General features: G+C 70.2%; 54 protein-coding genes and 7 pseudogenes. 38 read left to right on the top strand and 23 right to left on the bottom strand.

Annotated elements, in window-relative coordinates:
• Nucleotides 1-96: 96 nt before the first annotated feature.
• The 5 genes and pseudogenes from ACFY0T_RS22705 (at nucleotide 97) to ACFY0T_RS22685 (ending at nucleotide 5,255) form a co-directional block, all read left to right on the top strand.
• Nucleotides 97-972 carry a universal stress protein gene (locus ACFY0T_RS22705; protein ID WP_388873457.1) on the top strand — a complete coding sequence of 292 codons (876 nt, stop codon included), beginning with the start codon at nucleotides 97-99 and terminating at the stop codon, nucleotides 970-972.
• Nucleotides 973-1,019: 47 nt separating this feature from the next.
• The gene (locus tag ACFY0T_RS22700) at nucleotides 1,020-3,389 is read left to right on the top strand and encodes a glycoside hydrolase family 65 protein (protein WP_388873339.1); all 2,370 of its coding nucleotides are present in this window, start codon (nucleotides 1,020-1,022) and stop codon (nucleotides 3,387-3,389) included.
• Between the two features lie 194 nt (nucleotides 3,390-3,583).
• A pseudogene (locus tag ACFY0T_RS22695) lies at nucleotides 3,584-3,679 on the top strand (hypothetical protein); the annotation flags it as partial.
• Between the two features lie 545 nt (nucleotides 3,680-4,224).
• On the top strand, nucleotides 4,225-4,485 hold the full coding sequence (locus tag ACFY0T_RS22690; protein WP_388873336.1) for an SHOCT domain-containing protein: 261 nt from the start codon (nucleotides 4,225-4,227) through the stop codon (nucleotides 4,483-4,485).
• A gap of 119 nt (nucleotides 4,486-4,604) precedes the next feature.
• Nucleotides 4,605-5,255, top strand: a complete 651-nt coding sequence (locus ACFY0T_RS22685) for a PadR family transcriptional regulator (protein WP_388873333.1) — start codon at nucleotides 4,605-4,607, stop codon at nucleotides 5,253-5,255.
• A 60-nt stretch (nucleotides 5,256-5,315) separates the two neighbouring features.
• Here the strand turns inward: ACFY0T_RS22685 and ACFY0T_RS22680 are convergent, their stop codons facing one another.
• Entirely contained in the window at nucleotides 5,316-5,759 is a 444-nt protein-coding gene (locus tag ACFY0T_RS22680) for an SRPBCC family protein (protein ID WP_388873330.1), read from the bottom strand.
• 412 nt (nucleotides 5,760-6,171) lie between these two features.
• Between ACFY0T_RS22680 and ACFY0T_RS22675 the strand changes: the two genes are divergently transcribed.
• The 3 genes and pseudogenes from ACFY0T_RS22675 (at nucleotide 6,172) to ACFY0T_RS22665 (ending at nucleotide 9,199) form a co-directional block, all read left to right on the top strand.
• The gene (locus ACFY0T_RS22675; RefSeq protein ID WP_388873327.1) at nucleotides 6,172-6,720 is read left to right on the top strand and encodes a Clp protease N-terminal domain-containing protein; all 549 of its coding nucleotides are present in this window, start codon (nucleotides 6,172-6,174) and stop codon (nucleotides 6,718-6,720) included.
• A gap of 263 nt (nucleotides 6,721-6,983) precedes the next feature.
• Nucleotides 6,984-7,995 (top strand): annotated as a pseudogene (locus ACFY0T_RS22670) (DMT family transporter).
• A 232-nt stretch (nucleotides 7,996-8,227) separates the two neighbouring features.
• Nucleotides 8,228-9,199, top strand: coding sequence for a DMT family transporter (locus ACFY0T_RS22665; protein WP_388873324.1), 972 nt, complete (start codon nucleotides 8,228-8,230; stop codon nucleotides 9,197-9,199).
• Nucleotides 9,200-9,557: 358 nt separating this feature from the next.
• Here the strand turns inward: ACFY0T_RS22665 and ACFY0T_RS22660 are convergent, their stop codons facing one another.
• Complete coding sequence (locus ACFY0T_RS22660; protein ID WP_388873321.1) at nucleotides 9,558-10,247, bottom strand: pyridoxamine 5'-phosphate oxidase family protein; 690 nt, start codon at nucleotides 10,245-10,247, stop codon at nucleotides 9,558-9,560.
• Nucleotides 10,248-10,282: 35 nt separating this feature from the next.
• Between ACFY0T_RS22660 and ACFY0T_RS22655 the strand changes: the two genes are divergently transcribed.
• Nucleotides 10,283-11,614 carry an aminotransferase class I/II-fold pyridoxal phosphate-dependent enzyme gene (locus tag ACFY0T_RS22655; RefSeq protein ID WP_388873318.1) on the top strand — a complete coding sequence of 444 codons (1,332 nt, stop codon included), beginning with the start codon at nucleotides 10,283-10,285 and terminating at the stop codon, nucleotides 11,612-11,614.
• A gap of 1 nt (nucleotide 11,615) precedes the next feature.
• Here the strand turns inward: ACFY0T_RS22655 and ACFY0T_RS22650 are convergent, their stop codons facing one another.
• Entirely contained in the window at nucleotides 11,616-12,551 is a 936-nt protein-coding gene (locus ACFY0T_RS22650; RefSeq protein ID WP_388873316.1) for a DMT family transporter, read from the bottom strand.
• A 75-nt stretch (nucleotides 12,552-12,626) separates the two neighbouring features.
• On the opposite strand from ACFY0T_RS22650, the gene ACFY0T_RS22645 reads away from it, so the two are divergent.
• Complete coding sequence (locus ACFY0T_RS22645; protein ID WP_388873314.1) at nucleotides 12,627-13,529, top strand: LysR family transcriptional regulator; 903 nt, start codon at nucleotides 12,627-12,629, stop codon at nucleotides 13,527-13,529.
• A 78-nt stretch (nucleotides 13,530-13,607) separates the two neighbouring features.
• Here ACFY0T_RS22645 and ACFY0T_RS22640 read toward each other — a convergent pair whose 3' ends face one another.
• On the bottom strand, nucleotides 13,608-14,075 hold the full coding sequence (locus ACFY0T_RS22640) for a pyridoxamine 5'-phosphate oxidase family protein (protein WP_388873312.1): 468 nt from the start codon (nucleotides 14,073-14,075) through the stop codon (nucleotides 13,608-13,610).
• Between the two features lie 145 nt (nucleotides 14,076-14,220).
• Between ACFY0T_RS22640 and ACFY0T_RS22635 the strand changes: the two genes are divergently transcribed.
• Nucleotides 14,221-14,859, top strand: coding sequence for a cysteine hydrolase (locus tag ACFY0T_RS22635; protein WP_388873309.1), 639 nt, complete (start codon nucleotides 14,221-14,223; stop codon nucleotides 14,857-14,859).
• A 12-nt stretch (nucleotides 14,860-14,871) separates the two neighbouring features.
• Here ACFY0T_RS22635 and ACFY0T_RS22630 read toward each other — a convergent pair whose 3' ends face one another.
• Nucleotides 14,872-15,348 carry a Rieske (2Fe-2S) protein gene (locus ACFY0T_RS22630; RefSeq protein WP_388873306.1) on the bottom strand — a complete coding sequence of 159 codons (477 nt, stop codon included), beginning with the start codon at nucleotides 15,346-15,348 and terminating at the stop codon, nucleotides 14,872-14,874.
• 261 nt (nucleotides 15,349-15,609) lie between these two features.
• Between ACFY0T_RS22630 and ACFY0T_RS22625 the strand changes: the two genes are divergently transcribed.
• From ACFY0T_RS22625 to ACFY0T_RS22595, 7 genes are all read left to right on the top strand, one after another.
• Nucleotides 15,610-16,374: a HipA family kinase gene (locus ACFY0T_RS22625; RefSeq protein ID WP_388873303.1), complete on the top strand. Its 765-nt coding sequence runs from the start codon at nucleotides 15,610-15,612 to the stop codon at nucleotides 16,372-16,374.
• Nucleotides 16,371-16,754 carry a DUF3037 domain-containing protein gene (locus tag ACFY0T_RS22620; protein WP_388873300.1) on the top strand — a complete coding sequence of 128 codons (384 nt, stop codon included), beginning with the start codon at nucleotides 16,371-16,373 and terminating at the stop codon, nucleotides 16,752-16,754. Before ACFY0T_RS22625 ends, ACFY0T_RS22620 begins: the two co-directional genes overlap by 4 nt.
• Nucleotides 16,755-16,915: 161 nt before the next feature.
• The gene (fabG, locus tag ACFY0T_RS22615) at nucleotides 16,916-17,677 is read left to right on the top strand and encodes a 3-oxoacyl-ACP reductase FabG (protein WP_388873297.1); all 762 of its coding nucleotides are present in this window, start codon (nucleotides 16,916-16,918) and stop codon (nucleotides 17,675-17,677) included.
• Nucleotides 17,678-17,695: 18 nt separating this feature from the next.
• Nucleotides 17,696-18,457, top strand: a complete 762-nt coding sequence (locus ACFY0T_RS22610) for an SDR family oxidoreductase (protein WP_388873294.1) — start codon at nucleotides 17,696-17,698, stop codon at nucleotides 18,455-18,457.
• Nucleotides 18,458-18,664: 207 nt separating this feature from the next.
• Complete coding sequence (locus ACFY0T_RS22605; RefSeq protein WP_388873291.1) at nucleotides 18,665-20,245, top strand: ABC transporter substrate-binding protein; 1,581 nt, start codon at nucleotides 18,665-18,667, stop codon at nucleotides 20,243-20,245.
• A gap of 124 nt (nucleotides 20,246-20,369) precedes the next feature.
• Nucleotides 20,370-21,053 (top strand): uracil-DNA glycosylase, encoded by a 684-nt coding sequence (locus ACFY0T_RS22600; protein WP_388873288.1) that lies wholly within the window; start codon nucleotides 20,370-20,372, stop codon nucleotides 21,051-21,053.
• Nucleotides 21,054-21,175: 122 nt separating this feature from the next.
• The gene (locus ACFY0T_RS22595) at nucleotides 21,176-21,733 is read left to right on the top strand and encodes a hypothetical protein (RefSeq protein ID WP_388873285.1); all 558 of its coding nucleotides are present in this window, start codon (nucleotides 21,176-21,178) and stop codon (nucleotides 21,731-21,733) included.
• A 339-nt stretch (nucleotides 21,734-22,072) separates the two neighbouring features.
• Here the strand turns inward: ACFY0T_RS22595 and ACFY0T_RS22590 are convergent, their stop codons facing one another.
• Complete coding sequence (locus tag ACFY0T_RS22590; protein WP_388873282.1) at nucleotides 22,073-22,534, bottom strand: hypothetical protein; 462 nt, start codon at nucleotides 22,532-22,534, stop codon at nucleotides 22,073-22,075.
• Nucleotides 22,535-22,650: 116 nt separating this feature from the next.
• The gene (locus ACFY0T_RS22585; protein WP_388873279.1) at nucleotides 22,651-23,238 is read right to left on the bottom strand and encodes a TetR/AcrR family transcriptional regulator; all 588 of its coding nucleotides are present in this window, start codon (nucleotides 23,236-23,238) and stop codon (nucleotides 22,651-22,653) included.
• A gap of 177 nt (nucleotides 23,239-23,415) precedes the next feature.
• Here ACFY0T_RS22585 and ACFY0T_RS22580 point away from each other — a divergent pair, with 177 nt between their 5' ends.
• Nucleotides 23,416-24,651 (top strand): FAD-dependent oxidoreductase, encoded by a 1,236-nt coding sequence (locus ACFY0T_RS22580; RefSeq protein WP_388873276.1) that lies wholly within the window; start codon nucleotides 23,416-23,418, stop codon nucleotides 24,649-24,651.
• A gap of 102 nt (nucleotides 24,652-24,753) precedes the next feature.
• Complete coding sequence (locus ACFY0T_RS22575) at nucleotides 24,754-25,665, top strand: Gfo/Idh/MocA family protein (protein ID WP_388873273.1); 912 nt, start codon at nucleotides 24,754-24,756, stop codon at nucleotides 25,663-25,665.
• Here ACFY0T_RS22575 and lnt read toward each other — a convergent pair.
• A complete protein-coding gene (gene lnt, locus ACFY0T_RS22570) occupies nucleotides 25,583-27,169 on the bottom strand; it encodes an apolipoprotein N-acyltransferase (RefSeq protein ID WP_388873270.1) in 1,587 nt (528 codons plus the stop codon). The genes ACFY0T_RS22575 and lnt overlap by 83 nt on opposite strands.
• A gap of 219 nt (nucleotides 27,170-27,388) precedes the next feature.
• On the bottom strand, nucleotides 27,389-27,874 hold the full coding sequence (locus ACFY0T_RS22565; RefSeq protein ID WP_388873267.1) for a nuclear transport factor 2 family protein: 486 nt from the start codon (nucleotides 27,872-27,874) through the stop codon (nucleotides 27,389-27,391).
• A 196-nt stretch (nucleotides 27,875-28,070) separates the two neighbouring features.
• Here ACFY0T_RS22565 and ACFY0T_RS22560 point away from each other — a divergent pair, with 196 nt between their 5' ends.
• On the top strand, nucleotides 28,071-28,520 hold the full coding sequence (locus tag ACFY0T_RS22560; RefSeq protein ID WP_388873264.1) for a recombinase family protein: 450 nt from the start codon (nucleotides 28,071-28,073) through the stop codon (nucleotides 28,518-28,520).
• A gap of 218 nt (nucleotides 28,521-28,738) precedes the next feature.
• Here ACFY0T_RS22560 and ACFY0T_RS22555 read toward each other — a convergent pair whose 3' ends face one another.
• Nucleotides 28,739-29,644 carry an NmrA family NAD(P)-binding protein gene (locus ACFY0T_RS22555; RefSeq protein WP_388873261.1) on the bottom strand — a complete coding sequence of 302 codons (906 nt, stop codon included), beginning with the start codon at nucleotides 29,642-29,644 and terminating at the stop codon, nucleotides 28,739-28,741.
• A 115-nt stretch (nucleotides 29,645-29,759) separates the two neighbouring features.
• Between ACFY0T_RS22555 and ACFY0T_RS22550 the strand changes: the two genes are divergently transcribed.
• The 4 genes from ACFY0T_RS22550 to ACFY0T_RS22535 all read left to right on the top strand — a co-directional run bounded on the left by ACFY0T_RS22550 (nucleotide 29,760) and on the right by ACFY0T_RS22535 (nucleotide 32,188).
• Complete coding sequence (locus ACFY0T_RS22550) at nucleotides 29,760-30,407, top strand: cation:proton antiporter (RefSeq protein WP_388873258.1); 648 nt, start codon at nucleotides 29,760-29,762, stop codon at nucleotides 30,405-30,407.
• Nucleotides 30,408-30,503: 96 nt separating this feature from the next.
• On the top strand, nucleotides 30,504-31,103 hold the full coding sequence (locus tag ACFY0T_RS22545) for a sulfite oxidase-like oxidoreductase (protein ID WP_388873255.1): 600 nt from the start codon (nucleotides 30,504-30,506) through the stop codon (nucleotides 31,101-31,103).
• Nucleotides 31,073-31,825 (top strand): ferredoxin reductase, encoded by a 753-nt coding sequence (locus ACFY0T_RS22540; protein ID WP_388873252.1) that lies wholly within the window; start codon nucleotides 31,073-31,075, stop codon nucleotides 31,823-31,825. Before ACFY0T_RS22545 ends, ACFY0T_RS22540 begins: the two co-directional genes overlap by 31 nt.
• Before the next feature lie 90 nt (nucleotides 31,826-31,915).
• On the top strand, nucleotides 31,916-32,188 hold the full coding sequence (locus ACFY0T_RS22535; protein ID WP_388873249.1) for a DUF6510 family protein: 273 nt from the start codon (nucleotides 31,916-31,918) through the stop codon (nucleotides 32,186-32,188).
• 468 nt (nucleotides 32,189-32,656) lie between these two features.
• Here ACFY0T_RS22535 and ACFY0T_RS22530 read toward each other — a convergent pair whose 3' ends face one another.
• Both ACFY0T_RS22530 and ACFY0T_RS22525 read right to left on the bottom strand, forming a co-directional pair.
• Nucleotides 32,657-33,130, bottom strand: a complete 474-nt coding sequence (locus ACFY0T_RS22530) for a VOC family protein (protein WP_388873246.1) — start codon at nucleotides 33,128-33,130, stop codon at nucleotides 32,657-32,659.
• A gap of 486 nt (nucleotides 33,131-33,616) precedes the next feature.
• Nucleotides 33,617-34,534 (bottom strand): NADP-dependent oxidoreductase, encoded by a 918-nt coding sequence (locus ACFY0T_RS22525; RefSeq protein WP_388873244.1) that lies wholly within the window; start codon nucleotides 34,532-34,534, stop codon nucleotides 33,617-33,619.
• 452 nt (nucleotides 34,535-34,986) lie between these two features.
• On the opposite strand from ACFY0T_RS22525, the gene ACFY0T_RS22520 reads away from it, so the two are divergent.
• Both ACFY0T_RS22520 and ACFY0T_RS22515 read left to right on the top strand, forming a co-directional pair.
• Nucleotides 34,987-35,154 (top strand): hypothetical protein, encoded by a 168-nt coding sequence (locus ACFY0T_RS22520; protein ID WP_388873241.1) that lies wholly within the window; start codon nucleotides 34,987-34,989, stop codon nucleotides 35,152-35,154.
• 205 nt (nucleotides 35,155-35,359) lie between these two features.
• Nucleotides 35,360-35,797 carry a hypothetical protein gene (locus ACFY0T_RS22515; RefSeq protein ID WP_388873239.1) on the top strand — a complete coding sequence of 146 codons (438 nt, stop codon included), beginning with the start codon at nucleotides 35,360-35,362 and terminating at the stop codon, nucleotides 35,795-35,797.
• Nucleotides 35,798-36,093: 296 nt separating this feature from the next.
• Here ACFY0T_RS22515 and ACFY0T_RS22510 read toward each other — a convergent pair whose 3' ends face one another.
• The 3 genes from ACFY0T_RS22510 to ACFY0T_RS22500 all read right to left on the bottom strand — a co-directional run bounded on the left by ACFY0T_RS22510 (nucleotide 36,094) and on the right by ACFY0T_RS22500 (nucleotide 38,915).
• The gene (locus ACFY0T_RS22510) at nucleotides 36,094-36,870 is read right to left on the bottom strand and encodes a hypothetical protein (RefSeq protein WP_388873236.1); all 777 of its coding nucleotides are present in this window, start codon (nucleotides 36,868-36,870) and stop codon (nucleotides 36,094-36,096) included.
• 193 nt (nucleotides 36,871-37,063) lie between these two features.
• Nucleotides 37,064-37,936, bottom strand: a complete 873-nt coding sequence (locus ACFY0T_RS22505) for a hypothetical protein (protein ID WP_388873233.1) — start codon at nucleotides 37,934-37,936, stop codon at nucleotides 37,064-37,066.
• A 232-nt stretch (nucleotides 37,937-38,168) separates the two neighbouring features.
• A complete protein-coding gene (locus tag ACFY0T_RS22500) occupies nucleotides 38,169-38,915 on the bottom strand; it encodes a hypothetical protein (protein ID WP_388873230.1) in 747 nt (248 codons plus the stop codon).
• Between the two features lie 178 nt (nucleotides 38,916-39,093).
• Here ACFY0T_RS22500 and ACFY0T_RS22495 point away from each other — a divergent pair.
• Both ACFY0T_RS22495 and ACFY0T_RS22490 read left to right on the top strand, forming a co-directional pair.
• A pseudogene (locus ACFY0T_RS22495) lies at nucleotides 39,094-39,504 on the top strand (DUF4291 domain-containing protein); the annotation flags it as partial.
• Nucleotides 39,505-39,535: 31 nt separating this feature from the next.
• Nucleotides 39,536-40,207, top strand: a pseudogene (locus tag ACFY0T_RS22490) (SDR family NAD(P)-dependent oxidoreductase).
• A gap of 196 nt (nucleotides 40,208-40,403) precedes the next feature.
• On the opposite strand, the gene ACFY0T_RS22485 reads toward ACFY0T_RS22490, so the two are convergent.
• Entirely contained in the window at nucleotides 40,404-40,583 is a 180-nt protein-coding gene (locus ACFY0T_RS22485; protein ID WP_369245060.1) for a hypothetical protein, read from the bottom strand.
• Nucleotides 40,584-40,851: 268 nt separating this feature from the next.
• On the opposite strand from ACFY0T_RS22485, the pseudogene ACFY0T_RS22480 reads away from it, so the two are divergent.
• Nucleotides 40,852-41,028: pseudogene (locus ACFY0T_RS22480) on the top strand (carboxymuconolactone decarboxylase family protein); the annotation flags it as partial.
• 79 nt (nucleotides 41,029-41,107) lie between these two features.
• The gene (locus ACFY0T_RS22475; protein ID WP_388873463.1) at nucleotides 41,108-41,275 is read left to right on the top strand and encodes a hypothetical protein; all 168 of its coding nucleotides are present in this window, start codon (nucleotides 41,108-41,110) and stop codon (nucleotides 41,273-41,275) included.
• A gap of 4 nt (nucleotides 41,276-41,279) precedes the next feature.
• On the opposite strand, the gene ACFY0T_RS22470 is transcribed toward ACFY0T_RS22475, so the two are convergent.
• A complete protein-coding gene (locus ACFY0T_RS22470; RefSeq protein ID WP_388873227.1) occupies nucleotides 41,280-42,155 on the bottom strand; it encodes an undecaprenyl-diphosphate phosphatase in 876 nt (291 codons plus the stop codon).
• Between the two features lie 310 nt (nucleotides 42,156-42,465).
• Between ACFY0T_RS22470 and ACFY0T_RS22465 the strand changes: the two genes are divergently transcribed.
• The 3 genes from ACFY0T_RS22465 to ACFY0T_RS22455 are packed head-to-tail and all read left to right on the top strand — an operon-like array spanning nucleotide 42,466 to nucleotide 45,328.
• The gene (locus ACFY0T_RS22465) at nucleotides 42,466-43,668 is read left to right on the top strand and encodes a Gfo/Idh/MocA family protein (protein ID WP_388873224.1); all 1,203 of its coding nucleotides are present in this window, start codon (nucleotides 42,466-42,468) and stop codon (nucleotides 43,666-43,668) included.
• Between the two features lie 2 nt (nucleotides 43,669-43,670).
• Entirely contained in the window at nucleotides 43,671-44,606 is a 936-nt protein-coding gene (locus ACFY0T_RS22460) for a PmoA family protein (protein ID WP_388873454.1), read from the top strand.
• Nucleotides 44,607-44,611: 5 nt separating this feature from the next.
• A complete protein-coding gene (locus tag ACFY0T_RS22455; RefSeq protein ID WP_388873451.1) occupies nucleotides 44,612-45,328 on the top strand; it encodes a cupin domain-containing protein in 717 nt (238 codons plus the stop codon).
• A 34-nt stretch (nucleotides 45,329-45,362) separates the two neighbouring features.
• Here the strand turns inward: ACFY0T_RS22455 and ACFY0T_RS22450 are convergent, their stop codons facing one another.
• Nucleotides 45,363-45,824: a winged helix-turn-helix transcriptional regulator gene (locus ACFY0T_RS22450; RefSeq protein WP_388873221.1), complete on the bottom strand. Its 462-nt coding sequence runs from the start codon at nucleotides 45,822-45,824 to the stop codon at nucleotides 45,363-45,365.
• 102 nt (nucleotides 45,825-45,926) lie between these two features.
• On the opposite strand from ACFY0T_RS22450, the gene ACFY0T_RS22445 reads away from it, so the two are divergent.
• Nucleotides 45,927-47,096 carry a thiolase family protein gene (locus ACFY0T_RS22445; RefSeq protein WP_388873218.1) on the top strand — a complete coding sequence of 390 codons (1,170 nt, stop codon included), beginning with the start codon at nucleotides 45,927-45,929 and terminating at the stop codon, nucleotides 47,094-47,096.
• Between the two features lie 82 nt (nucleotides 47,097-47,178).
• Here ACFY0T_RS22445 and ACFY0T_RS22440 read toward each other — a convergent pair whose 3' ends face one another.
• Entirely contained in the window at nucleotides 47,179-47,997 is an 819-nt protein-coding gene (locus ACFY0T_RS22440) for a TVP38/TMEM64 family protein (RefSeq protein WP_388873216.1), read from the bottom strand.
• A 49-nt stretch (nucleotides 47,998-48,046) separates the two neighbouring features.
• On the opposite strand from ACFY0T_RS22440, the gene ACFY0T_RS22435 reads away from it, so the two are divergent.
• From ACFY0T_RS22435 to ACFY0T_RS22425, 3 genes are all read left to right on the top strand, one after another.
• Nucleotides 48,047-48,781, top strand: a complete 735-nt coding sequence (locus ACFY0T_RS22435) for a DNA alkylation repair protein (protein WP_388873213.1) — start codon at nucleotides 48,047-48,049, stop codon at nucleotides 48,779-48,781.
• Between the two features lie 341 nt (nucleotides 48,782-49,122).
• Nucleotides 49,123-50,292, top strand: coding sequence for an elongation factor Tu (tuf, locus tag ACFY0T_RS22430; RefSeq protein ID WP_388873210.1), 1,170 nt, complete (start codon nucleotides 49,123-49,125; stop codon nucleotides 50,290-50,292).
• Nucleotides 50,293-50,504: 212 nt separating this feature from the next.
• The gene (locus ACFY0T_RS22425; RefSeq protein WP_388873207.1) at nucleotides 50,505-51,350 is read left to right on the top strand and encodes a spermidine synthase; all 846 of its coding nucleotides are present in this window, start codon (nucleotides 50,505-50,507) and stop codon (nucleotides 51,348-51,350) included.
• Here ACFY0T_RS22425 and ACFY0T_RS22420 read toward each other — a convergent pair.
• The 4 genes and pseudogenes from ACFY0T_RS22420 to ACFY0T_RS22405 all read right to left on the bottom strand — a co-directional run.
• Nucleotides 51,312-51,489 (bottom strand): annotated as a pseudogene (locus tag ACFY0T_RS22420) (MFS transporter); the annotation flags it as partial. The gene ACFY0T_RS22425 and the pseudogene ACFY0T_RS22420 sit on opposite strands and share 39 nt — an antisense overlap.
• Before the next feature lie 225 nt (nucleotides 51,490-51,714).
• Nucleotides 51,715-52,593 (bottom strand): PIN domain-containing protein, encoded by an 879-nt coding sequence (locus ACFY0T_RS22415; protein WP_388873205.1) that lies wholly within the window; start codon nucleotides 52,591-52,593, stop codon nucleotides 51,715-51,717.
• Nucleotides 52,594-52,833: 240 nt separating this feature from the next.
• Nucleotides 52,834-53,685, bottom strand: coding sequence for a helix-turn-helix domain-containing protein (locus ACFY0T_RS22410; RefSeq protein ID WP_388873202.1), 852 nt, complete (start codon nucleotides 53,683-53,685; stop codon nucleotides 52,834-52,836).
• 16 nt (nucleotides 53,686-53,701) lie between these two features.
• Nucleotides 53,702-54,457, bottom strand: a pseudogene (locus tag ACFY0T_RS22405) (DUF6879 family protein).
• Between the last annotated feature and the right edge of the window lie 145 nt (nucleotides 54,458-54,602).

Here is a 54,602-nt window from a genome sequence, read left to right as displayed (position 1 = left end):
GCCGAACCGCCCCTCCTGCCGCCCGGCCGGGGGTGCGACGGTGACACTGATCCACAGCTGTATGACGTGGCAGCCCGGCAAAAGGCGGTGGAGACGATGGAATTCCCCCTGGTCGTGGGCGTCGACGGATCGGACTCCAGCCTCACGGCCGTGGACTGGGCCGTGGACGAAGCCGCCCGGCACGGTCTGCCGCTCCGGCTGGTGTACGCCTCCTTGTGGGAGCGCTACGAAGGCGCCACACCGTCGAGCAGCCTGGAACGCCCCTCCGAAAGGGTGATGGCGGAGCACTTCGTCGGCTCCGCGACGGAGCGGGCCCAGCGGCGCAACCCAGAGGTGAAGGTCTCCGCGGACGTACGGCCCGAGGACGCGGTGTCCGCTCTGCTGCGCGAAGGCCACCACGCCTCCGCCCTGGTGACCGGAGCCCGGGGGCGCGGTGAGATCACGGGGCTGCTCCTCGGCTCGGTGAGTCTGGCCGTGGCCGCCCGGGCCCACTGCCCGGTGATCGTGATCCGGGGTGACAAGGCGGGACTGGCCGGGATCCACGAGCGGATCCTGCTCGGCGCCGGGGACCCCGCGACGAGTGGCGAGGCGGTGCGGTTCGCCTTCCGCGAGGCCGAGGCACGCACGTGCGTGCTCGACGCCGTACGTGCCTGGCGCCGCCCCGCGCACGAGAGCACCGACCACCCGCTGCCGGCCGGGGAGCCGGCCGCCGCATACGAGCAGCGGGCGTCCGACCTGCTCGACACCTTGCTCCACGAGGCCACATCGGCGCACCCGAGTGTCCGGGTGCGCCGTGCCACAGTGGAAGGACCGGCCCGCACGGTGCTGCTCAAGCGCTCGGCCGCCGCCGACCTCGTCGTCATCGGTGCGCGGCCCAGGCAGGGAAACCACGGCCTCCAGCTCGGCAGGGTGGGCCACACGCTGCTGCATCATGCGGAGTGCCCGGTCGCGGTCGTGCCACAGCGGGCGTGATGCCTCGATTCGCCGACGGGAGGACTGCTGGTGGGAGGAGCACCGCCGTGACCGGCTGGACCTGGCAGTACGAGGGCTACGACCCCGCCGACGAACGCCTGAGGGAATCCCTGTGCACGCTGGGCAACGGCTACTTCGCGACCCGCGGGGCGCTTCCCGAATGCTCCGCGGACGACGTGCACTACCCGGGCAGCTATGCGGCCGGCTGCTACAACCGGCTCACCTCGGAGGTGGCCGGACGCCAGGTGGAGAACGAGGACATGGTCAACCTCCCGAACTGGCTGCCGCTGCGTTTCCGTCTCGCCGGGCAGCAGTGGCTGACGCCGGACACGGCGACCGTGCTCGACCACCGTCAGGTCCTGCACCTGGCCTCGGGCCTGCTGGAGCGCCGGACACGGTACGGGCTCGGCCAAGGGCGCGCGCTGTCCGTGCGCCAGCAGCGTCTCGTGCACATGGGCGACCCCCATCTGGCCGCCCTGCGCACCGAATTCACTGCCGGGGGTTTCGCCGACCATCTGGAGGCCGAGGCCGCGCTCGACGGAGGTGTCACCAATTCCGGCGTGCCGCGCTACCGCGACCTGGACGGCCGTCATCTGGTCCATGTGCACACCGGCACCGCCGCCCCGGACACGGTGTGGCTGCGCTGCCGCACCCGCACCTCCGACGTCCGGATCGGCCTGGCGGCCCGGCTGACCGCCGATGTGCCCGTCGACACCGATCACACGTCTCCTCGCGCCGTTCAGCAGGTGCGCCCGTTCCTGACTCCCGGCCGGACCGTCATCATCGACAAGACCGTCGCGCTGCACACCTCCCGCGACCCCGCGATCAGCGACCCGCTGCGTGCCGCGATCGACCGGGTGGGCGGGGCACCCGGCTTCGACGAACTGCTGGAGCGCCACCTCACGGCCTGGGACCTGCTCTGGCGCCGGGCCGGCCTCGACGTGTCCGGGGAGGCCGGCCGCGTGCTGCGGCTGCACCTCTTCCACGTGCTGCAGACGCTCTCGCCGCCCACCGCCGACCTCGACGTGGGGGTCCCCGCCCGGGGCCTGCACGGAGAGGCGTACCGCGGGCACGTCTTCTGGGACGAGCTGTTCGTGCTGCCCTACCTCAACCTGCACTTCCCCGAGGTGTCCCGCGCCCTGCTCCGCTACCGTCACCGGCGCCTGGACCGCGCCTGCGCCGCGGCGCGCGCGACCGGCCGGCGAGGGGCGCTGTTCCCGTGGCAGAGCGGCAGCGACGGGCGTGAGGAGACACAGGAACTGCACCTCAACCCGCGCTCCGGGCGCTGGCTGCCCGACCACTCCCGGCTCCAGCGGCACGTCGGCTCGGCCGTCGCGTACAACGTGTGGCAGTACTGCGAGGCCAGCGGCGACGCCGAGTTCCTGCACACCAAGGGCGCCGAGATGCTGCTGCAGATCGCCCGCTTCTGGGCGGACTCGGCGACCTACGACGAGACCCTCGGGCGGCACCGCATCCGCGGCGTGGTCGGCCCCGACGAGTACCACGACGCCTATCCCGACGCGAGCGAGCCCGGTCTCGACGACAACGCGTACACGAACGTCACCGCCGCGTGGGTGCTCGCCCGCACCCTGGAGGTGCTGCGCGCCCTCCCCGAACCCCGGCGGCGCGAACTGGTCGAGCGCACCGGGCTGGACGGCGGCGAACTCGAACAGTGGGAGGACGTGTCCCGCACGCTCCACGTGCCCTTCCACGACGACGTCATCAGCCAGTTCGACGGGTACGGCGACCTCGCCGAACTGGACTGGGACGGCTACCGGGACAGGTACGGCGACATCCGGCGCCTCGACCGGATCCTGGAGGCGGAGGGCGATACCGTCAACCGCTACCAGGCGTCCAAGCAGGCCGACGTGCTGATGCTGGGCTACCTCTTCTCACCGGCTGAACTCCAGGGCACCTTCGACAGATTGGGGCTGCCGCTCGACGACGACCTCTGGCGACGGACCGTCGACTACTACCTGCGGCGCACCAGCCACGGATCCACCCTCAGCGGACTCGTCCACGGCTGGGTGCTGGCCCGAGCCCGGCGCGCCGAGGCGTGGGCGTTCTGCCAGGAGGCCCTGCGGGGCGACATCGCCGATCTGCAGGGTGGCACCACGGGGGAAGGCATCCACCTCGGTGCCATGGCGGGCACACTCGACCTCGTCCAGCGGGGACTGACCGGGCTCGAGACCCGCGACGGAGCACTGTGGCTCGACCCCGTGCCGCTGCCTGAGCTGTCGTCGTACGGGTTCGCCCTCCGCTATCGGGGGCATTGGGGGGTACGGCTGCGGCTGGAGCGTCGGCGGCTGGAGATCGCGGTGCCCTCCTCCGACCGTTCGCCCATCGACATCCGGCTGCCGGACCGCGCGGTGTCCGTCGAGCCGGGGGAGACGTGCCGACTGCCGCTCCCGGACTGAGCGTTCACGCCGGGGCGACGGCGCGCGGGCACCGGGCGTGCAGCGCACCGGCCCACCATGGCTCGGCGTACCGGTCCCGGGGGGCATGGGCCGGACGGTCCCGGTGAGGACCTGACAGCCCATCCCCAAGCAGCGAACGAACGGTTCCCGCAGTTGCACATCGCCGCCGAGCAGGTAGGGAAGCAGCCCGGGCCCGCTCTCTCGCCGAGGCGGAGAACGCCGAGCTCCTGGTCATCGGCAACCAGGGCCTCGGCGGCGTGGGCGGATTCTTCGCGGGGTCCTCGCCATGAGCACCGTGGCCCGCGTCGAGCGGCCGGTCGTCCTGGTACGGGCCGGCGCGGGCGCGCAGGCCGAAACCTGCCGGACAGCCCCGGGAAGCCGTCGGACCGGACTCCGTACCGCGACGTCGCGGTCGCCGTCGACGTCACCGGGGCGTGTGACGCCGTGCTGGGATTCGCCTTCCGCGCCGCCGAGCTGCGCCGGGCGCCGCTGCGGGTCGTGCACGCCTGGCACGTTCCGTACGCGCGGGGCGGGAACTTCTCCCGCCATCCTCGTGAAGGCGGCGGGCGGGGCTGGCCTGCTGGTGGTACGCCGCCGCAGGCGCAGTGGCGCTGTCGGGCCGCACACCGGCCTGGTCGCCCACGCGTTGATCCGCCGCGTGAGCTGCCCCGTCGCGCTGGTCCCGCACGACTGCCGGCACAGCCACGCCCGCAGGCCGTTCGGCACCTGTGCCCGCGACTCGTGAAGGGAGACCATGAGGGGTGAGGAGCCCTGGTCAACGCCCTGAAGGGCCGCATCCGCGACCCGGGTTCGCATGCCGAGGAAGTGATCCGGGATGTACTGGTACCACGACGGAATGACCGGCTGGGGCTGGTTCGCCATGTCGTTGAGCGCGATCGTCTTCTGGGCCCTGCTCGTCGGCGCGGGCATCCTGCTCTTCCGCGCCCTGAACCGCGCACAGAAGGAGCCGCACACGCCTGGTGCGGTGGGCTCGCCCGAGCAGGTCCTCGCGGAGCGGTTCGCGCGCGGGGAGATCGACGAGGACGAGTACCGGCGTCGGCTGGCTGTGCTGAGGGAGGACTCTCCCAAACGCTGACGGCAGATGTCTGCGGGGTTGTCATCGACCTTGGGGTTGCCATGGGGGTTGTCATGCGAACAGTTCCGATATATCGTTGACGCATCGCGACCGATCAGCGATGGAATGGAGTGATTGCGATGCGTTCCCGTGGACAAGACTTCGGATACGAGCACGGACATGGACACCACGGCGGACCCGGTCCTCGTGGTCGGGGCGGCTTCGAGGGGCGGCGCGGGGCTTTCGGGCCCTTCGGACCGGGTGGTCCCGGCGGTCCCGGCTTCGGTGGTGGCCCCGGCTTCGGCCCGGGCCCCTGGGGCGGGCGCGGCGGCCGGGGCGGACCCCGGGGGAGGGCGCGGCGCGGCGACGTACGCGCGTCGATCCTGGCCCTGCTCAAGGACCGGCCCATGCATGGTTACGAGATGATCCAGGAGATCGCCGAGCGCAGCGGCGGGGCGTGGAAGCCCAGCCCGGGTTCGGTCTACCCGACCCTTCAGTTGCTGGAGGACGAGGGCATGATCACCAGCGAGGCCGAGGGCGGCAAGAAGCTGTTCTCGCTCACCGAGTCCGGTCGCAGTGCGGCCGACGAGGGTCCCGAGGCGCCCTGGGAAGAGGCCGGGCGCGGGGTCGACTGGGAGACGCTGCACGAGATCCGGCAGGCCGGCTTCGGCCTCATGGAGGCCTTCGGTCAGGTCTGGAAGACCGGCAGCAAGGACCAGCGCGACAAGGCGGTGGCGGTCATCAACGAAGCCCGCAAAAAGCTGTACCTGATCCTCGCCGACGAGGACTGACGGCGTGCTGTGGTACGTGACGGCGCCCCGCGGATGTGTGTCCGCGGGGCGCCCGTCCGTCTACCCGTGCGTCTGTCGGGAGACCAGCCCGCCCAGCTTGCGCAGCGACTCGTTGAGCGCGGCCGTCGCCGAGTCCTTGAGCTTGCCGGCCATGAGCGAGACGGCGGCGCCGGTGAACTCGCCGTCGATGCGGACCTTCGTCGCCTCGCCGTCGGGGGTGAGCGTGTAGCGCGTGGCGACGTTCACGGCCATCGGCCCCTTGCCGCGGATGGCCAGCACGTGCCCGGGCTCCAGGGCGTCGATGGTCCAGGTGACCTCGGCCGGGAAGCCCATGAGCTTCATGTTCTCCTCGAAGGTGCCGCCCACTTCGAGGGTTTCGGGACCGCCCTTGGGGAAGCTGGTGTGGGTCGCGTTCCACTCGCCGTACGCGGACCAGTCCGTGAGCTGGGCCCAGATCTTCTCGGCGGGCGCCTCGATACGGGCTTCCGCGCTGACTTCGGCCATGCGACCACCTCTTTGTGTCGGGCTACGGTGTCGCGGAACGTAGCGGCAGGGCCTGGAACATTCAATACTGATGAACCGTCAGAATTCGTGGATGAGGCGGCGGGAGGGGCGCGGGAGAGGCCCCTGGAGGGCCCGTCCTCGGGGGCGTACACCCGGTACACGTACTGCCTGCCGTCGATCGCCGGCAGGGCCATCGGCCGGCACCCGCTCTCCAGGGTCCGGTGGACGAGCGCCGGAGCGAAGCGGTTGCGTGCGGGGCGCGAAGGCAAGGCGGCGCGCACCTCAGGGGGAAATCGGCGCGGTGTCATCCGTAAGGAGGAGAACCCGCTCATGGATGCCCTCCCTGTGTGGGACGCGAAAATGCTGCCAGCCGGGGATGCCCCAGCTCGAAGATGCTGATGGGGTAGGGGTTGTGTCATCCCGTATTCCCCAGCAGTCCGCCGCCGAGAGCGGCCCGAACCGTTCGGACATCGAAGCCGGGCTCAGTGCCGAGCTGGCCTCGGTGGTCTCCGGCGCGCGCAGGAGGGCGCTGCGGGACGGGGACCGGCAGATCGACACGGCCCATCTGCTGCACTCGCTGCTGGAGTCCGACCCCGAGGTGCGCGCGGTCTTCGACGGCGGGCCCCAGGTCGCCCGGCTGCTCGGCTACCTCGTGCAGCGCAGCATCGGCTACGGGCTGCGCTGGCAGGGCACCGTGGAGGACTCCGGCGCCGTGCCGGTCGTGACCGAGGCGGGCTGGTCTCCGGTGGCGGCGGGCGCCATGGAGGACGCGTACGAGCGCGCCGTCCTGCGGGGCGACGAGCGGGCCCGCGGTCTCGATCTCCTCACGGCGCTCGTCGCCGACCCCCAGTCGCGGGCCGTCGAGGTCCTCGGGCGGGCGGGAGTCGACGCCCGGGCGCTGCTGGGGCGGCTCGAGAGCGGGTTCGAGGAGTACGCGGGTCGGAGCGACGGGGGCTGCTGACACCGGGGCGGAAAGGGTGCCGAGTCCCAGGAGGGCCGGGCGCCGAGCCAAGGCTGAGCCGGGAGGGCCGGGCGCCAAGCCGGGGTGAGCCGACTTTTGCAGTCCAGCCGTGAGGTCGTCGAGCCGGGTGTTGCAGTCCAGCCGTGAGGCCGTCGAGCCGGGTGTTGACGTCCAGCCGTCAGGTCGTCGGCCCCCGGTGCTGACGTCCAGCCGCTGAGACAGGTGTCATTGGGGGTGACGGTCATGTCGTCGCCTGTCATCATGTGCCGGTGCATACGTCTCAGGGCAGTCAGCGCAACCGTGGAAGGGGCGTCGGCCTGGGCCTCGCGCTCGTGTCGGCGGTCGCCTTCGGCGGATCGGGTGTCGCGGCCAAGCCGCTGATCGAAGCGGGCCTCGACCCGCTCCACGTGGTGTGGCTGCGCGTCACGGGCGCCGCGCTGGTGATGCTGCCCCTGGCCGTACGCCATAGGGCGCTGCTGTGGCGGCGGCCCGCACTGCTCGCAGGGTTCGGACTGCTCGGCGTGGCCGGTGTGCAGGCCTTCTACTTCGCCGCGATCTCCCGTATCCCCGTCGGCGTCGCACTGCTCGTCGAGTACCTGGCGCCCGCGCTCGTGCTCGGCTGGGTGCGCTTCGTGCAGCGTCGGCCCGTGACGCGCGCCGCAGCCCTCGGGGTCGTCCTCGCGGTCGGTGGACTCGCCTGTGTCGTCGAGGTGTGGTCCGGGCTGAGCTTCGACGCCGTCGGACTGCTCCTCGCCCTGGGCGCCGCCTGCTGCCAGGTCGGCTACTTCGTCCTGTCCGACCAGGGCAGCGACGCGGGCGACGAGGCGCCGGACCCGCTCGGCGTGATCGCGTACGGGCTGATCGTCGGCGCCCTCGTGCTGACGGTCGTCGCGCACCCCTGGACCATGGACTGGTCCGTGCTCGGAGGCAGCGCGGACATGAACGGGACGTCCGTGCTCGCCGCACTGCTCATCGGTGTGGATCGTGCTGATCGCGACCGTCCTCGCGTACGCCACCGGGGTGCTCTCCGTGCGCAGGCTCTCCCCGCAGGTCGCGGGAGTCGTGGCCTGTCTCGAAGCGGTGATCGCGACCGTCCTCGCCTGGGTGCTGCTCGGGGAGCACCTCTCGGCACCGCAGATCGTCGGTGGCTCGGTGGTGCTGCTCGGTGCGTTCATCGCGCAGTCGTCGGCGCCCGCGAAGCCCTCGGACGGGCCGGTCGCGAGCGGGGGGAGCGGCTCCGAAAGGGAGTTGTCGGCCCACGGAAGCGCCACCTAGGGTGCTGATCATGCCTTCGACGCTCGTGCTTCCGCCTCCGGCCGCCTGAGGCGGGCCCTCCGGAATCCACGCCCGGCGCCTCCGTCGGGTGGAACGGTGCTGCCCGCAGAAGAAGTCCGAGGACCCTTCCGTACGCCGGTACCTTGCGCTGCGTGCTCATGTGCCTGGTGCTCCGCGCACCGGCGGCGACGTGGTCCCTTCCTGAACTTCTGCGAATCTGCGGAGAGAACACGTGTCGCATGCTGCTTCCGGCCTGCCCATCGGGCGAGGCCTCCTCTATCTGATCGTCGCCGGTGCCGCCTGGGGCACCGCGGGCGCGGCCGCGTCACTGGTCTACCGGGCCAGTGACATGGGGCCGATCGCCCTCTCCTTCTGGCGCTGCGCGGGCGGACTCGTGCTGCTGCTCGCCGTGCGTCTGCGGCGGCGCCGACGGGTCGCGCCCGCCGTCCGTGAACCGCTCGGTCGCAAGGCCCTGCGGATCGGCGTCACGGGCTTCGGGCTGGCCGTTTTCCAGACCGCCTACTTCGCCGCCGTCGAGGCGACCGGCCTCGCGGTGGCGACCGTCGTCACCCTGGGCGCCGGGCCCGTGCTCATCGCGCTCGGTGCGCGGCTGACCATGGGGGAGCGGCTCGGGCGCGGCGGGAGTGCCGCCGTCGCCGGGGCGCTCATCGGGCTCGGGGTGCTGGTGCTGGGCAGCGGGGGTGCGACCGTGCGCCCCTTCGGCGTTCTGCTCGCGGTCGTGTCCGCCGCCGGGTACTCCGCCATGACGCTGCTCACCCGGGGGTGGGGACGCGACGGCCGGGCCGACGGGTCCGGCACGACGGTGTGGACGTTCGCCGTCACCACCATCTGCCTCCTGCCGCTCGGGTTGGCCGAGGGGCTGGTCCCGCACGCCGCCCAACCGGCGCACGTCCTGGCCCTGTTGGCGTACATCGCCGCCGTTCCCACGGCGCTGGCCTACGCCCTGTTCTTCGCCGGCGCGGCGGTCGTCCGCTCCGCGACCGTCTCCGTGATCATGCTCCTGGAGCCGGTGAGCGCGGCCGCCCTGGCTGTCGGCCTGCTCGGTGAACGACTGACCGCGGCGACGCTCGCGGGCACCTTGCTGATGCTCGCCTCTGTCGCGGGGCTCGCGGTGGCGGAGACGCGGGGCGCGGGGGCCGACGGGCGGCGCACGGCACCCGAGGAGGAATCGGCGCTCGTCTGACACGCGGGGCGAAGGCTCGCCGGGGCCGGCCTGCGCCCGTCAGCTCACTCAGGTCGAACGGTTTTCGCCCCCTCCGCCCCTACCCTTCCCGTACCTGGGGCTCCGCCCCAGACCCCGCCAGGGGGCTGCGCCCCCTGGACCCCCATCGGCCTTGACGGCCTCGTCCTCAAACGCCGGACGGGCTAAGACTTTCCAGTGCCGGCCCGGGGGAAATCTTTCAGCCCGTCCGGCGTTTGAGGACGAGCGCGGTAGCGCGATACGGGGGTCTGGGGGGCGGAGCCCCAGGTATGGGACGGGTAGGGGCGGAGGGGGCGAAACAAACCCCTCCCGGCAACGTCAGGCGGGCCAGGGGTCAGCGTCACAGGGTCGTCAGATAGTCGGGGAGCTCGATGCCGGGGGCGAGGTCGTCGGCGGGGATCGGGGCGCCGTACCCCTTGGCCAGCGGGAGGACTCCGGTCCAGTGGGGGAGCGCGAGGTCCTCGGGCTCGTCGTTCGGGCCGCCGGTGCGCAGCTTCGCGGAGACCTCGTCGAGGTCAAGGCGGATCACAGCGGTGGCCGCGAGTTCCTTGGCGTTGGCGGGCCGGGAGTCGTACGAGCGTCCGGGGACGACATGGTCGACCAGCGCGTCCAGGGCCTCACGCTTCTCGTCCGGGTCCATCACCTGGTGGGCAACGCCGTGCACCACCACGGAGCGGTAGTTGATCGAGTGGTGGAAGGCCGAGCGGGCCAGGACCAGGCCGTCGACATGGGTCACGGTCAGGCAGACCGGCAGCCCGGGATCGGCCTGACCGGTCATCCGCAGCGGGCGCGAGCCCGTCGAGCCGTGCACATAGAGGCGCTCGCCGACGCGTCCGTACAGCGTGGGCAGGACGACCGGGGCACCGTCGCGGACGAAGCCGAGGTGGCAGACGTATCCCTCGTCGAGTATCGCGTGCACCAGCTCGCGGTCGTACGCGGCGCGGTCCTTGGAGCGGGTGGGGACGGTGCGGTCGGTCGGGGTGTAGGCAGCGGGCTGCGTCGTCCCAGGCTGGGTGCTCGTCTCCGGCATTGCGCTCTCCATTGCACTAGTGCATAATCTGCTTTGTGCTAGGAGAGTATCGGATCGAAGGGCGTCGCGCAGCCGAGATTGCCGCGAGCGTCGAGCGTGCGGTGGGGTCGGGAGACCTTGAGCCGGGTCAACTGCTGCCGCCGATGCGGGAGTTGGCCGAGCGCCTCGGGGTGAATCCGAATACGGTCGCGGCCGCCTATCGCACGCTGCGCGAGCGCGGGGTCATCGAGACCGCGGGTCGCCGGGGCAGCCGGGTGCGCTCCAAGCCGGCCACGACGGGACGCGAGTACATCCGGGTCGAGGTGCCGCACGGGGTGCGGGACGTGGCCGACGGCAACCCCGACCGCGCGCTGCTGCCCGGTCTCGCCGAGGCGTTCGCCGCGGCCGCTGAGCGGTCGGACCGCGAGCCCGTGATGTACGGGGAGGCCGCCGTGGAACCGGAGCTGGAGCGGCTCGCGCGCGCCGACCTCCACGCGGACGGCGTGCCCGACGGGCCCCTGGTCGTCACCTCCGGATCGCTCGACGCCATCGAGCGCGTCCTTGCGGTCCATCTGAAACCGGGAGACGCCGTAGCCGTCGAGGACCCCGGCTGGGGCAGCCTGCTCGACCTCGCCCCGGCGCTCGGGCTGCGCACGGTCGGCGTCGGCGTCGACGACGAGGGCCCGCTTCCCGACGACGTACGTCGTGCCCTGGAGGCCGGAGCGCGGGCCCTGATCGTGACGGACCGGGCGCAGAACCCGACCGGCGCCGCGGTGAGCGCCACGCGCGCGCGTGCCCTGCGTTCCGTGCTCAAGGCGTACCCGGAGACCCTGCTCATCGAGGACGACCACGGACATCGGATCGTCGACCTGCCCCTGCATCCCCTCGCCGGCGTGACGCACAGCTGGGCCTTCGTGCGCTCCGCCGCCAAGGCGTACGGCCCCGACCTGCGGCTCGCCGTCCTCACCGGGGACCCGGTGACCGTCGACCACGTGCACGGCCGGCAGCGGCTCGGGCCGGGCTGGGTGAGCCATCTCCTCCAGCGGGCCGTCGCCCACCTGTGGACGTCCGGCGCGGTGGACGTCGGGGCCGTGGCGGCGGCGTACGGGCGGCGCCGCGCCGCGCTGATCGACGCCCTCAAGGGGCGCGGCATCGAGGCGCACGGGCGCAGCGGGATGAACGTGTGGATCCCCGTCCCGGACGAGACGGGGGCGGTCGCACGGCTGCTGCACTCCGGCTGGGCGGTCGCGCCGGGGGCGCGCTTCCGGATGAGCGCGCCGCCCGCCGTCCGGATCACCGTCTCGACCCTCACCCCGGACGACATCGAGCCGCTCGCGTCCGCCGTCGCGTCCGCCGTCGGCCCGGCCCCCGTACGCCGCTACGTGTGAGTCAGGTGCGCGGCTTGGCCTGGGTGAGTGCCGCGCCCGCGAGGACGATCACCGCGCCGACCGGAGTCGACCAGGTCAGCGACTCGCCGAGGAGCGCGACGCCCGCGGCGGTGGCGATCACCGGGATGAAGTACGTGACCATCTGCGCCGTCGTCGGGCCGACCTCGGCGACGATGCCGTACTGGATGAGCATGGCCAGGCCCGTGCCGAGGGCTCCCAGGGCGATGATCGCGAGCAGCGGGACGACCGGGAAGTGGCTCGGCAGCGCGGTGAACAGCGGGGTGACGAAGGCCAGTTGGGCGGTGGCCAGCAGGAGCTGGGCGCCGGTCATCGACAGGTGCGAGTGCCCGGTGCCGGCCAGCGTGCGGCGGACGTAGATCCAGCCGATCGGGTAGCTCAGCGAGGCCAGCAGGGCCATCGCCGTGCCCGTGGCGTCCAGGCCGTGGAAGCCCTGCCAGACACCGAGGACCGTCAGCACGCCGATGAAGCCGATACCGAGACCCGCGACCCTGAGCCGGGTCGGCCGGTCCTCGGAGAGGGCGACCAGGGACAGGGCCATGCCCCACAGGGGCGAGGTGGCGTTGCAGATGCCCGCGAGCGTGGACGGGATCGTCAGCTCAGAGTAGGCGAAGAGCGAGAACGGCAGCGCGTTCAGCAGGAAGGCCGCGACCGCGAGATGCCCCCAGGTCCGCGCGCCGCGCGGCAGCCGCTCCCGCTTCACCGCCATCGCCGCCGCGAGCACCGCGGTCCCGAACAGCAGCCGCCCGAAGGTGACTTGGAACGGCGCGTAGCCCTCAGTGCCGACCTTGATGAGCAGGAAGCTGAAGCCCCAGATCAGGGAGAGGACGCCGAAGCGCACCCGCCAGTCGAGAGCGGTGCGGCGGCGTGGAGTCGTGGGGGTGGGGGCGAGGGTGCGACGGCTCGTGACGGTGCTCATGGATGTAACGATGAGGCAGAGTGATCTCGTAGCACAAGCGAGATTTTTCGAGCGGTATCTCGTAGCATTACTTACATGTTGAACCTGGAGCGCCTGCGTACCCTCGATGCCCTCGCCCGGCACGGCTCGGTGAGCGGCGCGGCCGAGGGGCTGCACGTCACGACGTCGGCCGTCTCCCAGCAGATGTCCAAGCTGGAGCGCGAGGTGGGGCAGCAGCTGCTCGCCAAGAACGGGCGGGGGGTGCGCCTCACCGACGCCGGGCGGCTGCTCGCCGAGCATGCCGCGCGCATCCTGTCCCAGGTCGAGCTCGCGCAGTCCGACCTGGAGGCGCAGCGCGGTCAGGTGGTGGGTGAGCTGCGGCTCTCGGCGTTCCCGACCGCCGCGCGCGGGCTGTTTCCGGCCGCGCTCGCCGCGCTCCGTGCCGACCATCCAGGGCTGCGGGTGCGTTCCTGCGAGCTGGAGCCGGAGGCCGGCGTGGCCGGGGTGGTGCGCGGCGACCTCGATCTGGCGGTCGTGCTCGACTGGTACAACAAGCCGATGCCGCTGCCCGACGGCCTGGTCAAGGCATCGATCCTCGACGACCCGGCCGATGTGGCGATGCCGGTCGGGCACCGGCTCGCGGACCGCGCGGAGGTGGACCTCGGCGACTTCGCCGACGACGAGTGGATCACCTGGGGCGAGGGCGAGTTCTGCCACGAGTGGCTGATGTTCACGCTGCGCTCCAAGGGCGTCGAACCGCACATCGGCCATCGCGCGGCGGAGACGCACACCCAGCTCGGCCTGGTCGCCGCGGGGCTCGGGGTGTGCGTGGCTCCGCTGCTCGGGCGCCATCCGATGCCCGAGGGAGTCGTCACCGTGCCGGTGCGACAGCGCGTACGGCGCCATGTCTACGTCGTGTGGCGGGCCGACGCCGACCGCCGGCCGTCGATCAGGGCGGCGGTCGCGGCGCTGCGGGCGGCCGGGGAGGACGTTCACTGAGCGGACGGGGCTGCCGCGAGGGCTGAGGCCTGGGGTCTGGCGCCGACTGAGCCCATCGCGGTCGGCTGAGCCATCGCCCTACATCGGCGGCAGCTTGCGGAAGTCCCACGAGGTGATCGCCGTCGGCGTCAGCCGTGCCCATGCGTGGCGGCCGTCGTGCGGCATCTCCTCCAGACCGAAGTTCTTGCGCGCGAACAGGGTCTCCGGGACGTCGAGTTCGGCGCACAGTTCGCCGGTGCGGGGGATCTCGCCCACGAAGTCGGCCGTGCCGGACAGCTCGACGCCCCGCAGTTCGCCGTACTCCTCGCCGGAGTCGATCACCACGGCTATGCGCGGGTCGCGGCGCAGCTCCGCCCAGCGCTTGCTGCGCACCACGGAGTACAGCCACAGCGAGGTCCCGTCCCAGGCGAACCAGAGGGCGCTCACATGCGGGGCACCTTCCTGCGACACCGTCGCCACGCGGCAGGTGCGCTGGGTGGTGAGGAACTCGTCCAGCTCGCCGGGGGTCATCATGATCTTCCGCCCCCGGCGCTGAGTGACGGTCATGCGGTCACCTCTTCTTCCACGTCGACCTTCTTCACACGTCGACAGAGATCCTCTGACATTGCGTCAGAAAAGCATGGGCCGTCTTCCGTCCCCACGCAATGGCCGTTACGCTCGCCCGCTCCGACCTCCGACGACAGGGGGAGCCATGCCGTCGTACGAACAGCTCAGTGAACTCCTCGACCCGGCCGGCACGGTGCTGCTCACCGTGGAGTGCCAGCAGGGCGTCGTGGGCCAGGACAGCGCGCTGCCGGAACTCGCCAAGGAGGCGCGGTCGTCGGGGGCGCTCGCCAATGTGGCCCGGCTGGTGGCCGCCGCGCACGAGAGCGGGGTGCAGGTCATCCACGCGATCGCCGAGCGGCGCCCGGACGGCCGGGGGGCGAGCCGCAACGCCCGGCTGTTCCGCGCGGCCGAGCGGCTGCCCGTACAGCAGCTGACGGGGACCACGGCCGTGCGCGTCGCGCCGCCCATCGAGGTCGCCGAGGAGGACTTCGTCGTACGCCGGCTGCACGGCCTCTCGCCGATCGCGGGCACCGACGTGGACCCGCTGCTGCGCAACCTGGGCTGCCGCACCCTCGTGGTGACCGGTGTCTCGGCCAACGTGGCCATCCCCAATGCCGTGTTCGACGCCGTGAACCGCGGCTACACCGCCGTCGTGCCCGCGGACGCCATCGCGGGGGTGCCCTCCGACTACACCCCCGCGATGATCCGCAACACACTCGCCCTGGTCGCCACCATCACCGCGACCGACGACGTGCTGGCCTGCTTCAAGCGGCCGCGCCGCTGAAGTCCCCAGGGCTCACGCGAGCGTGATCGAGTCGCCGTCCACGGTGATCTTGGCGGCGGCCAGGGCGGTCGTTGCGGGCCCCTTCTTCACGCTGCCGTCGGTGGCGGAGAACTGGCTGCCGTGACAAGGGCAGTTGATCACGCCGTTCGAGATGCCCTTCACCGCACAGCCCTGGTGGGTGCACTTGGACGAGAAGGCCTTGAAGGTCCCCGAGGTCGGCTGGGTGACCACCACGCCCTGGTCGGCGAAGACCTTGCCGCCGCCCTCCGGGATGTCGGTGGTCTTGGCGAGCACCGTGCCGCCGGCGTTCCCGGCATCGGCGTTGTCGCCGCCGCCCGTGCCGCCCCCGTTCACCTCGGTGGATCCGGACGACTTCTTGTCGTCCGACCCGCACGCGGTCAGCGCGACGGCGAGCCCCGCCGCGCCGACCGCCGCCACGACGGTGCGGCGGGCCGGTGCCGGGACGGGGTGAAGCGATTCGCTGGTCATGCTGACTTTCCCTTCAACGAACGTGATGCCGATCTGTACAGGAGTACGGCCTGCCCGTGCGCCCTGTTCAGGGGGTTGGAGACTTCTTGGCCCAATCGACAGCAGGTCGACAGCTGGTCCGGCCCGGTCGACAGCAGGCCGACAGCTGGTCCGGCCCGGTCGACAGCAGGCCGACAGCCGATGCTCCCCCTCGGGATCCGGGCGCGGGCGGCGCCCTCGGGCCGCGTCCGTACGTCGCGACCACCCCAGTAGCCTGGGGCGATGCTCAAGGAAGTCATCGCGACCCGCTACATCACGCCCCTGCGTGAAGGCGGCTCGCTGCCGGGACTCGTCGAGGCCGACGATCTCGGGACGTACGTCATGAAGTTCACCGGCGCGGGGCAAGGGCGCAAGACGCTCGTGGCGGAGGTCGTCTGCGGTGAACTCGCCCGCCGGCTCGGCCTGCGCGTGCCCGGTCTGGTGACCATCGACCTCGACCCGGTCATGGGGCTCGGCGAGCCGGACCAGGAGGTCCAGGAGTTGCTGAAGTCGAGCGGCGGGTTGAACCTCGGGATGGACTTCCTCTCCCGGGCCATCGGCTTCGACTCCCTCGCCTTCGGCGTGAGTCCCGAGGAAGCCGGGCGGATCGTCTGGTTCGACGCGCTGGTCAACAACGTCGACCGCTCCTGGCGCAACCCCAACATGCTCGTCTGGCACGGCGACCTGTGGCTCATCGACCACGGCGCCACCATGATCTGGCACCACCACTGGCCCGGCGCCCGGGCCTCCGCCGCCAAGCCGTACGACGTCTCCGACCACGCGCTCGCGCCCTTCGGGCCGGACATCGCCTCGGCCGCCGCCGAGCTCGCACCGCTGATCACCGAGGAGCTGCTCGCCGAGGTGACCGCCGAGATCCCCGAGCAGTGGCTCGCGGACGAACCCGGCTTCGACTCGCCGGACGCACTCCGGCGCGCCTACGCGGAGCCGCTCCTGGCGCGCGCCGCAGTCATCCACGAACGCATCCAGGGCATCGAGGGGGACAAGTGAGCGAGCGGGACGTCTTCGAGTACGCGCTGCTGCGCGTCGTGCCGCGCGTCGAACGCGGGGAGTGCTTCAACGCGGGCGTGCTGGTCTACTGCCGCGCCAAGTCCTTCGTCGCGGCGCGCACACATCTGGACGAGACCAAGCTGCGGGCGCTGGACCCGGACGCGGACGTGGCGGGCGTCCGGGCCGCGCTGCGTGCCGTCGAAGGGGTCTGCACCGGAGGAGAAGCGGCAGGTCAGGCCGCACGCGACGACGCCGGACGGCGCTTTCGCTGGCTGATCGCGCCGCGCTCGACGGTCGTCCAGCCGGGGCCCGTGCACACCGGGCTCACCGCCGATCCGGCGGCCGAGGCGGAGCGGTTGCTCGATCTGCTGGTGAGGTAATGGATCACATGAGCGCGGTGTGCCGTTGACACCGAGTGCCAGGGCTTCTAGCGTCACGTCTGCTGAAGGTACTAAGCGGTCGCTCACCTGGCGGGCGTACCGTGGGAGCCGCAGACTTTCCGAAGGCGTTCCAGGCTTTCCAAGGGCGAGGAGAACCAGCAATGTCCACCACTGAGCAGCGCGTCGCCGTAGTCACCGGTGCCGCGCGCGGCATCGGCGCCGCGACCGCCGTACGACTGGCCGCGGAGGGCCGCGCCGTCGCGGTGATCGACCTCGACGAGGCCGCGTGCAAGGACACCGTCGAGAAGATCACCGCCGCCGGCGGCAAGGCCATCGCGGTCGGCTGCGACGTCTCCGACGAGGCCCAGGTCGAGGCCGCCGTCGCGCGCATCGCCGAGGAGCTCGGTGCGCCGACGATCCTGGTGAACAACGCGGGCGTGCTCCGCGACAACCTGCTGTTCAAGATGAGCGCGTCCGACTGGGACACGGTCATGAACGTGCACCTGCGCGGCGCCTTCCTGATGGCCAAGGCCTGCCAGAAGCACATGGTGGACGCCAAGTTCGGCCGGATCGTCAACCTGTCCTCGTCCTCCGCGCTCGGCAACCGCGGCCAGGCCAACTACTCCGCCGCCAAGGCCGGTCTGCAGGGCCTCACCAAGACCCTCGCCATCGAGCTCGGCAAGTTCGGCGTCACCGCGAACGCCGTCGCGCCCGGCTTCATCGTCACCGACATGACCGCCGCCACCGCCGCCCGCGTCGGCATGGGCTTCGAGGAATTCCAGGCGGCCGCCGCCACCCAGATCCCGGTCCAGCGCGTCGGCAACCCCGACGACATCGCCAACGCCATCGCCTTCTTCACCGGCGAGGCCGCCGGATTCGTCTCCGGCCAGGTGCTGTACGTGGCCGGCGGGCCGCTCAACTAAGCCGGGAGAAAAGACACCATGACTGCACTTCCCGAACTCTCCGGCAAGGTCGCCCTCATCACGGGCGCCAGCCGCGGCATCGGCTACGGCGTCGCGGAGGCCCTCATCGCCCGCGGCGACCGGGTCTGCATCACCGGCCGCAACGAGGACGCCCTCAAGGAGGCCGTCGAGGCGCTCGGCTCCGACCGGGTCATCGGCGTCGCCGGCAAGGCTCACGACGAGGCCCACCAGGCCATCGCCGTCGAGCGCACCATGGAGGCCTTCGGCCGCGTCGACTTCCTGGTCAACAACGCCGGTACGAACCCGGTGTTCGGGCCGATCGCCGAGCTGGACCTCAACGTGGCGCGCAAGGTCTTCGAGACCAACGTCGTCTCGGCGCTCGGCTTCGCCCAGCAGACCTGGAAGGCCTGGCAGAGCGAGAACGGCGGCGCGATCGTCAACATCGCCTCCGTCGCCGGCCTCGCCCCCTCGCCGTTCATCGGCGCGTACGGCATCAGCAAGGCCGCCATGATCAACCTGACCGTGCAGCTGGCGCACGAGTTCGCCCCCAAGGTGCGGGTCAACGCCATCGCGCCCGCCGTGGTGAAGACCAAGTTCGCCGCGGCCCTGTACGAGGGGCGCGAGGCGGAGGCGGCCGCGGCCTACCCGCTCGGCCGGCTCGGCGTGCCCTCCGACATCGGGGGCGCCGCGGCCTTCCTCACCTCGGAGCAGTCGGACTGGGTCACCGGCCAGACGCTCGTGGTCGACGGCGGCATCTTCCTGAACGCCGGAGTCGCCTGACCCGCGCATTGTGGGGAGTTGACAAAAACTACGACGGCGTCGATCGAGAGGCGCGTTCGACGAAGGCTTCGTCCACGGGCTCACAGAAGCCTGACAACGTAGTCACATCGGTGCTGATCAAGTGCCCTGCCGGGGAGACGGTTCCACCGGCAGGGCACTGCGGTATGGTCTGCCGACCCTTGGTACGGCAGATCGAGGAGCGTGCGCGTGTTCAACCGGAACCGATGTCTGCGGCAGCTGGCGGCGGTCACGTCCATATCCCTGGTGGCAGGGTGTGGCGTCCTCTCCTCGGGATCGTCCGGCGACAAAGGACCGATCGTCGTGGGCACCACCAGTGCTCCGAGCACGCTGGACCCGGCCGCCTCCTGGGACGGCTCCTGGGAGCTGTTCCGCAACATCTACCAGACGCTGCTCAGCTACCCCAGCGGCGCGGTCACGCCCCAGCCCGACGCCGCCAAGAGCTGCGAGTTCACGGACGGATCCAATCGCACGTACCGCTGCGAACTCCGCCCGAACATGAAGTTCTCCGACGGGGACACGCTCGACGCCCGGGCCGTCAAGTACTCCATCGACCGGATCAGGAAGATCGGCGTCCAGGGCGGTCCCTCGGGGCTGCTCGGCAGCCTCGACCGGGTCCAGGCGCTGGGCGACCGCGAGATCGTCTTCCACCTCAACAAGCCGGACGCCACCTTCCCGTTCGTCCTGGCCACCCCCGCCATGTCGATCGTCGACCCCGACGACTACCCCGCCGACGCCCTCCGCAAGGACGGCAAAGTCTTCGGATCCGGGCCTTACAGCCTCCAGTCCTACGAGGAGGGCAAGAAGGCCGAACTCGTCAGGAACGACCACTACGACGGGTTCGCCGCGCGCAAGAACGACGCGGTCACCATCCGATACTTCCAGGACTCGGCCCAGATGGTCGGCGCCCTCCGGGACAAGAAGATCGACGTCACCTACCGCGGTCTCGCCGCCTCGGATATCGTCGAACTCCAGGAACGCGACTCCCAGAAGGGCATCCAGCTCGTCGAGGGAGCGGGCACCGAGATCAGCTACCTGGTGTTCAACCCGAAGGACCCGTGGGCCAAGAAGCCCGCGGTCCGCAAGGCGATCGCCCAGGTTGTCGACCGGCCCGCCATCGCGCACAAGGTCTACAAGGACACCGTCGACCCGCTGTACTCCATGGTCCCCGCGGGGCTGATCGGGCACACCACGGGCTTCTTCGACGACTACGGGAACCCCAGTGCGTCCAAGGCCCGCAAGATCCTCCTGGAGGCGGGCATCACCGGTCGTGTCCCGCTCACCCTCTGGTACACGACCGACCGCTACGGCTCCCAGACCGCCCCGGAGTTCCAGGAGCTCAAGAGCCAGCTCGAAGGTTCCGGCCTGTTCAGCGTCACGCTCAAGAGCCGCCCCTGGAAGACGTACGAAGCCGGCTACCGCAAGGGTGAGTACCCGGTGTTCGGGCGCGGCTGGTTCCCCGACTTCCCGGACGCCGAGAACTTCATCGCGCCCTTCGTGGGCGATCAGAACGCGCTCGGTACGCCCTATCCGGCTCCGCGGATCACCGACAACCTGCTGCCGGAGTCGCGCCGTCAGAGCGACCGCAGCGCCGTGGTCAAGGAGTTCGAGGAGGCCCAGCAGATCCTCGTCGACGACGCCCGGCTGCTGCCGCTGTGGCAGGGCAAGCAGTACGTGGCCGCGAGCGAGGACATCTCGGGCGGCGAGCGGGCCCTGGATCCGTCGACGATCATGACGATGTGGGAACTGCACCGCAAGACCAGCTGGTAGCGCACCCCTGGACCTGCTGGTCCTGCGGGGCAGGACCAGCAGGTGAGCGGGGGCCGGAGCGATTGTCAGTGGGCGACGGTAGGTTCTGTGGTCTGGAAGTGACCGCACATCGGAGGAACTTGACGTGACCGATATCGCCATGCTGCCCGAGTCCTGGCGCGGCGTCCTGGGCGAGGAGCTGCAGCAGCCCTACTTCAAGGAACTCACCGAGTTCGTCGAGGAGGAGCGCGCGAAGGGTCCCGTCTACCCTCCGCGGGAGGAGGTCTTCGCCGCGCTCGACGCGACGCCGTACGAGCGGGTGAAGGTCCTGATCCTCGGCCAGGACCCGTATCACGGCGAGGGCCAGGGGCATGGCCTGTGCTTCTCGGTCCGCCCGGGCGTGAAGACCCCGCCTTCGCTCCGCAACATCTACAAGGAGATGAAGGAGGAGCTGGGCACCCCGATCCCGGACAACGGCTATCTGATGCCGTGGGCCGAGCAGGGCGTGCTGCTGCTCAACGCGGTGCTGACCGTGCGCTCCGGTGAGGCCAACTCGCACAAGGGCAAGGGCTGGGAGAAGTTCACGGACGCGGTGATCCGCGCCGTGGCCGAGCGGCCCGACCCGGCGGTCTTCGTGCTCTGGGGCAACTACGCGCAGAAGAAGCTCCCGCTGATCGACGAGGAGCGGCACGTGGTGGTGAAGGGGGCGCACCCCTCGCCGCTGTCCGCGAAGAAGTTCTTCGGCTCCCGTCCGTTCACGCAGATCAACGAGGCGGTGGCCCGCCAGGGCCACGAGCCGATCGACTGGCGGATCCCGGACCTCGGCTGACACACGAGCCGCTGGGCCCGTCCGTCACCGGCCTGGCCCAGCGGCGTACGGGGGCGCCTGAGCGTGATTGTCAGTGCCTGCCATTAGCGTCGTGAGGGACAGCGACGAGCCTGGAGGACGCGGTGGCGGAGCAACAGGAGCAGGCGGCGCCGGACGCCATGATGACCCGGATCGGGCAGGTCGTCATGCTGCACCACGGCGGTGACCGCGAGGAGGCTCGGGGGCGCTTCCTGGACCTGTGGGCGGAGATCGGCGAGGACGGCGACCCCCTGCACCGCTGCACACTGGCGCACTACATGGCCGACACCCAGGACGACCCTTCGGACGAACTCGCCTGGGACCTACGGGCGTTGTCGGCGGCCGAGGAGCTCAGCGACGGGCGGGTCGCCGAGCACCACCAGTCGCTCGCGGTGCGCGCGTTCTACCCGTCGTTGCATCTGAACCTCGCCGCCGACTATGTGAAGCTCGGCCGCTCCGAGGCCGCTCGAAGCCATCTGCGCCGGGCCCGCGGCGCGGTCGGCGCCCTCGGGGACGACAGCTACGGGGACGGCGTCCGGGCGGCGATCGGCCGCCTGGAGCTGCGGCTCGACGGCGACGGCACCTCCGGGGAGGGCAGCGGGCCCGGCCACCTCGGCGGGCCCGGAGGGGAGACGCTGGGGCCGCCGAGACAGCGGCCTTAGCCAGAGCGCTGCTCGGGGGGCGTGGCGCAGGGCGTGTACGGGATCGCCCTGCTGGTGGGGTCGAGGCCGAGGGCGTGTATCGGATTGCCTCGCGGCTTGGGGGAGAGGTCGAGAGCGTGTTACCCGATCGGCCCGCTGCTTGGGATCGAAGTCGAGAGCGTGTACCGGATCGCCTCGCGGCTCGGGGCGAGGTCGCGAGCGCCTATCGGATTGCGTCGCGGCTGAGGATCGAGCTCGAGGGCGTGTATCCGAGCGGCCCGCGGTTCGGGATCGCGGTCAAGAGCGCCTGCCGGATCTACTGGATCTACCGGATCGCCCCGCGACTCGGTCACCGTGTCGTCAATGCCCGTACGTCCCCTTGCAGATGACCGTCTCCGGGCTGTCCGCCCGCCAGCCCCCGTACTTCCTGCCGAGGGCACACACGTCCGAGTTCTGCGGCAGCTCGGTGGAGACGGGCGGGACGGCGACGCGGGGCTCGGATCGCCGTGGCTCGGGATGCGGGGCGGGGTGGGGGCGGTGCGGAGAGGGCACCGATGCCGCGGCGGGTGGTGGGGGAGCCGCCCGGTGCGGTGTCGCCGCGCGGGGTGAGGGCTTTCGGGACGGCCCGATGAGCTCCAGCGCCTCCCGCGCCGGTGCCTGCACGACCTGCGGCTCGGCCCTGCCGTCCGGATGGGGCGCGGCAGGGCGGGCCGGCGTCGGCTGCGGGCCGGGGGCGGGGGATCGCTGGACGGTCACACAGCCGGAGAGGGCCGTGACAGCCACGGTGACCAGGAGCGTTGCGGTCGTCTTCGTTCGATGCACCCGCTCAACTCTGCTGTGTCCGGCCTGCTTTGGGGAGTAGACAAGCGCAGGTTGCCCCACATGGGTGATCCTTCCGCCCCTCCGGTGGGTTCCGCCATCGGCAAGGTGACCCGGCGTCACGCCAGCATCCCCCTCAGCAATTCCCGGAAGCCGTCCCGCAGTTCGCCGGCGTCCGGCACCGAGTCGTGGAACGAGCCCACCACGCACGAGAACATCATCCCGTCGCACCACGCGACCAGCGACAGCACATGCCGGGCGGGATCGCGCGACCCCGCCGCCGTGACGAGCGCCTTCAGTGGATCCCGGAAGCGCTGCCCCGCCGCGTCGAAGAACTCCCGCAGCTCGGGCCGCCGCGTGGCCTCCAGGGCGAGCTCGTAGCGGGCGACGAGCAGCTCGCGATGGCGTGTCAGATAGCGGTGCAGGGCGAGCGCGAGGCCGTCGGCGAGTGCGTCGAGCCCGCCCCGCGGATCGGGCATCTCGTCGGGCGTCAGCACCTGCGCCTCGCGCTCCGCGAGCCTGCGTACGGCGGCCTCCAGCAGGGCGAGCCGCGTGCGCGCCTGGTTCGAGGTCGAGCCCTGGGGGAGCCCCGCGGCCTCGTCGACCGCGCGGTGGGTGAGACCGCGCATACCGCGCTCGGCGAGCAAGCCGAGCGCGGTGTCGGCGATGAGTTCGGCGCGGGAGGCACCGGTGCTGCGTACGGACATGGGGTCAACGTACCCGGCTGACTACATCTGTAGTACGGTCGAAATGGCGGACACTACAGGTGTAGTAACCAGAGGAGTGGCCGAGGCGGAGCCTGTCACCGCACGTCACCGCACGTCACCGCACGTCACCGCACGTCACCGCACGCCCGCAGCGACCCTCAGGGACGAGGAGAAGCCATGGCACGACACGCACCGGCACAGGCGCAGACACGGCCCTCGGCACCGCGCGCCGTCGTCGTGGGCGGCGGCATCGGCGGACTCACCGCGGCGGTGGCGCTGCACCAACGCGGCTGGCGCGTCACCGTCCTGGAACGCTCCTCCTCACTCGCCCCGGTCGGCGCCGGAATCTCCCTCGCCCCCAACGCCCTGCGCGCCCTCGACGTGATCGGAGCGGGCGACGAGATCCGGGAGCTCGCCGCCTGGCAGGGCGACGGCGGGATGCGCACTCCGGGCGGCCGGTGGGTGGCCCGCACCAGCGCCGCCGCCCTCGCAGCACGCTTCGGCGGCCCGCTCGTGGTCCTGCACCGCGCCGCGCTCATCGACCGGCTGGCCGCCCGGCTCCCCGAGGGCACCGTGCGCACGGCGGCCGCCGCGACCCTGGTCGACCCCGGCACCGGCACGCGGCCCGCCCTGGTCCGCACGCCGGACGGCGACTTGGAGGCCGAGCTGGTCGTCGGCGCCGACGGCATCAACTCCGCCGTACGGCAGGCGCTCTTCCCGCGGCACCCCGGGCCCGTCTACTCCGGTTTCACCACGTGGCGGATGGTGATCCCGGCGCCGGAGCCGGCCTTCGCCGCGCACGAGACCTGGGGCAGGGGCCGGATCTGGGGAACGCAGCCGCTCAAGGACGGCAGGATCTACGCGTACGGCGCCGCCCTCGCCCCCGCCGGGGAGCGAGCCCCCGACGACGAGAAGCGCGAGCTCCTGCGCCGGTTCGGCGACTGGCACGACCCGATCCCGGCGCTGATCGACGCGGCCGGCCCCACGGACGTACTGCGCCACGACGTCCACCACATCGCGGAGCCCCTGCCCGCCTTCCACCGCGGACGGGCCGTCCTGCTCGGCGACGCCGCGCACGCCATGCCGCCGACCCTCGGCCAGGGCGGCAACCAGGCCATCGAGGACGCGATCGTGCTGGCCCACCACGCGCGCCCGGAGGGGGCTGACCTGGCGGCTTACACGGCTGACCGCAAGCCCCGTACGACCGCCATCGCCCGAAAGGCCGTCCAGGTGGCGCGGCTCAACATGATGAGCAACCGTGTCGGCATCGCGGTACGCGACACCGTGATCGCCGCGCTGTCCAAGGCCGGGCCCGCGCTCTTCCTGCGCAGTTTCGACGGCATCGCCGACTGGCGGCCGCCCGGGCAGCCGTATGCTTCCCCCGAGGTCAGGAACCCGCAACGCACCCTTTGAGGAGACCCTTGTGCTGTGTCTTCCCGGGGGACAACCCCCGGACCCCCGGCAGAAAAGCAGGTCGGCCTCGGTCACCGGAGCATCATCGAGAGGCGGGCTGTTGTGAAGGTCGGCTGCATCGGACTCGGCGACATCGCGCAGAAGGCCTATCTGCCGGTGCTCGGCGTCCAGCCGGGGGTCGAACTGCATCTGCAGACCCGCTCGCCCACGACGCTCGCCCAGGTCGCCGACAGCCTCCACCTCCCCGAGGGGCAGCGGCACACCGACCTGACCGAGCTGCTGGCGCAGAATCTCGACGCGGCGTTCGTGCACGCGGCCACCGTCGCGCACCCCGAGATCGTCACGCGCCTGCTGGAGGCGGGCGTACCGACGTACGTCGACAAGCCGCTCGCGTACGAACTCGCCGACTCGGAGCGGCTCGTGCGGCTGGCGGAGGAGCGGAACGTCGGTCTCGCCGTCGGTTTCAACCGGCGCTACGCGCCCGCGTACGCGCAGTGCGCCGATCACCCGCGCGAGCTGATCCTGATGCAGAAGAACCGCATAGGTCTGCCCGAGGCGGCGCGCACGATGGTCCTCGACGACTTCATCCATGTCGTGGACACGCTGCGGTTCCTGGTGCCGGGGCCGGTCGACGACGTGACCGTGCGGGCCCGCGTCGAGGACGGGCTGGTGCACCATGTCGTGCTGCAGCTGGCCGGGGACGGTTTCACGGCGCTCGGCATGATGAACCGGCTCAGCGGCTCGAACGAAGAAGTCCTGGAGGTCTCTGGCCAGGACACCAAGCGTCAGGTGGTCAACCTCGCCGAGGTGATCGACCACAAGGGGCAGCCGACCGTGCGGCGGCGCGGCGACTGGGTGCCGGTGGCCCGGCAGCGGGGCATCGAGCAGGTTGTGCTCGCCTTCCTCGACGCCGTGCGCGCGGGCAAGGTGCTCAGCGCCCGGGACGCGCTGGCGACTCATGAGCTGTGCGAGCGGGTGGTACGTGCGGTCGAGGAGCGTTCCGCCGCAGTCTGAACGCGCGGGCGCCCTCCGTCGCGCACAGCGCCGCCAGCACCAGCAGGGCCGCGTGCACCGGCCAGTCCCCGAACCTGACGTACGGCGTGACCCCATGGGCCAGCGGCACCTCGTACACCATCGTCGTGCTCGCGTCCGTGCCGAGCCAGGAGCCGATGCGCTCGCCGCTCGGGCCGTAGACGGCGGAGACGCCGGTCAGCGTCGCGTGCACCATCGGCCGGCCGGTCTCGGCGGCCCGCAGTGCGGCGAGTGAGGCGTGCTGCTCCGGTGCCCAACTGTGCTGGAAAGTCGACGTCGACGACTGTGCGAGGAGTACCTCGGCGCCGTCCTGGGCGAGATGGCGGCTCATGTCGGGGAAGGCCGTCTCGAAGCAGACCATCGGGCCGATGCGCAGCCCGTGCCCGACGTTCATGACCACCTGCTCGGTGCCGCGCCTGCGGTCCTCGCCCGCGGCCTTGCCCACGGAGGTCGCCCAGCCGAGGAGGGAGCGCGCGGGTATGTACTCGCCGAAAGGTACGAGCCGCATCTTGTCGTAGCGGGCACCGGTCGGACCCTGCGGTCCCACCAGGACCGAACTCTTGTAGATGCCGGGCCGGTCGGAGCGGTGCGCGTCGACGTTCACCAGGATGTCGGCCCCCGTGAGGCGGGACAGGGCGGCGATGCGCCGGGCCAGATCGGGCCGGTCGGCCAGGTCGAAGCCGACGCTGCTCTCGCCCCAGACGACCAGGTCGAGGTCCTTCCCGGCGAGCGTGCGGGTGAGCGCCTCCTCGCGCGCGAACCGCTTGTCGCCGCTACCGGTGCCGTCGACGATCCCGGGCTGCACCACGGCGATCCGGACGCGGCCATCCACGTCCGGGCGTGGCGACCACATCCACGCCGCCGAGGTCGCCGCGGCCGTCGCGACCAGTCCTGCCACAGCAGGTATACGGGACTCGCGCACCGCGACCAGGACGGCGACCGCGATGTTGACCGCCACCACCAGGAAGCTGAGCAGCCACACCCCGCCGACCGAGGCCAGCCGCAGCGCCGGCTCCACCTCCCACTGGCTCGACCCGAGCAGGCCCCATGGACCGCCCAAGCCCTGCCAGGACCGGACGAGTTCGACCATCAGCCACGCCGACGGCAGGACGACGAGCGCGGCTGCGACGTGTCCGGCCGAGGGCACACCGGCGAGGAACCGCCGGACGAGCCAGCCCCAAGGGGCCCACAGCGCACCGAGCAGTGCCGCTATGACCACCGTGAACACATGCAGGTTCGGCAGCAGCCAGTGGTGCACGGCCAGCATGAAGCCCAGCCCGCCGAGCCAGCCGTCATACGCGGCGCGCTTGCCCGTCGGGGCCGAGCGTGCCAGCAGGATCCACGGCACAAGGGCGATGTACGCGAACCACCACCACGACGGGGCGGGGAAGGCGAACACGGGCAGCGCGCCCGCCGACACGGCGACGATCCCACGCCGCCAAGGGGAGGCCGGCCAGTGGTCGGGCCAACGGACGGGCCTCTTCATACAGCGCCTCCCTCCCCAGTGCGTGCCTCCAGTGTGCGCGTCGGAGACGATCTCCGACAGGGGGCATCGGGAGGGGCGTCGGCAGGGGGTTTCGGTAGGGCGCCCGTTCTGGTGGCGGGGTGTCGCCGACCGAGGGGCGGCTCAGGTGGCGCGTGTCGTCGGCGGTGCCGTCGGTAGCGGGTCGGCTCAGGTGGCGCGTGTCGTCGGCAGCGGGTCGGCTCAGGTGGCCGCGGTTTCCCGAAGTGTCTGCGGGGTACGGCGCCACTTCTCCTGGACGGTCACCTGGCGCAGCCGCCAGCCGTCGTCCGTACGCAGCAGTCCGAAGGCGTAACGGCCGCCGCACACGAAGTCGGGCGCGGTGGATCCGCCGTCGTGTCCCGCGAACCTCATCGGGTTGATGTAGTCCGCCTGGACCCGGGCCGTATCGCCCGTGTCATGATCGAGGACCCCGAACCGGACGCGCCGGTTGACGATCAGATGCTGGCGCATCGGGAACAACCGCATGCTCTGGGCGAGCCACTCGGCGATCTGGACGGCGTCCCCCTCGATGCCGCCGGCCGAGCGGTAGTCCGCGCGTCCGTCCGGCGTGAACAGCCCTCGGTACGCCTCCCAGTCACCGTCGTCCACCGCCACCGCATACTCGGTGACGAGTCCGTCCACGGCGAACCGGTCCATCACGGTCGCGAGCTCCACACGCTGAGTCATCGGCTCAGTGTTGGCCACGGGGCGTGCCACGCCAAGGGCTGTGCGGTGATATTCGGCGGCTGATGTTACGACGAGCCTTCCGGGCCAGGCAGGCAGCCGGTACGCAGAGGACCAACCGGTCGGTGTGGCAGCGGAAGGGCGAGCGCCCGGGATGGGATGCCCTTCTCGCCGAAGCCAGCAAGGGCCGTGTCCGCACGTGCTCACGTATCACCCCGACCGGTTGATGCGTCAGCCGCGCGACCTCGAAGAGCTGTTGCAGATCGCCGACCTGCGCATCGAGGTGGCGCACGCCTGCCGCTCCAGCGATGACACGTCACGCCGACTCATCGATTCCATGATCGAACGCGCCCAGGACGGACGGCCGCACACCGGTCGGCGCCGGTACGGGTACGACAAGACGGGCACAGTGATCGTTCCTGAAGAGGCCGCCATCGTGCGGGAGATCTTCACCCGCTATCTCGACGGCGTGAGCCCGGTCCAACTGGCCAAGGAGCTGTACGACCGTGGTGAGAAGACTACCGAAGGGCGGAGCCGGAGTGCGCCCCGAGTGCGGGACGTCCTCGACAGACGCCACGTCGCCGGAATCCGTACCTTGAGCGACGCGGTTACTCAATCGCGGGCGACATTGACTTTGAGGCACCCGTAAAACTTGAGGAGCGCGATGGGGCGGGCAAAGCATGGATAAAATTCCAAACAAGGCTCAGCTTGCCCTTGTAATGAGAACCCTCAACGCGGTCCCCGCCGCCACAGTTGTTCCTTGGAAGCGCAAGGTGAACACCGCTCCGGCGCCGGGCGTGGTCGATGGTGGCCGAGGCGCGGGCTCGATCACGCCTGGTCGGCGTGGTACGTGTCGGCCGGTGCGACTCAGCCAAGGTAGAACTCCTTGCGGGCGGCCACGAACGCTTCGACCGATTGGGCAGGTATGCCCGTGACGCGCTGTACGTCGTCCGTCGCGCGGTCGTAGCGATTCTCGCGGTGCAGCCGGGCCATGGTGGCGATGTGCTCCTCGGTGTGCGGCGGCAGGCCCACCTTGGCGAGGGCTTCGGCCCGCCACTGCTCCAGCGGCACGTCCACATAGGACACCGGGGACCCCAACGCCCGTGAGAACTCCTCGGCCATCTCTGTCATATCGACCGAGCGCGGGCCCGTGAGCTCATAGACGTGTCCGATGTGCCGGGCCGGGTCACGCAGCACGGTGGCGACCACTCGGGCGACGTCCTCCACAGCGACCGGCGAGGTGCGCCCAGTGCCGAAGGGCAGCGCGATCGTTCCGCTCTCCCGGATCGAGCGTGCCGCCAGCACGGTGAACAGCGGGTTGTCCAGGAACGACGTCGGCCTGATGTGTACCACCGGCAGGCCCGACCAGTTCAGCACCTGCTCCGCCAGCCAGTGCAGGCGCTGCTGGTGCGACTCCGCGGTGCTGGTGGCGGTCATCTGCGACACCGTCATCTGGGACATGCTCACCAGGGCGTCCAGGTTTCCGTGCTCGCGCGCCACGCTGGCCACCACGGTCGCGGCCAGCAGATGGTCCGGCGACACGGGCATGGCGAAGTACATCCTGCCGACGCTCTCCAGCGCGGCCGCGACGCTCTCGGGCCGGGTCAGATCGCCGAGGACCACCTCCGCGCCGAGCCCACGCAGCTCGGCCGCACGATCGTCGTCGCGGCGGACCATCGCACGCACGGGCACGCCCTGCGCGCGCAGTTGCTCCAGGACCGTGCGGCCCACACCACCGGCGTTGCCCAGGAGAACGAGGTTGCTGGCGACCATCGATTGCATCCTTAGCTGAGTGGGAGCGTGATCACACGTGTACGCCCGCGCCGAGGAGTTCGTCCCCTCAGCCTAGAAGGACCGGCAGCCCATAGCATCATGTAAGAGGACAACGTTGGTCATCGCGGTGACTTCGATACGTGCGGGGCGCTCGATGTGGCTGTCCCGGGCCGTAGTGAATTTGGCGGACACGAGCGCCCGAGTCCGAATCCGCCTGACCATGCTTCTGATCGTTGGCCTGTCCGCGGTCGCCATGCATCTCGGATTCGAGGCCATTTTGGGTGCCTTCATTGCTGGGGCCGTACTGCGGCTGGTCGACCCCGACGCCGAATGGACGCATCCGCAGTTCCACGCGAAACTGGAGGGTTTGGGCTATGGATTCCTCGTCCCGGTATTCTTCGTGACCAGCGGAATCCAATTCGACCTCGGCGCGCTGTTCGCGGACGCCGCGACGGTGCTGCGGGTACCGATGTTCCTTGCCGCGCTCCTCCTCGTTCGTGGACTGCCCGCATTGGCCTACCGCAGCGCGGGTCTCTCGCGGGCAGAGATCATGGCCAGTGGACTCCTGCAGGCCACTTCCCTCCCCGTGATCGTGGCAGCGACAGCGATCGGGTTGAAGCTGGACGCGATCCGACCGGCCAACGCAGCCGCGCTGGTGGCAGCGGGCCTCTTGTCCGTGATCGTGTTTCCCTTGATCGCGCTGCCCTTGCTGAACCGTAAACGGACATCCGCAGGATCGGAGGCGAAGGACAAGCCGGATTGATGCCCAGAACGACACCGCGGGCTCGTCTCGAGATGCTGTGCTGCGCGATGTCCTGGAGAATGGAAAACCGCATTGCGCGGAGAATGGGAGAACTTTATGCCCATCGTTTCACGCGGGTTCCACGGCCGAGCACGGGATGCACAACACAGACTGCCTCCTGGGCAGTACGAGACCGCCGACTTCCCCGTTCTGTCGGCAGGACCCACCCCGGCGGTGGATCTCGACCAGTGGGAGTTCACCATCCGCACAGAGACCGGCGCACGGCATATCTGGGACTGGGCGGAGTTCATGGCGTTGCCCAGCCAAACGCGAACCGTTGACTTGCACTGTGTCACCAAGTGGTCGAAGTTCGAGACGGAGTGGCAGGGAGTCTCCTTGGACGTCCTTCTGGAGGACGTGGAGACCAGTGCCGAGTACGCGCTCGTTCACTCCTACGGCGACTACACCACCAACGTCCCCCTGGAGGACCTCCTCGACGGGCAGGCATGGATCGCTTACCGATACGACGGCGAGGAACTCGCGCCGGAGCACGGCGGCCCCGCCAGGTTGCTGATTCCGCACCTGTACTTCTGGAAGTCCGCGAAGTGGGTGCGCGGCATCCAACTGCTCGACGAGGAAGAGCGGGGCTTCTGGGAGAACATCGGCTACCACGACTATGGGGACCCATGGCGCGAGCAGCGGTATCAAGGCGACTAGGCGACCGGCTGCGCTGGAAGGCTGCCCGTTTGACCGATCGGCGCGTCGAGTCCCAAACTGCGCGCACCCTCGTCTTCGAGGTGCCCGGCTGGCCGGGTCATCTGGCGGGACAGCATGTCGATGTGCGGCTCACGGCGGAGGACGGCTACAGCACACAGCGCAGCTACTCACTGGCGTCGGCACCCGACGGCGAGAGCGTCGGGCTGACCGTTCAGCGCGTAGATGACGGCGAGGTCTCCCCGTACCTGACGGACGAACTCGCCGTGGGCGACGTGGTGGAGCTGCGCGGACCGGTCGGCGGATGGTTTGTGTGGCGTCCCGAGCAGAAGGAGCCGATTCTGCTCGTGGCCGGCGGCTCCGGCCTGGTGCCGCTGATGGCGATGATCCGCATGCGCCGCGCGATCGGCAGCCGTGTGCCCTTCCGGTTGGTGTACTCCGTGCGCAGCCCTGAGTACCAGCTCTTCGAATCGGAGTTGTGGCGGGACGACCCGGGCCTCGACAAGACGTACCTCTATTCCCGCTTCACCCCACCACAGTGGCCACGGCCCCCCGGGCGGTTCACCGCTTCTGACCTGTCAGGTGCCGGGTGGCCACCGGATTTCGAACCCACTTGCTACGTCTGCGGTTCCACCGGCTTCGTCGAAAAGGCCGCCGGACTGCTGGTGGCCCTCGGCCACCACCCCGGCCGTATCCGAACCGAGCGTTTTGGACCCAGCAGATGACGCGAGGCAGGTGGCGTGCGCGGCCATGGGTGGTACGCCGCCAGTGGCGACGACTCTCCGGGTGCATCGGCACAAAGGGAGGTGAATCCCATGACCCTGACGCCTGACTTCCTTGACGGCAACGCCGCCGCCGGGGACCTCGAGTCTCTGTTCGGAACCGACATGACCATGGCTTCCGGACGATGCCGTGGCTGCGGCGAGCAGATGATGCTTGCCCAAACGCACGCCTACCTCGGTGGTCCCGGGATGGTGCTGCGCTGTCCCGGCTGCGACAGCGTCCTGCTTCGCCTGGTCCGCTCCCCCACCCAGATGTGGCTCGACGCCGGCGGACTGGATTACTTCAAGATCCCCACACCGGCCTGACGTACGACTGCATGACCGGACGGGAGGCCCAAGTAGTTCGCGCTCCACGATCACGGTGCTGAGCCCGGCGGCGCGGGTGCGTTCGGCCACGTTCTCGCCGGTCGGGCCTGCGCCGAGGACGATCACGTCGTACGTGCGCCGGTCCTCGTTCCTCATTGCTTGGTTCATCGCTGTTCCTGTGACTCGGTGGATGTTCCGGACTTCGGCGGGAGCGGGCTTGCCAGGTCTGCGCGCCGTTGGCCGTAACTGCCGCACGGCGATGGGGCCCGAGGCCGACCTCAGGTCTCAAGGAAGGGGCGTGATCTTCTCAAGGAAGGGGCGTGATCTGCGGCGAGGGCTCCTTCACCGTGCCCAGCGGTGCCCTGGGGTCCTTCACCGGGGGCGATGCGCATGGTGACGAGCGCCCGACACGGTCTTATGGCAGCAACCGCTGGTCACGGACCGTTGCGTCCGATGCCTGAGGTGGTGTCAGCGGCCGGGGGCCCGCTGCTTGACCTCCTGGAGCACCCAGCCGTTGCCGTCCGGATCGCTGAAGGTGGCGTAGGAGCCGTAGGAGTCGCGGTCGGGGTGCAGGCCGGTCACCCGCTCTTGGCCCGGGCCATCGTGGACGATCCGTCCAGCCTCGTGGCCGTGGTAGAAGATGCCTCCTGCATCGTGGAACACCTCGCTCACCTCGATGCCGCGGCCGACGAGATCCGCGCGGGCCTCCTCGATGTCGAAGACGATGAGGTACAGGCCCTGGACGGAGCCCGGCGCCAGGGGGGTGAGCCCCTTACCGAAGATGATCGAGCACTCCGAGCCGGGCGGCGTGAGATGCACCGCACGCCAGTCCTCACTGGCGGCGACATCGAGGTCCAGACGGAATCCCGCGGCCTCGTAGAAGGCCTTGGCCCGATCGACGTCGGAGACAGGCAGCACGATGAGTTCGAGCTTCAGATCCATGTCAGGTCCGTCCTTCCTCTTCTCGGCAACGGTGTGCCTGGGTACTGGGCGTCACCGGTTCAACAAGTGGTCACGGTCGGGCTGTTGAACTTCGCGCCACCTATCTCGGCCCGGCGCAGTCCGGCGCGCAATGCGCACCGGGCCGGGCGGGCCGTGGAGGCACACCGACCCGAAGCAGGGCCGGTTCACAGCTCTTGTCCACGGTGGCCGACTGCTGCTGTTTCTCTGGTCGGCCTCTGGACTGGGTTGCTCGGCCGTAGCCTCGCCGAGCTCAAGCACGGACCGGAGCGTCGCTGCGAAGTCGCACATCTTGCGTGCCTCGTTCTCCAGACCCTCGTAGCAGCGCGCGGTCGAACCTTCTCCGCCTCGCGTCTTTCGGCCAAGGTGGATGGGCCCGCCCAACGGGGAGCAGGGCACAGTCGGTGACACCTGGGCCGGCGCATGAGACATCGTGGCGGCGAGGACGCCGATCCGGCTGCGTGGCGCTCACGCAACCTGGATGACGGTCTTGCCGACTGATCCCTTCTTCGCGCGGAACGCCTCCGGGGCACGGTCCAGAGGATGGACGGCACCCACCAACGGGCGCAGCCGGCCCTCCCGGTGCCTGCCGATGATCTCCAGGAGGTGATCACGGTTGGGTTCGACGATGAAGTACATGGCCCGACCGTCTTCGGGCCGCACGGTCGGGGGTTGGGCGATGGTCACCAGGGTGCCGCCGGGCCTGAGCACGGCGGCAGAGCGGTCGAGTACCTCGCCGCCGATGGCGTCGAAGACGAGGTCGACGCGGCCTACCGCCTCCTCCCACGCCGGTTGTCCGAGGTCGAGGAAAACCTCTGCGCCGAGCTCCAGTACCCGGTCCCGGCTCCCCTCGCGCCCCGTCCCGATCACGCGCGCCCCGGCATCACGGGCAAGCTGCGTCGCGGCCATTCCCACACCCCCGCCCGCTCCGTGCACCAGCACGCTCTGCCCGGCCTCCAGCCTTCCGTGGATGAAGAGGCCCTGCCAGGCGGTGAGGCCCGGCATCGGCAGAGCCGCCGCCAGCACGTGGTCGATTCCCGCGGGGAGCGGCGCCAGATTGCGCGCCTCCACCGCCGTGTACTCCGCGAGAGTGCCGTCCCGGTTCCAGTCGGTCAGCCCGACGACACGCTGACCGACCGACAGCCCGGTCGTGCCGACCGCCACCTCGGCGACCTCACCCGACAGCTCGTGTCCCGGAATGACGGGCGCTCGGTCCCTGCCGCTCCGGTCGACCCAAGTGGCCGGCCAGGCCAGCTCATCCGGGGTGAAGCAGGCCGCACGCACCCTGACGATGACGTCGCCCTCGCCCGCGTACGGGTACGGTGCCTCTTCCACAACCAGGCTGTCCACGGCCGCATCACGATCGTGGGTTCGTACGGCCTTCATCGCCCCTCCTTCCAGCAGCGAGCGAGCCCCCCTCCCGTTCCAGGATGACGGCGTGGTGCCCTCGGGGCGATCGGGGGCGACGCACCTCGGATCTGGCCGTCTCAGGTGCACCCAGCACCTGAGCACCAGGGAAACGCACGCGCATCATGCACAAGCTGTGACCGGGAAGGCTCATTGGGTTAAGGCGGCCAAATCGGTCGGCAGCGTTAGTTCCGGCCCGTGGGGAACGCTCCGGGCACCGAGAACGCCGCACGCGTGTCGGCGGCCCCCCGAAGTGCCCGTCCCCTTCGCCGAAGCGACCTGCGGCAACGACAGGTGGAGTGAGTGAAGCAGTCGCACATCCTCGGCGCAGCGGGAGTGCTGCCCAGGTCGCAGCGCTTCACTGCCCCTGCCTCGACGGCACCCTGCACCGAGAGCCTCACTCTCGAAGAGACGCGCAGCCCTAATTCCTGATGGAATCGGACACTGGGGATAAACAGTCGATCGAGTGGCTGCCCGGGACCACGGTTACCGGCAAGGGCGTCTTCGGTTACTGGGAGGGGCGACGGAGCCGGCTGACCCGGCGGCTCGGCCACCTGGCACTCGGCAGACAGGACCGTTCGACCGCGCCGGGCGTCTGATGCACCGCACAACCGGATGGCTGATGCTGCTCCGTCGAGCACCACAGCCTGCCTCCACCTGGGTCGCTGGCCCAACTGATCAGCCGGCACGACCCGGTGGCCACGTTTGCACACCCGTACCAAGACCATTGGACGGAGCAGTCAGGTGCCGAACATCACCAAGACAAACAGCGTGCGATACCTGAGCGCAGCTGCCGGAGTAGCTGTGACCCTCGTCGGCGGTGCAGCGCTCGCGCCGTCGGCGTCGGCCGACGTGTCCGCCGCGAAGCACCATGTGGAGACCTTCCAGCTGGTTGGCAAGCAGACCTCGGCCGGAGAAGTCGATCTGGGCGAGCGAGGAGTCAGCGTGGGTGACCAGCGGGTTGTGCACGAGGATCTTTACCGTGACGGCAAGAAGGTGGGCGATCACAGCGCGGTCTGCACCTTCACCCAGGTCAATCCCGCCGCCCTCCAGTGCCTGGGCACCTTCGCGCTCCCCGAGGGACAGTTCGCCGCGCAGTCACTGCTGCACCTGCCCGCACCGCCCTCCGTCGACGTCAGCATCACCGGCGGATCTGGCGCCTACCGCACCGCTCAGGGCTTTGTCCGCACCGTCCCCGCGGGTGAGACCGAGCGCCACTTCACCGTCCATCTGCAGCGCTGACGAGTCCCTGCACGCTGATGAGCCCCCGACCGGCGGTGCCTGCAGGCGGACCGGCCGACACGGTACTGACCGAAGCCCGGGCTACATCACCCAAGGCACGCCTGCATCTGCCTTGTGTATCCGCCCGCCGCCTCCAGTTCAAGCCGGACATACAACCCGTGACCAGCGCTGATCGCTGAGCCGGGATCCATCGCCGCCTGTTGGGCTTCACACCGCACTGGGGGCCCTGCGCCGTGAGCTGGGTGCATGCTGCGTAGTCCGGGATGAGAGCCTGCTGTCAGAGGCGGCATGAGTGGTCAGAAGGGCGGCTCATCCATGCAACCTCCGGCCCAGTTGCCCCCACGGACACGTTGGTTGCGCGCAGCAATGTCGTCGGCGGTTTCCAGGTTAGTGGTGTCGTAACCCCAGTTCTTGAGTGCGTCCAGAGAGCGGCTGCGGTTGTAGCCATTGGTACTGGTCGCCAGGAGGTGACGGGCGTTGCGCCCGAGCTCGTCCTGATGCCAGGTGAGATCGGGATGCTCGGTCAAGGGAAGGGCAGCAACGATCGCAGCATCACGCACGTCCGCGTCGTGGTGCCCCAGGAAGGGGGAGACGGCACGGTAGAAGGTGGGGCGCCGGTCGCGGAAGGCGCGCATTTCCGGGTAGTCGTCGAGATAGCCGCCGTTGAAGTGGCGTTCGCCGATGGCGACGCACTTGTCATCGGCGTCGTATGCGAGTGATCCGAGCCAGTCCAGGAGGGCCGCCCGTACGGGGTAGCCCCTTTCCAGCTCAGTCAGTAGGCCAGATCCGACGGTCGCGGTGGCCGGGTGGATAAGGATCGCGGCCACGTACAGGGCCACGGGGAGAGTGGCTTCGTAGAAACTGTTCTGGTGGCATACCGGCTCCAGCTCCCTGATGGCGCTGGCCTGAACCGCAGGGTCGACGTCGAGGAGTCGAATCAGCACGGCTGGCAAGAATCCGCCGTCCCCTCTCGCTGTGCCGAGTGAGGCCCAATCCGTGCCGTCCAACAGCGCCTCATGATGGGGGAGTCCATCGGAGGTGGAGCCGTCGGTCTGCTGGTTCTCGCTTTTCACCGGGCAAGGCTACGACGCTCACCACATGGGCGGTGGCGGGCCGACGACCACCACCAGGGCAGGCTGAATCTGGCCCAGCCCCACAAATGGTTGGTGAACGTGGCTTGACATGGGTCATCAAGCCGCGTTCACAACCTCTTTCCTGGCTCAAGGCGATGGGAACGTGGATGCCGGCGGTGGCTGGCGCTGCCCATCAGTGGTCCGAGTCCTTGATCCGACGATGAGAGACCTGTTCCCGTGCCGTGCGCCAGCGTGACCGTGTCTGCTCGACCACGCTGTCCCACTGCCGGCGGATCTCGTGGTCGGAAGGGCGGTGCCCCTGACGGATCCGGCTGAGCTCGTCTCGTACTTCTCGTCCCAGTGCCGCCGATGCGACGATGACGAGCATGGCTCCGAAGAGGGCCGAGATCATCGCGAAGACGGCACCGACGACCCCGTACCGTGAGGCGGAGGAGTTGAAAAGACGCGGCAGGTAAACAGTTGCGCCCACCGAATAGGCTGCCGTCAGAACGGCCGCGGTGACGCCGAAAGGGATCAGGTCAGTCCAGATGATCCGCTTCGCTGACAAGATCCAGCCGCTCCAGACGAGGAACACGATGGTCACCGGTACCTGGCACACCGAGGCCGCCAGATCCAGCCCACCCCCGCCGAGGACCGCAGAGAGCCACCCGGTGACCACTGCGTAGCCACCAAGGGTGAGGATCCACCACAAGCCGTTGCGCGTGTTGCGCACGCTGAGGGGCTTGAGTTCCCATGTCTGTTCGAAGAGCCGCTGCGAGGCTCGCGCGAAGCTCAGCGCCGAGATCGTCAGGAACACGACCCCGAAGATGCCCACGCTCGCACTCGTGTTCTCAGCAGGGGAGAAGAGGGAGTTGACCGCCTCGGCGCCTGCTCCGGTGAGGCTGTAGCGCCTGATGATCCGCTCCGCGGCGTCGTAGTGCACGAAGTTGCTCAGGACGTTGCCGCTGAGGATTGCCAGGGGGATCAGTGCGGTCAGAGCGCTGGACGCCAAGGCCATCGAGCGGTCGAAACCCACGATCTTCTGAAACCGGTTGACGACCCGCAACGCGAAGGCGGGACGCAGCCAGAACGTCAGCGTTCTGACGACGCGCTCGCGATTGATCCCCGCCGTCCTGCCCTCCGTGAAGATCGGAACCTGTGTGGCGGCGCGAGCCTAACGAACGTTCGTGGGGGTAATGGCGGGCGACACGCATGCTTCGCTGAAAGGGCTGCGAACACCGCTTGACATGAGTCTCCCTGTCGTACGCTGCGGAGCTCCAGCCAGTGCTCGACCGCGGTCACTTGGAATCCGTCAGCTTGCTGAGCTTGTTCAGTTGTGTCCTGATGATCGCTTCCGGTACGACGGCCGGGTCCTTGCCCCTTGGCCCTGCGGGGAGGTTGAACTCGTAGAACATGGCGACCGTCGTCCCTTGCCGAACGGCCACCACCGCGAAGGGAACCCGGATGGGCTCCTCGTCCTCGCTGTCCGCCGCGAGCTGTGTGAGCCGCAGGGATACGGATTCATCACCGTAGCCGGGGTCGGGCTGGAGTTCGGCCTCGTCGTAGCGGAAGTCCGCCCGGATGTCTTTGAAGGACTTGCACCGCTTGGCGGCCGTGCGGAATGCGTCGATCACCCGCGCGGCAACCCCGGAGCTGTGTGACGACAGGATCATGGATGCTCCGGGGCCGTGCTTCTTCGAGGAAATCATCCGGCCGGTGCGTGCGTTGGCTGCGAAGCCGCTGCTTCCACCCAGTGCCTGAACTACGGGCGTGCATTCGGCAGGGTCCGCCGTTCTGTGAGACGCCGAGGGAGCAGTCAGGATCCGGTTGACTTCGTAGCCGTCGAGATCCGTGTCCGTGATCGCCGCCCGCTCCAGGTCCGCCGTGCTCCACGGCTTGTCCTGTGCACCGGCCGTCTCGGTCTCTTCCGCCGCTGCGCCCACCCGGGAGTCCTGCCCGGATTCGCATGCGGCGAGCGGCAAGAAGGTCATGAGCATGGCAATGGCCATGCCGACCCGTGATGGGCGAACCACTGTTTTCCCCACCCGTTTGATTACTGAGCGCCAGCAGGTTCCCGCCGGCTCAGAAGCTTCGCCCGAGCCATCCGCCCCGACTCCAAGCATTGAGCAGCAGGGTAGATCGTCCGCTTGGGAGGCGCGACGGGTTTTGAGTCTGAGGGGCGAGTTGTGCTGTGCCGTCGAGGAAAAGGGCTGCGAGGGCTGCTTGACATGGATCAAGCCCTCGTTCTTGTGGATGATGTACTGGTGCGGCTGGGGCACGAAGGAGGGCCAGGAGACGGTTCTGGCCGTCGAGATCCGCCGCGAGGGCTTCGAGTGGGCGCTGCGGCACTCGTGTCTGTCGCACTACGCGCCCGACCTGCACGGGGACCAGGCCGCCTGGAAGCGGCAGTCGAGGCAGTCGCCGGCGCGGGTCCAGTGGGACCCCGAACGCGATCTGCGGCTGAACCCGCTGCCGTACCGCTCCCTCCAGCTCGGGCTCGCGGGCGAGGCGGCGGCCCGGTACGCGGACGAGTGGATCGTGAGCATCGACGATGTGACGCCGCTCGCGACGCGGATCCACACCCTCGTACGCGCGGGGGACCTCGACGGCGCGGCGGCGCTGCTGCCCGAGGAGGCACACCTGGCACGTCCTGGTCACGGTCGTCATGGGTGGCAGCCGGGGGGTAGGAGCCGCGTCGTGCACGCGCCTCGCGGCGGACGGGCACGACGTGGTGGTGGGGGACTTCAGTGTTACGTCAGTGACGGCGCCGCCGCGCGGGCCGCGAACGCCGTCCGCGCGCCGGCGGCGCGCTGTGTCACGGTGCGCGTGGGCACCTCCGACGACGCCCGGCGCGAACACGCAGCGTGCCCGGGAGGTTGATCTCCATGACGCGTCGCAAATCGGTGGGGCGAGATCGGCGTCCGCGAGCCTGCCCAGCAGGCCGGTCACCCCGGCGTCGCTCACCAGCCCCGTCACCGGCACGAGCCGGTCCGCCACCGTGTCGACGAGCCGCTCGACGTCGCCCGGTCGATGGCGGCCCGGGGAAGCGGCGTCATCGTCAATGTGTCCTCGGTGGCCGCGAGGCTCGGCAGTCCCGGCGAGTTCGGGCACTACGCGGCCGGCAAGGCTGCCGTCGACGCGCTGACGGCGGGTCTGGCCAAGGAACGCCAAGGAACTCGGCCCCGACGGCATCCGCGTCAACGCGGTCGCGCCCGGCATGATCGACACCGAGATGCACGCGACGATGGGGGATCCGGGCCGCGCCGAGCGCGCCGCCTCCTCGATTCCGCTGCGCCGCGCGGGCCAGGCCGAGGAAATCGCCGCCGCCATCGCGTGATTGATGTCGCCCGACTCGTCGTACACGACGGGGGCGGTGCTTCGGGTGTCCGGGGGCGGTGACGGGGCGTCTCTCGGCGGTGCGCTGTGACGGCGGGGTGGCGCTGACGCGGAGGTGTGCCGGCTTCACCTGTGGCCGGCCGTCAGGCTCGGTGGACGTTTACTCCGCGGCTCTCATGCAGCCTTGCCCGCGGCGGTCATGCCGCCTCTACGACCTCTCCCCGTATCGCTTCCGCCCACTTCACGACCAGCAGTTCGTACTCCGCCCGCTCCTGGGCGGACAGCGAACCGCCCGCGCGCATCCACAAGGCGCGGATCTGCTCGTTTAACGCGGCAGCAGACCGCACGGAACCAGAGGGCGTGAAATCGGGGGACATGCGCACAAGCCTAGGGGCAAGGACTGACACTGCGCTACCGGTCGGCTACCGACGTCGTATGTGGTTCGTCACGGCCGACTGAGGCGGGGGTCAGTCGATCCGGACGACGCCGCACTGACCGCGCAGTTGGGCGCCGTGGAAGAAGGCGCGCAGCGCCCTATGAGCCCGCGTCCGACCGCGCGTTGCGCCGGTGGATGCCGCCCGGCGTCACGCGTGAACCCCTCATGCTCTTCAAGGTGCTGGAACGCCACCCGAACTGGCCTCGCGCATGCGGGCGTTGGGCGCGGGCCTCCTCGTCCACAGCCGACTGAGTGAGGCCGACCGCGAGTTGGTCATCGCCCGCGTCGCCGCCCGCTCCGGGTGCGCGTACGAGTGGGGCGTCCACATGGCGACGTACGCCGAGCCGGCCGGTCTCTCCCCGGAACAGGTCGATCTCACCGCGACCGGCACACCCGACGACCCGGCCTGGTCCCCCCGTCAGTCCGCCCTGCTCCGTGCCGTCGACGAACTGCACGCCCGCGCGCGTGAGCGACGCGTTGTGGAGCGGACTGCGCGAGCATCTCGACGAACAGGAGGTCCTGGAGGTGCTGGTCCTCGCGGGCTGGTACCGGACGATCGCGTACGTCGCCAACGGCGTCCGGATCGAGGGGGAGCCTTGGGCGCTCGCCCTGCCGGGGGCGCCCGGGGTGTGAGCGATCAGCCCGCCGACTCCGCCGCGTGCGGGCTCAGCCCGCCCGTCGCCACGAGCGCGATGATGACGATGCCGAGCGCGATCCGGTACCAGACGAACGGCATGAAGCTCTTGTGCGAGATGAACTTCATGAACCACGCGATGACGGCGTAACCCACGGCGAACGCGATGATGGTCGCGAAGATCGTCGGCCCCCAGGAGACGTGGCCCTCCCCGGCGGCGTCCTTGAGTTCGAAGGTGCCGGAGGCGAGGACGGCCGGCATGGCGAGGAGGAAGGAGTAACGGGCCGCCGCCTCGCGGGTGTAGCCCATGAACAGGCCGCCGCTGATGGTCGCGCCGGACCTGGAGACGCCGGGCACCAGCGCCATCGCCTGGCAGACGCCGTAGAGCAGGCCGTCCTTGGCGTTCAGGTCCGCAAGTGTCTTGCGCTGCTTGGCCGCCCGGTGCTTCCCGCCCGTCTCGTCGCGTGCCGCGAGCCGGTCGGCGACGCCGATGACGATGCCCATCACGATCAGCATCGTCGCGGTGACCCGCAGATCGCGGAACGGCCCCTCGATCTGGTCCTTGAGCGTTACCCCGAGCACGCCGATCGGGATCGAGCCGACGATCACCAGCCAGCCCATCTGCGCGTCGTGGTCGCTCCGCATCGCTTTGTTCGTGAGCGAGCGGAACCATGCCGCGAGAATCCGTCCCACGTCCTTGCGGAAGTAGATCAGCACGGCGGCCTCCGTGCCGAGCTGCGTGATCGCGGTGAACGCCGCGCCCGGGTCCTCCCAGCCCGCGAAGGCCGCGGTCAGCCGCAGATGCGCGCTGGAGGAGACGGGAAGGAATTCGGTCAGCCCCTGGACGAGTCCGAGGATGAGGGATTCAAACCAAGACATGAAGTTACGTGGTCCAAGTGCTGATCGTGGGAGGGGCGACGGGCACGCCGTGCCGCCATTCGGGTGATCACGGGTGTTGAGGGCAGCGTAGCGTCCGCCTGTGACAGCCCGGCCACAGGGGTTTCGCAGAGGATGCGCCCCGGGTGGGAGCCAGCGTTGTCCACGTACCGGCCGAGGTGTTGACCAGCCGCTGGACCGCCGCTTACGTTTCAGCCGGAGAGAAAGCGCTTGCTGCCGCCAGGGTCCGCTCGGTGTCATCACGCGTTGGCCAACGTCTGACGTCACGTCCGATGGAGCGCTGATCACGTACATGAGCACATCCCGCACCGCAACCAGCCCCGAGACCTCCGCGAACCGCCCCGCGGCCCCGTACGACGGCCGTCGTATCCGGGCCGCCCTCATCGGCGCCGGGGCCATCGCGCGAGGAAGCCATTACCCGGCGCTAGCGCAACTGGCCGAGGAGGGCGAGACGGAGATCGTCGCCGCGGTCGACATCGCCGAGGGTGCGGTCCGGGAGTTCTGCGCAGAGGCGGGCATCCCGCACGCGTACACCGATCTGGACCGGATGCTGGAGGAGCAGCGGCCCGACCTGGTCGCCATCTGCACGCCGCCGACGCTGCACCGCGAGCAGACCGTCGCCGCGCTGCGCGCCGGTGCCTGGGTGTGGTGCGAGAAGCCGCCGGTGCCGACGCTCGCCGACTTCGACACCGTCGAGGCGGAGGAGGGGACGGACGGGGGCCCGTACGCCGCGATCGTCTTCCAGCACCGCTTCGGCTCGGGCGCCCGGCACGTGCGCCGCCTGCTCGCCGAAGAGGCCATGGGGCGTCCGCTCGTCGCGCACTGCCAGACCACCTGGTACCGCAACGCCGACTACTACGCCGTGCCCTGGCGCGGCCGCTGGGCGACCGAGGGCGGCGGGCCCGCGATGGGGCACGGCATCCACCAGATGGACCTGCTGCTCGACCTGCTGGGGCCGTGGAGCGAGGTGCGGGCGATGGCCGGGCGCCTGGTGCACGACGTGGAGACCGAGGACGTCTCGACCGCCCTCGTCCGCTTCGCGAGCGGCGCGATGGCCACCGTCGTCAACAGCGTCCTGAGCCCGGACGAGGTGAGCCGCATCCGCATCGACTGCGCACGCGCCACCGTCGAGCTCACCCACCTGTACGGGCACAGCAACGACAACTGGCGCATCACTCCGGCACCCGACGTGCCCGACGCCGATGCCGCGGCCTGGCGGGACTTCGGCGCTGACGTACCGAGTTCGCACCTCGCGCAGCTGCGCGAGCTGGTCGCGAGCATGCGCGCCGGGGAGCGGCCGCGCAGCAGTGGCGCCGACGGGCGGACCAGCCTGGAGCTGATCACCGCGCTCTACAAGTCGGCGTTCACGGACACGACCGTCCGGGCGGGGGAGATCGGCCCGGGGGACGCGTACTACACGGCTCTGCACGGTGGCGCGCCGGGCTGGGCGCCCGCAGTTTCCGAGGTGTCGGTCGGCAAGGAGGTGCCGGCGTGACCATGTCCTCGGAGGGCGGCCTGCGGATCGTCCACACACACGGTGAGCTCGTCACCATCAGCGAAGTCACCACCGGCGTCGAGCTGTTGAGCTACGTCTACCGCCCCGAGGCCGCCTGGGAGTCCCCGAAGCCGTATCTGCATCCGCTGCGGACGCTGGCGAACCACGTCGTCACGGGCTACCGGCCCAACGACCACCGCTGGCACAAGGGCCTCCAGATGACGGCCTCGCATCTCTCCGGCCAGAACCTGTGGGGCGGCAACACATACGTTGACGGAAAGGGATATCTCGAACTCCCAGAGCGCGTCGGGTCGATGGCACACGTCACCTTCGACGAGGTCGCCTCGGACGGGGGCCGCGCGGTCATCGCCGAGCGGCTCACCTGGCATCCGTACGACGGTGAACTCTGGGCCGACGAGGAGCGCCGCATCGAGGTGCACGACGTCGATCCCGAGGTGGGCTCCTGGGCGCTGACCTGGACCACCGCGGTCACCAACCGCCGCGACGAGCCGCTGCGCTTCGGCAGTCCCACCACCGCCGGGCGGGAGATGGCGGGCTACACGGGCCTGTTCTGGCGCGGGCCGCGTGCCTTCCGGGACGGGCGGGTCATCGGGCCCGATGCCGAAGGGCCCGGGCTGATGGGGCGGCAGGCGCCCTGGCTCGCGTACTCGGGGGAGCACGACGGCTCCGACGGCCACGCCACCCTCGTCTTCGCGCACGCCCCCGAGAACGACCACTCCGGATCCCGAGGCGCCCACCCGGCCCACTGGTTCGTCCGCAACGAACCCTTCGCCGCTGTCGCCCCGTCGCTCGCCTTCTTCGACGAACTGGAGCTCGCGCCCGGCGACACGCTCACCCGCCGCTACCGGGTGGTCGTCGCCGAGGGAGCCTGGGAGCGCGCGGAGATCGCCAAGTACCTGGAGGCGCATCCCTGGTGAGCGAGATGATCCCCGGCTTCACCGGACTGCCGGGAGCCGTCGCCGTCTCGCACCTGCGTGTCTACGACTGGCCCGCGGCCGACGGCGTGTGCGGCGGAACTCCCCATCTGCACCTGACCTGTTCGGAGGCGTACGTCGTCACCGGCGGGCGCGGGTCGGTGCAGACACTGACGACGTCGGGGTACGAGGTCACACCGCTCGGACCCGGCACGGTCGCGTGGTTCACGCCCGGCACGATCCATCGCCTCGTCAACGAGGGCGACCTGCGCATCACCGTGCTCATGCAGAACAACGGTCTGCCGGAGGCGGGCGACGCGGTCCTCACGCTGCCCCCGGAGTATCTGACCGACCCCGAGACGTACGCGGCCGCGACCGTCATTCCGGCGGACGCGCCCGAGGAGGAGCGGGCGCGGGTCGCCAGGGCCCGGCGCGATCTCGCCCTGGAGGGCTACCGGGCGCTGCGCGACGCGGACGGGCCCGAGCCGCTCGCCGCGTTCCACGAGGCCGCCGCCGCGCTGGTACGGCCCCGCCTCGCGGAGTGGCGCGAACGGTGGCGGCGCGGCGCCGAGGCGGCCGCCGCGGCCACGGGCGACCAGCTCGACCGGCTGGAGCGGGGCGACACGTCCCACCTCGCCGACGCCGTCGTACGGGCCGAACAGCCGTCCACGTACGGCCGGTTCGGCATGTGCGGACGGCTCGATGTCTACAGGGGGACGGTTTAGGCCTGCGCCGAGCGAGCGGGGTCAGCGAGTGGGTCTACGCCGCTGTGGGCCCCGTCACCGTCCAGCCCGGCGCCTGCGGGTGGGCTGTCAGGTCGTCGTGCTGCACCTCTTTGCCGCACTCGGCGCAGACGACCTGCGGGACGAGTTCGTGGCCGCAGATGTGCTCGATCACCATGGGGCGGTCGCCGTCCGCGTGGAGGTGGCGGTCGCCCCACGCCATGAGCGTCATCAGGACCGGCTGCAGCTCCCGACCGGCCTGGGTGGGCCGGTACTCGTAGCGCTTGGGGCGGTCGCTGTACTCGACCTTCTCCAGTACGCCGGCGTCGACGAGCCGCTTGAGGCGAGCCGTCAGCACATCGCGCGGGGCGCCGATGTTGCGGACCATCTGGTCGAAGCGTGTGGCGCCCAGGGACACCTCACGCAGTACGAGCAGGGAGTACTTCTCGCCGACGAGAGCGAGGGTGTCGGCGATCGAGCAGGGGCGCGCGTCCTTCATGCCGCCAGTCTAGGGGGTGGGTTGGTTTGTCCAACCCACTGAGCTACTCTTGAGTCACTTAGCGGGTTTGGAAAGCAAACTCAGTGAGTTTGGAGATCAAACATGCGTGACGCCGTGATCGTCGAAGCCGTACGCACCCCCATCGGCAAGGGCAAGCCGAACGGCTCCCTCGCCCACGTCCACCCGGTGGAACTCCTCGCCCATACGCTGCGCACCCTCGTCGAGCGCTCCGGGGCCGACCCGGCGCTGATCGACGACGTCATCGGCGGCACCGTCGACCAGGTCGGCGAGCAGGCCATGAACACCACCCGGTACGCCGTGCTCTCCGCGGGATTCCCCGAGACGGTGCCGGCGACCACGGTGGACCGCCAGTGCGGCTCCTCGCAGCAGGCCGTGCACTTCGCCGCTCAGGGCGTCATGTCGGGCGCGTACGACATGGTCGTCGCCTGCGGTGTGGAGTCGATGAGCCGCGTACCGATGTGGTCGAACGTGCCGGCGGGCAAGGACCCCTTCGGGCCCGGGGTCGCCGAGCGCTACCCGGAGGGCCTGGTGCCGCAGGGCATCAGTGCCGAACTCATCGCCGCCAAGTGGGGCATCACCCGCGAGCAGATGGACACCTTCGCGGTGAGCTCGCACCAGAAGGCGGCCGCGGCCTGGGACAACGGCCTGTTCGACGCCGAGGTCGCATCCCTGGAGGGGGTCACCCGCGACGAGTGCGTCCGGCCCGCCAGCACCACGGAGATACTCGCCGGACTCAAGCCCGCCTACTACGACCCGGCCTTCGGTGAGCGCTTCCCGCAGATCGACTGGTCCGTCACGGCGGGCAACGCGAGCCCCATCAACGACGGTGCGTCCGCCGTGCTCATCACGTCGAGCGAGACCGCGGCCCGCCTCGGCCTGCGCCCGATCGCCCGGCTGCACAGCTTCGCCGTCACCGGCTCCGATCCGCTGCTGATGCTCACGGGCGTCATCCCGGCCACCGAGAAGGTGCTGCGCAAGGCGGGTCTGGCCCTCGAGGACATCGACCTCTTCGAGGTGAACGAGGCCTTCGCAGCCGTCGTCCTTGCCTGGCAGCAGGAGACGGGCGCCGACCTCTCCAAGGTCAACGTGCACGGAGGAGCGATCGCGATCGGCCATCCGCTCGGCGCGAGCGGCACCCGCCTGACGACCACCCTCGTCCACGCCATGCGGGCCCGCGGAGCCCGCTACGCGCTGCAGACGATGTGCGAGGCGGGCGGACTGGCCAACGCGATGGTGCTGGAAGCGGTGTAGTGCGGCCGTCGTGATGCGGAACCGCGCAGTGCCGCCGCGGTGGTGCGGAGGCCGTGCAGCGCCGCGGTGATCGGGCAGTGCTTCAGTGACCGCGCAGGTGGTGGCGCTTTCGCCAGGCCACCACCGCTCCGACCAGCGCCGGTACCGCGATGAAGCCCATCGCGATCAGGAAGGCGGGCGACGTCGGCGCCGAGGCCCGGGCGCCGGCGACGGCGTACGCGGCGGTGTTCGGGATCGAGCCGAGCGCCGTCGCGAGGAGGAAGGGCAGCCAGCCCATGCGGGAGACGGCCGCGCAGTAGTTGGCGGCCCAGAACGGCACCCCGGGGAACAGCCGGGCCACCATCATCGACCGGAAGCCGTGGCGGCTGAGCTGCCCGTCCGCCGCCTTCAGCCAGCGGGCGCGCAGCAGCGGGCGCAGCGCGTCCTGCCCGAGGACCCGGCCGAGCCCGAAGGCGACACCGGCTCCGAGGACCGTGCCCACGAGCGCGGTGCCCAGGCCCAGTTGGGAGCCGAAAAGGGCGCCCGCCGCCAGATTGAGGAGCGGCCGGGGCACGAACGCGACCGTGCACAGTCCGTAGGCCACGGCGAACGCGACGGCCGCCGCGGCACCGCTGAGCTGTGGCGGCCAGCCATCGGCGAGCAGCCGCTGCGGTTCGAAGAGCAGCACGCTCGACGCGGCGGCCGCGAGCAGCACCGCCAGCAGGGAGAGCCGCGACCAGGGCGAGAGCAGCGCTCTCACACAGCGGGCGGTCAGGCCGGTGCGTGCGGCGGTCAGGACGGCGGGTGCGGCGACGGCGAGCTCGGCGGCGACGGCCATGTCCGTGGCGGCGGCGAACTCCGTGGCGGCGGCCTGGGGAGTGGCCGTGGCGGTGCCCCCAGAGCGGGTGGTGGCATCGAGCATCCGGTGACACTAACCGACCAATGTGTGTGATCGCCGTATGGTGCGTCTCATGGGTGTCACAGCTTCCGGAACACCGGGTGCGCGGTTCGAGGTGCCGAACAGTGCCCTCGCGGACACCGTGCTGGAACGGCTCACCGCCACGTACGCCGCGGCCGCCGATCCGCGACGGGCCGCGTCGATGCGCGCGTACATGAAGGACATCGCGCCCTTCCTCGGCCTGACCACGCCCGAGCGCCGCGCCCTGACACGGACGGTCCTCCAGGACACCGCCCGACCCGACGAGGCCGACTGCACGGCGCTCGCGCTGCGCTGCTGGGAGCTGCCGGAGCGCGAGTACCACTACTTCGCCGTCGACTACCTGCGCCGCCATGTGAAGCGGCTGTCGTCGGACTTCCTGCCGGTGGCGCGCCACCTCGTCGGCACGGTCCCCTGGTGGGACACCGTCGACGCACTCGCCTCCCACGTAGTGGGAGGCCTGGTGGCCGCCGACCCGAGGCTGAAGGCCCACATGGACGCGTGGATCGAGGACGACGATCTGTGGGTCGCCCGTACGGCCCTGCTCCACCAGCTCCGCTACAAGGACGCGACGGACACGGAACGCCTCTTCGGGTACTGCGTCCGCCAGTCCGGCCACCCCGATTTCTTCATCAGGAAGGCGATCGGGTGGTGTCTGCGCGAGTACGCGAAGACGGACCCGCAAGCGGTACGGGACTTCGTCCCCCGGGAGCGGGGGAGGCTCGCGCCGCTGTCCGTGCGCGAGGCGCTCAAGAACATCGGCCCCTAGACACAGTCCCTGAAGCACCTTAAGCACCCCGACGCACCGTCCGAAACACTCGACTCCTGGGCGCGGAAAACCATTCGACGTGGGCAGACGCGTCGGCAATGATCGCCTCATGTTCCGGTACGCCTTCCTCCTCGCAGCATCCGCAGTCGCGGATGCCCCGAAGGCTGCCGTCCCGATCATCGTGGCCGCCGTCGACGGCGCCCGAAGCTGACCCTTCCCGGATCGTCCGGCGGACCCCGCAGGGGGAGGGTCGGCAAGTCCTTGGGGTCCCCGTCCCGGCCCGTATGCGCCGGGGCCATCACTCAGTTCCGCTGACACTGAAGAGGCTTCGAGGTACAGCCATGCCCAAGACGGCTTACGTACGCACCAAACCCCACCTGAACATCGGCACGATGGGTCACGTCGACCACGGCAAGACCACTCTGACCGCCGCCATCACCAAGGTCCTCGCCGAGCGCGGCTCCAGCACTTTCGTTCCGTTCGACCGGATCGACCGGGCTCCGGAGGAGGCCGCGCGCGGCATCACCATCAACATCGCGCATGTCGAGTACGAGACCGACACCCGGCACTACGCGCACGTGGACATGCCGGGCCATGCCGACTACGTCAAGAACATGGTCACGGGCGCGGCCCAGCTCGACGGGGCGATCCTCGTCGTCTCGGCGCTCGACGGGATCATGCCGCAGACCGCCGAACACGTGCTGCTCGCCCGGCAGGTGGGCGTCGACCACATCGTCGTCGCCCTCAACAAGGCCGACGCGGGCGACGAGGAGCTCACCGACCTCGTGGAGCTGGAGGTCCGTGAACTGCTCTCCGCGCACGGCTACGGGGGCGACTCCGTGCCGGTGGTACGGGTGTCCGGCCTCAAGGCCCTTGAGGGGGACCCCCGTTGGACGGCGGCGATCGACGCGCTGCTCGACGCGGTGGACACGTATGTGCCGATGCCCGAGCGGTATCTCGACGCGCCGTTCCTGTTGCCCGTCGAGAACGTGCTCACGATCACCGGGCGCGGCACGGTCGTCACCGGGGCGGTCGAGCGCGGCACGATCAGGGTCGGCGACCGCGTCGAAGTGCTCGGCGCCGCCGTCGACACGGTGGTCACCGGTCTGGAGACCTTCGGCAAGCCCATGGAGGAGGCGCAGGCCGGGGACAACGTGGCGCTGCTGCTGCGCGGGGTGCCGCGTGACGCCGTCCGACGCGGGCACATCGTCGCCGCGCCCGGCAGCGTCGCCCCCAGTCGCCGTTTCGCGGCGCAGGTGTACGTCCTGTCGGCGCGCGAGGGCGGACGGACGACGCCCGTCTCCACCGGGTACCGGCCGCAGTTCTACATCCGCACCGCGGACGTGGTCGGCGACGTCGACCTCGGCGAGACGGCGGTCGCCCGGCCCGGCGACACCGTGACGATGACGGTGGAGCTCGGGCGCGAGGTGCCGCTGGAGCCCGGTCTGGGCTTCGCGATCCGCGAGGGCGGCCGGACGGTCGGCGCGGGGACGGTGACATCGGTCGGCTGACCGTCGATCGAGGGACGCGGGTGCCCGCCACGAGGGGGGCGGGCACCCGCTCGCACCGATGTCAGTGTCGTGCGCGACGGGGCGCCGTCGGGGCCGCACCCCGTGAAGCGCGGTTTCGGGGAGCCGCCCCGCACCCGGGCGGGAACGCTCGGCCGGGCGCCGGCCGTTCACACCCGCGCCGACCCCACGCCCCATCACGGCACAATGGACGCGTGGACGAGCCGATACCCGTGACACGGGCCGTGGATCACGGGACCGCCAAGCTGATGCCGGACGTCGACCGGAAGCGGGCGTGGCTGCTGACGGTGGACGGGGCGCCGCAGTCGTACGTCGATCTGGACGCGCCGACGCATCTGGAGTTCGAGTACGCGCAACGGCTCGGGCATGTGCTGGACACCGTGGCGGAACCGGGGGCGGCGCTCGACGTGCTGCACCTCGGCGGAGGGGCGCTCACCCTGCCCCGCTATGTCGCCGCGACCCGGCCCGGTTCCCGGCAGGACGTGGTGGAGGCCGACCGCGGTCTGCTCTCCCTGGTCGGCGAGCATCTGCCCGTGCCCGACGGTTCGGGCATCACCCTGCACGGCGCGGACGCCCGCGCCTGGCTCGAGGCCGCCGCGCCCGACTCCGCCGACATCCTGATCGCGGACGTCTTCGGCGGCTCACGCGTCCCGGCGCACCTGACCTCCACCGCGTACGCGCGCGCCGCAGAGCGGGTGCTGCGCGCCGACGGCGTCTACCTGGCGAACCTCGCCGACGCGACGCCCTTCGCCTTCCTGCGCTCCCAACTCGCCACGTTCTCCACGGTGTTCGAAGAGCTGGCGCTCATCGCCGAACCAGGCGTCCTGCGCGGCCGCCGCTTCGGCAACGCGGTGCTCGTGGCGTCCCACCGCCCCCTCGACACGGCCACCCTCGCCCGCCGCACCGCCTCCGACGCCTTCCCGGCGCGCGTCGAACACGGCCCCGCGCTGCGGGAGTTCATCGGCGCCGCCGAACCCGTACGCGACGAGAACGCGGTGCCCTCACCCGAGCCGCCCGACGGAGCCTTCAGCATCGGCTGACCCACGCGCGACGTCCGGTCCCGGTGTCCCCTGAACCACCGGCCTGGTCCGCCGCGCCAGATTCCGTACGTCCGGTACGCACAGCGATCGAACCGAACCAGTCGTACGCCGACACGCGCGACAGCTTGTGCTCCGACAAGTACCTACCTTTGCAGATCACGAGGAGCTGGGCACCGCGATCAAGGGCGGATCCTGCCGGGAACCTTCACAACCCCAACTCTGCGGGACACCGGACATGGAGCTGTCCCGCCCGACCTGCTCCGCCCCCGGGACCAGTTGTCCGGCCGGACCGGGGCATGTCCCGCCGGTTGTCCCGGGGCGCGGACAGGCTGTCCGGGCGGGTGTTCCGGTAGCCAGGTACGACCTACTGCGGCGGCACCTCGTCAAGGGCCGTGCCCTTCTTGCGGTGCGCCTCCGGCAAGCGCACCACCTTCAGGCCCAGTTGATGAGCGCGCAGGCGCATGCCGACGTCATCGGTCAGCACCCGGGCTCCCGTGTCCGGGTGGAGGTTGTCCAGGTCGGCAGCGCAGCGCAGGATCGACAGGTCAGCGTCGCCTCCACGGTCGTCGGTGTCGACCCACACCTCTAGCGTGGCGCCCTCGCGCAGCTTCACGGGCTCTCCCGGCTGGCTGTCTTTGAGCACGCGCTCCAGGTAGCGGATGGCGGTGGCCGCCTTCCGCGCGAGGTCGCCCTGGCCGTACTTCTGCTTGTCCAGCTCGTCGATCACGCGCAGCGGCACCACGAGCCGGGTGAGCGGGACCTTCTCATCCTGGGCCTTGAAGAGGTCGCGCCACCGGATGTCGCCCGGCTGCTGCCAGTGGTTGAGCATGTTGGTGTCGTAGACGACGGGCAGACCAGGCCGGGCTACCAGCTTCTTCAAGTCCTCCAGCTCAGTACGCGCCTGCTCCAGGGCCTTCACCTGGTTCTCGATCTCCGTGGAGAAGGCTTGGTTCAGGGCGCGTTGGGCCCGCGCCAAGTTGCTGATCACGGCCCGATCCGATGTCCAGCCGATATCTGCGTTGGCCCCTCCGGTCGCAAGCAGGTTCCAGTAGGCCGTGGAGTGCAGACCGGCACCAAGATCTGGGGCAGCGAAGGCCTGCTTGAGGGTGGAGTAGGTGTCATGAACCGCGTCGGTGTAGGCGCGGTAGAAATCCTGCGCGCCCCGCGCGTTGCCCCACGTTGTCTCGGCACGACGAAGAACGTCATCGGCGTAGTCCAGGGTGATCCCCGGGTTCAGTCTCATGCGGAGAGCCTGGCAGGGCGAAAGCCGTGCGCCGAGCGAAATATGCCGGGCGCCCCCGGCCTCATGTCGCGTGACTCAACGCGTCCGGACCGTGTCAGCCCCGGCGCTCCGTTGTCACTGGGGCGCGTAGGGCTGTTAGGCCCGTTGTCAGTGGGACGGATGGTGCCAGTCAGACCCCTGGCCAGCCGCCTGAAACAGCCTCCGACCCAGGGGTTCCAGGCGATCATGCGGGCTGGTCAGTCAGGCGACGTTAAGGGCCTGGCGCGCGGCACTGATCATCCGGTGCGCGTCGGCGCCGTACACGGCGGACTCCCGCAGCGTGTTCCAGGTGCGCAGGTACGTGTTCACGCTGGCCTCGTCCTCGATCCACAGCTCTGAGTGCCAGGTCTCGACGATCACGCGGCTGTCGTCGTACATCCAGAACGCCGTAGCGGGTGGGATCTTGAGCGAGGCACTGAACGGGATGATCCCGAGTTCGACCGTGTCCAGGCCGACGGCGCCGGATAGCCGGTCGAGCTGCGCGGCCAGCACGGACGGCGGGCAGATGAGCGCTCGGAGCGCGGCCTCCCAGAGCAGCAAGTGGAAGCGCTTGGTGGGGTCGTACAGCGCGTCCTGCCGCTGGATGCGGGAGCGGACGGCCTCCTCGGTGTCCCGGGGCGACTGCTGGAGTTCGGCGTACCGGGTGAAGATCGCCCGAGCGTAGTCCGGCGTCTGGAGAATCCCGAAGATCATGGAAGACTCCCAGCCACGGAACACAGAGGCGTCGGCGTGCGCGGCGAGGTGCGTGTCCTGGACGGGCTTGTGTCCCGAGGCCAGCTGCCGCCGCCATGAACGGATGTGAGACTCGAATCCCCGCAGCCGAGCGAGCAGTTCGTCATACGCGTCGGGTTGACCGGTCCCCTCGGCCCATGCGCGTAGGTCTTCGGGCGTGGCGGTCTGCTTGCCGTTCTCCAGCTTGCTGACCTTAGGCTGCGGCCAGCCGAGCCGCCGGGCGAGTGCGGAACCGGTGAGCCGGCCAGCGGGGGCCGAGTGCCTCAGCTCACGCAGCCGTACCCCGAGCGCTTCGCGCGCCTGCTGGTAGTCGGTAATCACCGGTTCCGTTCCCTGCCTACTCGGTCGCGGACAGGCCCGCCGCGAAGGTCTCGTATGGCACGGCGTAGTGCCAGGCGGCATCGCGCACCTGGGCGTACCGGTTGACCTCGACGGGTTCGGTGATCAGTTCCACGTTCACCAGGTTGTCGGCGTCGTCGAAGTTGAGCCGGGCCACCAGCCGGGAGTCGAAGAGCCAGAAGTCCTCGTCGGGGAGCTGGAGCCGTTCGGCATCGGCACGCCAGAGCTGCCGGATGTCCTCGCCGACGGTGCTGTTCCGCCGGGCGTTGTCCAGCAGGGTAGAGCTGCCCGGGGGTGGGCGGGTTGTCGACGATGCGGACGCGCTCGAACCGCTTGCCGAGGGCGGTCTGTTCACGGCGCTCCGCGCACCATTCGGCGTCCTTGCCTTCCCAGTCCACGGGCTCGCCCCGGGTGAAATGCGCGTAGGTGTCGGTGACCTCGTCGGAGGCGTACCGGCGGCGGGTCTCCAGCCGCCAGGCCGTGTGCTCGAACTGGGTGAACAGCCGGTCGAACTCGTGCAGGCCGATGAGGTTCGGCACGCGGTTGACCTCCTTGGGGCCAAAGTCGACGAGCAGTTCGCGCGGCACCACGATGGGTACCTCGCCCTCCCCAAGGTGCCGGAGCCGGGCGATGTCGTCAGGGTCGGTGAGCGCCGGTCCGTGAATGATCACTTCGCCGGTGTCGAGGTCTTCGTGCACGGCCGGCAGCCGTTCACGCCGCTGCCCGTGCCGTTGAAGCGGATGTTCCGGGCCACGATCAGTTCCTTTCGCCGGGTACTGATCCACTCATGATCACCGTGCCCGAGACCGGGCGGTATGGGTTCGCTATGGCCTCGTGGACATAAACGGCTATAGGCAGCCTGGGCCCGCGAATAATCGAGTATAGGTGCTAGCCCTCTC

The sequence above is a fragment of the Streptomyces sp. NPDC001530 genome (assembly GCF_042894545.1).
In the GTDB taxonomy this organism is placed as follows: Bacteria; Actinomycetota; Actinomycetes; order Streptomycetales; family Streptomycetaceae; genus Streptomyces.
This window is presented reverse-complemented; position numbering and strand designations above follow the sequence as displayed.

Bases quoted from the DNA above. Each gene is read 5' to 3' on its own strand.
- ACFY0T_RS22445 (WP_388873218.1), top strand. From the start codon at position 45,927: ATGCGTGACGCCGTGATCGTCGAAGCCGTACGCACCCCCATCGGCAAG.
- ACFY0T_RS22540 (WP_388873252.1), top strand. From the start codon at position 31,073: ATGGCGCGAGCAGCGGTATCAAGGCGACTAGGCGACCGGCTGCGCTGG.
- tuf (WP_388873210.1), top strand. From the start codon at position 49,123: ATGCCCAAGACGGCTTACGTACGCACCAAACCCCACCTGAACATCGGC.
- ACFY0T_RS22680 (WP_388873330.1), bottom strand. From the start codon at position 5,759: ATGGCCGAAGTCAGCGCGGAAGCCCGTATCGAGGCGCCCGCCGAGAAG.
- ACFY0T_RS22660 (WP_388873321.1), bottom strand. From the start codon at position 10,247: ATGCCGGAGACGAGCACCCAGCCTGGGACGACGCAGCCCGCTGCCTAC.
- ACFY0T_RS22630 (WP_388873306.1), bottom strand. From the start codon at position 15,348: ATGACCAGCGAATCGCTTCACCCCGTCCCGGCACCGGCCCGCCGCACC.
- ACFY0T_RS22635 (WP_388873309.1), top strand. From the start codon at position 14,221: ATGCCGTCGTACGAACAGCTCAGTGAACTCCTCGACCCGGCCGGCACG.
- ACFY0T_RS22460 (WP_388873454.1), top strand. From the start codon at position 43,671: ATGTCCTCGGAGGGCGGCCTGCGGATCGTCCACACACACGGTGAGCTC.
- ACFY0T_RS22545 (WP_388873255.1), top strand. From the start codon at position 30,504: ATGCCCATCGTTTCACGCGGGTTCCACGGCCGAGCACGGGATGCACAA.
- ACFY0T_RS22470 (WP_388873227.1), bottom strand. From the start codon at position 42,155: ATGTCTTGGTTTGAATCCCTCATCCTCGGACTCGTCCAGGGGCTGACC.
- ACFY0T_RS22645 (WP_388873314.1), top strand. From the start codon at position 12,627: ATGTTGAACCTGGAGCGCCTGCGTACCCTCGATGCCCTCGCCCGGCAC.
- ACFY0T_RS22650 (WP_388873316.1), bottom strand. From the start codon at position 12,551: ATGAGCACCGTCACGAGCCGTCGCACCCTCGCCCCCACCCCCACGACT.
- ACFY0T_RS22585 (WP_388873279.1), bottom strand. From the start codon at position 23,238: ATGTCCGTACGCAGCACCGGTGCCTCCCGCGCCGAACTCATCGCCGAC.
- ACFY0T_RS22455 (WP_388873451.1), top strand. From the start codon at position 44,612: ATGATCCCCGGCTTCACCGGACTGCCGGGAGCCGTCGCCGTCTCGCAC.
- ACFY0T_RS22415 (WP_388873205.1), bottom strand. From the start codon at position 52,593: ATGAGACTGAACCCGGGGATCACCCTGGACTACGCCGATGACGTTCTT.
- fabG (WP_388873297.1), top strand. From the start codon at position 16,916: ATGTCCACCACTGAGCAGCGCGTCGCCGTAGTCACCGGTGCCGCGCGC.
- ACFY0T_RS22440 (WP_388873216.1), bottom strand. From the start codon at position 47,997: ATGCTCGATGCCACCACCCGCTCTGGGGGCACCGCCACGGCCACTCCC.
- ACFY0T_RS22435 (WP_388873213.1), top strand. From the start codon at position 48,047: ATGGGTGTCACAGCTTCCGGAACACCGGGTGCGCGGTTCGAGGTGCCG.
- ACFY0T_RS22465 (WP_388873224.1), top strand. From the start codon at position 42,466: ATGAGCACATCCCGCACCGCAACCAGCCCCGAGACCTCCGCGAACCGC.
- ACFY0T_RS22525 (WP_388873244.1), bottom strand. From the start codon at position 34,534: ATGAAGGCCGTACGAACCCACGATCGTGATGCGGCCGTGGACAGCCTG.
- ACFY0T_RS22640 (WP_388873312.1), bottom strand. From the start codon at position 14,075: ATGACCGTCACTCAGCGCCGGGGGCGGAAGATCATGATGACCCCCGGC.
- ACFY0T_RS22580 (WP_388873276.1), top strand. From the start codon at position 23,416: ATGGCACGACACGCACCGGCACAGGCGCAGACACGGCCCTCGGCACCG.
- ACFY0T_RS22555 (WP_388873261.1), bottom strand. From the start codon at position 29,644: ATGGTCGCCAGCAACCTCGTTCTCCTGGGCAACGCCGGTGGTGTGGGC.
- ACFY0T_RS22610 (WP_388873294.1), top strand. From the start codon at position 17,696: ATGACTGCACTTCCCGAACTCTCCGGCAAGGTCGCCCTCATCACGGGC.
- ACFY0T_RS22705 (WP_388873457.1), top strand. From the start codon at position 97: ATGGAATTCCCCCTGGTCGTGGGCGTCGACGGATCGGACTCCAGCCTC.
- ACFY0T_RS22535 (WP_388873249.1), top strand. From the start codon at position 31,916: ATGACCCTGACGCCTGACTTCCTTGACGGCAACGCCGCCGCCGGGGAC.
- ACFY0T_RS22530 (WP_388873246.1), bottom strand. From the start codon at position 33,130: ATGGATCTGAAGCTCGAACTCATCGTGCTGCCTGTCTCCGACGTCGAT.
- lnt (WP_388873270.1), bottom strand. From the start codon at position 27,169: ATGAAGAGGCCCGTCCGTTGGCCCGACCACTGGCCGGCCTCCCCTTGG.
- ACFY0T_RS22565 (WP_388873267.1), bottom strand. From the start codon at position 27,874: ATGACTCAGCGTGTGGAGCTCGCGACCGTGATGGACCGGTTCGCCGTG.
- ACFY0T_RS22685 (WP_388873333.1), top strand. From the start codon at position 4,605: ATGCGTTCCCGTGGACAAGACTTCGGATACGAGCACGGACATGGACAC.
- ACFY0T_RS22520 (WP_388873241.1), top strand. From the start codon at position 34,987: ATGGAATCGGACACTGGGGATAAACAGTCGATCGAGTGGCTGCCCGGG.
- ACFY0T_RS22485 (WP_369245060.1), bottom strand. From the start codon at position 40,583: ATGTCCCCCGATTTCACGCCCTCTGGTTCCGTGCGGTCTGCTGCCGCG.
- ACFY0T_RS22690 (WP_388873336.1), top strand. From the start codon at position 4,225: ATGTACTGGTACCACGACGGAATGACCGGCTGGGGCTGGTTCGCCATG.
- ACFY0T_RS22625 (WP_388873303.1), top strand. From the start codon at position 15,610: ATGCTCAAGGAAGTCATCGCGACCCGCTACATCACGCCCCTGCGTGAA.
- ACFY0T_RS22450 (WP_388873221.1), bottom strand. From the start codon at position 45,824: ATGAAGGACGCGCGCCCCTGCTCGATCGCCGACACCCTCGCTCTCGTC.